Origin of the sequence: Paraburkholderia phenoliruptrix (assembly GCF_902859825.1) — a bacterium.
Classification (GTDB): Bacteria; Pseudomonadota; Gammaproteobacteria; order Burkholderiales; family Burkholderiaceae; genus Paraburkholderia; species Paraburkholderia phenoliruptrix.
In genome coordinates, this window is sequence record NZ_CADIKB010000020.1 from 1 (window position 1) to 56,667 (window position 56,667).

52 protein-coding genes and 1 pseudogene are annotated in these 56,667 nt (G+C 63.7%); 21 read left to right on the forward strand and 32 right to left on the reverse strand.

Translation table 11 applies throughout. The features are described from left to right. Together HV711_RS19360 and HV711_RS19365 are read right to left on the reverse strand one after the other, a co-directional pair. The coding region (locus tag HV711_RS19360; RefSeq protein ID WP_175145204.1) for a site-specific integrase at window positions 1–1,875 on the reverse strand (1,875 nt) is incomplete at its 3' end. Then, window positions 1,868–3,805, reverse strand: coding sequence for a hypothetical protein (locus tag HV711_RS19365; protein WP_175145206.1), 1,938 nt, complete (start codon window positions 3,803–3,805; stop codon window positions 1,868–1,870). The genes HV711_RS19360 and HV711_RS19365, both read right to left, overlap by 8 nt. Before the next feature lie 105 nt (window positions 3,806–3,910). Between HV711_RS19365 and HV711_RS19370 the strand changes: the two genes are divergently transcribed. Further along, entirely contained in the window at window positions 3,911–5,287 is a 1,377-nt protein-coding gene (locus HV711_RS19370) for a YifB family Mg chelatase-like AAA ATPase (protein WP_425195029.1), read from the forward strand. Between the two features lie 332 nt (window positions 5,288–5,619). Here the strand turns inward: HV711_RS19370 and HV711_RS19375 are convergent, their stop codons facing one another. Beyond that, window positions 5,620–6,276: a hypothetical protein gene (locus HV711_RS19375; RefSeq protein ID WP_035478937.1), complete on the reverse strand. Its 657-nt coding sequence runs from the start codon at window positions 6,274–6,276 to the stop codon at window positions 5,620–5,622. 238 nt (window positions 6,277–6,514) lie between these two features. Here HV711_RS19375 and HV711_RS19380 point away from each other — a divergent pair, with 238 nt between their 5' ends. Further along, window positions 6,515–7,048: a TlpA disulfide reductase family protein gene (locus tag HV711_RS19380; RefSeq protein WP_013586990.1), complete on the forward strand. Its 534-nt coding sequence runs from the start codon at window positions 6,515–6,517 to the stop codon at window positions 7,046–7,048. A 132-nt stretch (window positions 7,049–7,180) separates the two neighbouring features. On the opposite strand, the gene HV711_RS19385 is transcribed toward HV711_RS19380, so the two are convergent. From HV711_RS19385 to ugpQ, 8 genes are all read right to left on the reverse strand, one after another. Beyond that, a complete protein-coding gene (locus HV711_RS19385; RefSeq protein WP_028361592.1) occupies window positions 7,181–8,533 on the reverse strand; it encodes a sigma-54-dependent transcriptional regulator in 1,353 nt (450 codons plus the stop codon). Window positions 8,534–8,549: 16 nt separating this feature from the next. Then, on the reverse strand, window positions 8,550–10,550 hold the full coding sequence (locus HV711_RS19390) for a sensor histidine kinase (RefSeq protein WP_035478946.1): 2,001 nt from the start codon (window positions 10,548–10,550) through the stop codon (window positions 8,550–8,552). A gap of 64 nt (window positions 10,551–10,614) precedes the next feature. Next, on the reverse strand, window positions 10,615–11,895 hold the full coding sequence (locus tag HV711_RS19395) for a dicarboxylate/amino acid:cation symporter (RefSeq protein WP_028361590.1): 1,281 nt from the start codon (window positions 11,893–11,895) through the stop codon (window positions 10,615–10,617). Window positions 11,896–12,269: 374 nt separating this feature from the next. Then, a complete protein-coding gene (locus HV711_RS19400) occupies window positions 12,270–13,340 on the reverse strand; it encodes an ABC transporter ATP-binding protein (protein ID WP_035478935.1) in 1,071 nt (356 codons plus the stop codon). 19 nt (window positions 13,341–13,359) lie between these two features. Then, window positions 13,360–14,151: an ABC transporter permease gene (locus HV711_RS19405; RefSeq protein ID WP_013586985.1), complete on the reverse strand. Its 792-nt coding sequence runs from the start codon at window positions 14,149–14,151 to the stop codon at window positions 13,360–13,362. Further along, window positions 14,148–15,086: an ABC transporter permease gene (locus tag HV711_RS19410; RefSeq protein WP_013586984.1), complete on the reverse strand. Its 939-nt coding sequence runs from the start codon at window positions 15,084–15,086 to the stop codon at window positions 14,148–14,150. The genes HV711_RS19405 and HV711_RS19410 overlap by 4 nt, the downstream gene beginning before the upstream one ends. Before the next feature lie 96 nt (window positions 15,087–15,182). After that, window positions 15,183–16,295: an ABC transporter substrate-binding protein gene (locus tag HV711_RS19415; protein WP_013586983.1), complete on the reverse strand. Its 1,113-nt coding sequence runs from the start codon at window positions 16,293–16,295 to the stop codon at window positions 15,183–15,185. 220 nt (window positions 16,296–16,515) lie between these two features. Further along, entirely contained in the window at window positions 16,516–17,280 is a 765-nt protein-coding gene (gene ugpQ / locus HV711_RS19420; protein ID WP_013586982.1) for a glycerophosphodiester phosphodiesterase, read from the reverse strand. A gap of 309 nt (window positions 17,281–17,589) precedes the next feature. Between ugpQ and HV711_RS19425 the strand changes: the two genes are divergently transcribed. After that, complete coding sequence (locus tag HV711_RS19425; protein WP_013586981.1) at window positions 17,590–18,360, forward strand: DeoR/GlpR family DNA-binding transcription regulator; 771 nt, start codon at window positions 17,590–17,592, stop codon at window positions 18,358–18,360. A 56-nt stretch (window positions 18,361–18,416) separates the two neighbouring features. Here HV711_RS19425 and HV711_RS19430 read toward each other — a convergent pair whose 3' ends face one another. Beyond that, window positions 18,417–20,084, reverse strand: a complete 1,668-nt coding sequence (locus tag HV711_RS19430; RefSeq protein ID WP_035478933.1) for a Na/Pi cotransporter family protein — start codon at window positions 20,082–20,084, stop codon at window positions 18,417–18,419. A 274-nt stretch (window positions 20,085–20,358) separates the two neighbouring features. Here HV711_RS19430 and HV711_RS19435 point away from each other — a divergent pair, with 274 nt between their 5' ends. Beyond that, on the forward strand, window positions 20,359–21,042 hold the full coding sequence (locus HV711_RS19435; protein WP_015001502.1) for a histidinol-phosphatase: 684 nt from the start codon (window positions 20,359–20,361) through the stop codon (window positions 21,040–21,042). Window positions 21,043–21,199: 157 nt separating this feature from the next. Here the strand turns inward: HV711_RS19435 and lipA are convergent, their stop codons facing one another. The 3 genes from lipA to HV711_RS19450 all read right to left on the reverse strand — a co-directional run bounded on the left by lipA (window position 21,200) and on the right by HV711_RS19450 (window position 23,345). Beyond that, window positions 21,200–22,207, reverse strand: coding sequence for a lipoyl synthase (lipA, locus tag HV711_RS19440; protein WP_013586978.1), 1,008 nt, complete (start codon window positions 22,205–22,207; stop codon window positions 21,200–21,202). Between the two features lie 13 nt (window positions 22,208–22,220). Next, complete coding sequence (gene lipB, locus HV711_RS19445; RefSeq protein WP_035478931.1) at window positions 22,221–22,946, reverse strand: lipoyl(octanoyl) transferase LipB; 726 nt, start codon at window positions 22,944–22,946, stop codon at window positions 22,221–22,223. A 72-nt stretch (window positions 22,947–23,018) separates the two neighbouring features. Beyond that, complete coding sequence (locus HV711_RS19450) at window positions 23,019–23,345, reverse strand: DUF2917 domain-containing protein (RefSeq protein ID WP_013586976.1); 327 nt, start codon at window positions 23,343–23,345, stop codon at window positions 23,019–23,021. Between the two features lie 98 nt (window positions 23,346–23,443). Here HV711_RS19450 and HV711_RS19455 point away from each other — a divergent pair, with 98 nt between their 5' ends. Beyond that, complete coding sequence (locus HV711_RS19455) at window positions 23,444–24,421, forward strand: transcriptional regulator GcvA (protein WP_035478929.1); 978 nt, start codon at window positions 23,444–23,446, stop codon at window positions 24,419–24,421. Between the two features lie 51 nt (window positions 24,422–24,472). Here the strand turns inward: HV711_RS19455 and HV711_RS19460 are convergent, their stop codons facing one another. From HV711_RS19460 to HV711_RS19505, 10 genes are all read right to left on the reverse strand, one after another. Next, window positions 24,473–24,742, reverse strand: coding sequence for a DUF493 family protein (locus HV711_RS19460; RefSeq protein WP_035478927.1), 270 nt, complete (start codon window positions 24,740–24,742; stop codon window positions 24,473–24,475). Beyond that, on the reverse strand, window positions 24,714–25,697 hold the full coding sequence (locus tag HV711_RS19465; RefSeq protein ID WP_035478924.1) for a D-amino acid aminotransferase: 984 nt from the start codon (window positions 25,695–25,697) through the stop codon (window positions 24,714–24,716). Before HV711_RS19465 ends, HV711_RS19460 begins: the two co-directional genes overlap by 29 nt. An 11-nt stretch (window positions 25,698–25,708) precedes the next feature. Further along, window positions 25,709–26,938 (reverse strand): D-alanyl-D-alanine carboxypeptidase family protein, encoded by a 1,230-nt coding sequence (locus HV711_RS19470; protein ID WP_013586972.1) that lies wholly within the window; start codon window positions 26,936–26,938, stop codon window positions 25,709–25,711. Window positions 26,939–27,269: 331 nt separating this feature from the next. Then, complete coding sequence (locus tag HV711_RS19475) at window positions 27,270–27,914, reverse strand: alpha/beta hydrolase (protein ID WP_015001494.1); 645 nt, start codon at window positions 27,912–27,914, stop codon at window positions 27,270–27,272. 8 nt (window positions 27,915–27,922) lie between these two features. Further along, on the reverse strand, window positions 27,923–28,246 hold the full coding sequence (locus HV711_RS19480) for a (2Fe-2S) ferredoxin domain-containing protein (RefSeq protein WP_013337877.1): 324 nt from the start codon (window positions 28,244–28,246) through the stop codon (window positions 27,923–27,925). Between the two features lie 208 nt (window positions 28,247–28,454). Continuing rightward, entirely contained in the window at window positions 28,455–29,612 is a 1,158-nt protein-coding gene (locus HV711_RS19485) for a VanZ family protein (RefSeq protein ID WP_028361585.1), read from the reverse strand. 31 nt (window positions 29,613–29,643) lie between these two features. Continuing rightward, window positions 29,644–30,285 carry an ABC-type transport auxiliary lipoprotein family protein gene (locus HV711_RS19490; RefSeq protein ID WP_013586969.1) on the reverse strand — a complete coding sequence of 214 codons (642 nt, stop codon included), beginning with the start codon at window positions 30,283–30,285 and terminating at the stop codon, window positions 29,644–29,646. 30 nt (window positions 30,286–30,315) lie between these two features. Then, window positions 30,316–31,278, reverse strand: a complete 963-nt coding sequence (locus tag HV711_RS19495) for an MlaD family protein (RefSeq protein ID WP_013586968.1) — start codon at window positions 31,276–31,278, stop codon at window positions 30,316–30,318. 16 nt (window positions 31,279–31,294) lie between these two features. Continuing rightward, window positions 31,295–32,173 (reverse strand): ABC transporter ATP-binding protein, encoded by an 879-nt coding sequence (locus tag HV711_RS19500; RefSeq protein WP_013586967.1) that lies wholly within the window; start codon window positions 32,171–32,173, stop codon window positions 31,295–31,297. Continuing rightward, window positions 32,170–33,303 (reverse strand): MlaE family ABC transporter permease, encoded by a 1,134-nt coding sequence (locus HV711_RS19505; protein ID WP_035478919.1) that lies wholly within the window; start codon window positions 33,301–33,303, stop codon window positions 32,170–32,172. Before HV711_RS19505 ends, HV711_RS19500 begins: the two co-directional genes overlap by 4 nt. A gap of 107 nt (window positions 33,304–33,410) precedes the next feature. Between HV711_RS19505 and HV711_RS19510 the strand changes: the two genes are divergently transcribed. The 3 genes from HV711_RS19510 to HV711_RS19520 all read left to right on the forward strand — a co-directional run bounded on the left by HV711_RS19510 (window position 33,411) and on the right by HV711_RS19520 (window position 35,506). Continuing rightward, window positions 33,411–34,328 (forward strand): biotin--[acetyl-CoA-carboxylase] ligase, encoded by a 918-nt coding sequence (locus tag HV711_RS19510; protein WP_028361580.1) that lies wholly within the window; start codon window positions 33,411–33,413, stop codon window positions 34,326–34,328. Further along, on the forward strand, window positions 34,325–35,176 hold the full coding sequence (locus tag HV711_RS19515) for a type III pantothenate kinase (protein ID WP_035478916.1): 852 nt from the start codon (window positions 34,325–34,327) through the stop codon (window positions 35,174–35,176). Before HV711_RS19510 ends, HV711_RS19515 begins: the two co-directional genes overlap by 4 nt. A gap of 90 nt (window positions 35,177–35,266) precedes the next feature. Further along, entirely contained in the window at window positions 35,267–35,506 is a 240-nt protein-coding gene (locus HV711_RS19520) for a hypothetical protein (RefSeq protein ID WP_035478913.1), read from the forward strand. A gap of 28 nt (window positions 35,507–35,534) precedes the next feature. Here the strand turns inward: HV711_RS19520 and rfaE2 are convergent, their stop codons facing one another. Both rfaE2 and HV711_RS19530 read right to left on the reverse strand, forming a co-directional pair. Next, a complete protein-coding gene (rfaE2, locus tag HV711_RS19525; protein ID WP_013586962.1) occupies window positions 35,535–36,017 on the reverse strand; it encodes a D-glycero-beta-D-manno-heptose 1-phosphate adenylyltransferase in 483 nt (160 codons plus the stop codon). 289 nt (window positions 36,018–36,306) lie between these two features. Continuing rightward, the gene (locus HV711_RS19530) at window positions 36,307–37,179 is read right to left on the reverse strand and encodes a ferritin family protein (RefSeq protein WP_013586961.1); all 873 of its coding nucleotides are present in this window, start codon (window positions 37,177–37,179) and stop codon (window positions 36,307–36,309) included. Between the two features lie 272 nt (window positions 37,180–37,451). Between HV711_RS19530 and HV711_RS19535 the strand changes: the two genes are divergently transcribed. After that, window positions 37,452–37,592, forward strand: coding sequence for a hypothetical protein (locus HV711_RS19535; RefSeq protein WP_156946604.1), 141 nt, complete (start codon window positions 37,452–37,454; stop codon window positions 37,590–37,592). A gap of 189 nt (window positions 37,593–37,781) precedes the next feature. On the opposite strand, the gene HV711_RS19540 is transcribed toward HV711_RS19535, so the two are convergent. The 4 genes from HV711_RS19540 to HV711_RS19555 form a co-directional block, all read right to left on the reverse strand. After that, the gene (locus tag HV711_RS19540) at window positions 37,782–38,645 is read right to left on the reverse strand and encodes a PhaM family polyhydroxyalkanoate granule multifunctional regulatory protein (RefSeq protein ID WP_035478911.1); all 864 of its coding nucleotides are present in this window, start codon (window positions 38,643–38,645) and stop codon (window positions 37,782–37,784) included. A 115-nt stretch (window positions 38,646–38,760) separates the two neighbouring features. Next, the gene (locus HV711_RS19545) at window positions 38,761–39,612 is read right to left on the reverse strand and encodes an enoyl-CoA hydratase/isomerase family protein (RefSeq protein ID WP_013586959.1); all 852 of its coding nucleotides are present in this window, start codon (window positions 39,610–39,612) and stop codon (window positions 38,761–38,763) included. A 68-nt stretch (window positions 39,613–39,680) separates the two neighbouring features. Further along, a complete protein-coding gene (locus HV711_RS19550) occupies window positions 39,681–40,937 on the reverse strand; it encodes an ABC transporter substrate-binding protein (protein ID WP_175145208.1) in 1,257 nt (418 codons plus the stop codon). 118 nt (window positions 40,938–41,055) lie between these two features. Further along, window positions 41,056–42,039, reverse strand: coding sequence for a fumarylacetoacetate hydrolase family protein (locus HV711_RS19555; protein ID WP_028361575.1), 984 nt, complete (start codon window positions 42,037–42,039; stop codon window positions 41,056–41,058). A 163-nt stretch (window positions 42,040–42,202) separates the two neighbouring features. Here HV711_RS19555 and HV711_RS19560 point away from each other — a divergent pair, with 163 nt between their 5' ends. The 7 genes and pseudogenes from HV711_RS19560 to HV711_RS19590 all read left to right on the forward strand — a co-directional run bounded on the left by HV711_RS19560 (window position 42,203) and on the right by HV711_RS19590 (window position 50,382). Beyond that, window positions 42,203–43,090, forward strand: coding sequence for an IclR family transcriptional regulator (locus tag HV711_RS19560; protein ID WP_028361574.1), 888 nt, complete (start codon window positions 42,203–42,205; stop codon window positions 43,088–43,090). Between the two features lie 41 nt (window positions 43,091–43,131). Continuing rightward, window positions 43,132–44,400, forward strand: a complete 1,269-nt coding sequence (locus tag HV711_RS19565; protein WP_035478905.1) for a DUF3108 domain-containing protein — start codon at window positions 43,132–43,134, stop codon at window positions 44,398–44,400. A gap of 167 nt (window positions 44,401–44,567) precedes the next feature. After that, a complete protein-coding gene (locus HV711_RS19570) occupies window positions 44,568–45,356 on the forward strand; it encodes an alpha/beta fold hydrolase (RefSeq protein WP_035478902.1) in 789 nt (262 codons plus the stop codon). 118 nt (window positions 45,357–45,474) lie between these two features. Beyond that, on the forward strand, window positions 45,475–45,732 hold the full coding sequence (locus HV711_RS19575) for a BTH_I0359 family protein (protein WP_013337859.1): 258 nt from the start codon (window positions 45,475–45,477) through the stop codon (window positions 45,730–45,732). Between the two features lie 288 nt (window positions 45,733–46,020). Next, entirely contained in the window at window positions 46,021–47,091 is a 1,071-nt protein-coding gene (locus HV711_RS19580) for a homocysteine S-methyltransferase family protein (protein ID WP_013586953.1), read from the forward strand. A 92-nt stretch (window positions 47,092–47,183) separates the two neighbouring features. Next, window positions 47,184–49,907: pseudogene (gene metH, locus HV711_RS19585) on the forward strand (methionine synthase); the annotation flags it as partial. A gap of 268 nt (window positions 49,908–50,175) precedes the next feature. Then, entirely contained in the window at window positions 50,176–50,382 is a 207-nt protein-coding gene (locus HV711_RS19590; RefSeq protein WP_028361570.1) for a hypothetical protein, read from the forward strand. 176 nt (window positions 50,383–50,558) lie between these two features. On the opposite strand, the gene HV711_RS19595 is transcribed toward HV711_RS19590, so the two are convergent. Next, the gene (locus tag HV711_RS19595; RefSeq protein WP_013586950.1) at window positions 50,559–50,885 is read right to left on the reverse strand and encodes a DUF1840 domain-containing protein; all 327 of its coding nucleotides are present in this window, start codon (window positions 50,883–50,885) and stop codon (window positions 50,559–50,561) included. Between the two features lie 452 nt (window positions 50,886–51,337). Here HV711_RS19595 and argS point away from each other — a divergent pair, with 452 nt between their 5' ends. The 5 genes from argS (at window position 51,338) to HV711_RS19620 (ending at window position 56,466) form a co-directional block, all read left to right on the forward strand. Continuing rightward, on the forward strand, window positions 51,338–53,128 hold the full coding sequence (gene argS, locus HV711_RS19600) for an arginine--tRNA ligase (RefSeq protein WP_028361568.1): 1,791 nt from the start codon (window positions 51,338–51,340) through the stop codon (window positions 53,126–53,128). Between the two features lie 61 nt (window positions 53,129–53,189). Further along, on the forward strand, window positions 53,190–54,020 hold the full coding sequence (locus HV711_RS19605) for an SPOR domain-containing protein (RefSeq protein WP_035478899.1): 831 nt from the start codon (window positions 53,190–53,192) through the stop codon (window positions 54,018–54,020). Between the two features lie 187 nt (window positions 54,021–54,207). Continuing rightward, window positions 54,208–54,846: a thiol:disulfide interchange protein DsbA/DsbL gene (locus HV711_RS19610; RefSeq protein ID WP_028361566.1), complete on the forward strand. Its 639-nt coding sequence runs from the start codon at window positions 54,208–54,210 to the stop codon at window positions 54,844–54,846. A gap of 15 nt (window positions 54,847–54,861) precedes the next feature. Continuing rightward, the gene (locus HV711_RS19615) at window positions 54,862–55,635 is read left to right on the forward strand and encodes an SDR family oxidoreductase (RefSeq protein ID WP_028361565.1); all 774 of its coding nucleotides are present in this window, start codon (window positions 54,862–54,864) and stop codon (window positions 55,633–55,635) included. Window positions 55,636–55,638: 3 nt separating this feature from the next. Beyond that, a complete protein-coding gene (locus HV711_RS19620; protein WP_035478896.1) occupies window positions 55,639–56,466 on the forward strand; it encodes a helical backbone metal receptor in 828 nt (275 codons plus the stop codon). The last annotated feature ends 201 nt before the right edge of the window (window positions 56,467–56,667 follow it).

Here is a 56,667-nt window from a genome sequence, read left to right on the forward strand (position 1 = left end):
TCCCGCGCCTTGCTTCATCATGTGCACTTCTATCGCAGCGCGAGACAACCCGTTTCGTTTCATCTCGAATAGCGCGGGATGCCGATCCTCAAATAGACCGGGACGTAACACATGCTGAATACGCAGTGCGCGCTCACGCTTTAACGCCCCTGTATCCATTGCATCCTTAATCCGCTGTCCCTCCTTGCGATTCGCACCATCAAGGACGTAGATCATCGTAGTCAGAAGGTTGCGGTGGCCCAACTGCTGAGATAAAGCCTGGAGCGTCGCATTGGAATATTGATAGTAGTAGACCAGCGCGTAGAACCTCCGGAACATGTGGGGCGTGGCGATCAGGGTCGCTTCGTCACCTAATGCCAAACGAACGAATTGCTCTGCGGCTCCACGACAAGACTCGAATTCGTACCAGCAGTGCTCCGCCCCAATGCCCGCTGTCCAGCTTAAGCGACGATACGAAAACAGCGACCGTTCGCGGACCGGCGTCGCCGACCATGTGCAGCGACCTGCGGCTTTGTCGAAATCGACATATATGCGCTGAATAGACTCTAAAAGATTGGACGCGTCAACAGTCAGCTGATTGACATAGAAGTCCTCGTAGTCCATATGTGTTTTTTCCAGATAAAACTTACCCTCGAACAACCCTAGCTCGATCGAAACGGATTTGATGTATCCGCTGTGAATGCCAAACTTCCTATGGACCACTTCATCCCTGCGACGCGCATTCATTGATGTCACCACTACAAAGACCGCCGTATAGAGAAGAAGGATCGCGCGGCGCAGCGTCATCGTGCTTGAATTTGGTGCTGGGGAATCCAGGCCGGTCATCGGGGACGGGAGGAGAGAATCCAGATGTTCGCGCGCTTTGGACGTCGCAAATTTGCTTTGGAGCTCGCTAACAACAAAGCGTTGGAGGTCAACTTTTCCCGTATATCCTGAACACGAAAAAAGTTCTTCAAGCAGATCGACGATGCGTGGGCCGATCTCGTAGATCCAGCGGCAGCCCTCGGAAAGTAGCAATCCCGCTTCTGTAACACCGAGATTTCTTGTCCTCGAGATAGGCTTGCCATATTTCTTCGCCGTATCCTGCAAATTCGGATACGGGTACGCAGACGCTCCCAAGCCAAGTGGCAAATCAAAGAGATAATTCAGTGCTGCCATTACTTCGCGCAAGCTGCTACGCGACATCAACTCGGCTGGCTGCTCGTCTTCGCAAATAAATTCGGACATGTCGAGTTGATCATGATGATGGCTTCTGGCTAACTTGATAATTTTGACGTAGTGGGCGGTCTCTTGTCCCTGAACGTTGGTGCCCAACGCTCGACGAAAAGCTTCGGTTGCAACGTTGGGGCTCCAAGAATTTCTGGTCAATCGCGTTAAGTCGCCCCCGTCCTGTATGTGTTCAATCAGCCTTTCACGGATTGCCAAGGCGCGTTCCCAGCCCCCATTACCGATGGAACGGATGAGTTCGTCCCAAGACTCACGATCGACTGACGAGACTGAAGTCCCATTGCGAAACCACATGTACTCAAAAAACTTCGCGAGGTTCTTTGCCAGGTTCGTAGCACGACGCCGAAAGGCTTTTTCGGTGATCGACCGGCGATAATATTCGTTGAGTGCGAGTACTATCGCCGCCGCAAAACTAGGTTGGTCGCGGAACCGTTGACACGTCGAATATAGGGCATTCGGCGGAAGCCAGAATTCACCGACATCAATTTCGAAGAATGATGATTCGTCATGGCGAGCGCCTGGATCAGGAAATCTCACACGCCAAGTGCCGAGTAATGTGACTTGACTTCCGAGCGCTGAGCGCACGAGTTCCATCAAGCTATCAGGCTCATTTGTATTGACCCGCTCCCCCGTGTCAAGATTAGTCATTCGCTATCTCCCTTTCTATATGGTTGAGTACGTGACCGTAAGGACCTTCCTTTACGTACACATAGAGAGCAAACGTGAAGAACATGCTTGGGACATGGAAGGCATGGAATGCGTCTGGATTCGCCTGAAGTAGTCGCTGCCATGAATCTCGGTAATAGCGTCTTTTGAGAGCCAGTTCGTTAAGACGGGCCTCATTAAGTACGATCCTCTGGTTCCGACACTCTCCATCGACGTGGCAACGCTTTCCATCGCAAAATTCGCCCGCTAAATACGAAGGATCGGGAGGCTCCGCCGGGTTCGCGCACGTCGTGCCATCGCCGACTGGAATCATCAAGTTGGAGTCAACAAATTTAGTGTCCGGGGCGGGTCCGCGGTAGCGCCCATCTTTCTCGAGCTTGAACTTTACGGTCGCCTCGAACCTACGTTGGAATTCGAGGTTATTGGCCGAATTGAGCCTTTTGGCGAACTCCTGATCGAGATAGACACCAGTTGTTGCGATCGTTTTGTGACCTGCGACTTGTCGTGCTCTTTCTGGATCCCGTGTTGACAGGAAATGCCCCATTAACACCTGCGTGCGTATTTGATCGAATGAAAACGGAGCGATTCCATGGCTTTCACAGAATCTCGGCAGAATCCCTTGAAAACCCACATACTGATGCGTGTACGGCTCAGATTCCGAGTTTGAATATCCAAACCATATTCGGGTTTCATTTTCTTCTACACGGCCCAACTGCTTCAATTGAGCGAGATTCCATAGGACTAACTCGAGCGCTTTTATGCCGTACCTGTGAGTTTTGTCAATATATACAAACGGCGTATCGTCGTCTGTTTTGGATTTGAAACCTTGGATTTCATATCCATCGTCGGTTTTGCTGATTCGATCAGAGGTTAGATTCACTACCCCATTCATGTTCCACCCGGTATAGAACATAAGCAAAAGAAATGCCGCTGCTAATTCGTCTGTGTGAATTCGATTCAACAGAAAAAGAACATTGCGAGCGCTACGTTCGATATGTTTTTCGAGGGCTGGATATAACTTCCTCAGGGGGTCCTTCGCGGCTGAAAAAATAAAAGTCCCAGCTTTTTGAGGAGTCGCCAACTTCTTTATTTCTATTTGCTGGAGATAGGCACTGATACAGTCCTCTGAGGATACTTGTGCAACCTCTCTAAATACCCAATTCGAAACATGTACGTGGCTAGTGAGGCGATCAAACGCAATTACTGTGCGTTCAGGCAAATCAAGTTTTGCTCGCGCAAGTCGATTCAAATCAGTTCGAATTTCGTCCCAAAATGTCAAATCAGAAATGCACGCCTCAATTATTCTTTCCGAGTCGGCATCAATTCTTCGAAGTGCTTTTTCTTCTAGGTCTTTAATCGTCTCGTGCGTTAATGCAGATATTGGCGCGCGTTCGTTGTAATTCCCATCCTCTTGCACCAAATCGCTGATTATCGGGCGCGGCTTTGACCGCTGAGGCTTTTGGCGCCTGACACGCATCGTGCTTGGAGTTACCTGCTCAAGGAACAAACCAGCGGTTTCTCCAAAACTAATAACTCGCGCCCTCAGTTCGCCTATCGCTCGCTTTTGTACGGTGTCGGCCAACTCGGTTCTTTTGGCGCACCACTCGACCGCTTCGAACATTTCAAAAAGATCCGACCGCCTTATTTCTTTGGACGGGGCGGCGAAGATTTTTTGCACGCGACTGTCAGATTGTCCCAGTTCTATTGCCTTGTGCAGCAGATTCATTGCCGAAGTGCCATACGGCTGGATAAGGGAACGCGCGGAGATACTACGAAGCATCTCTTCGAGCCAGCCATCCGTACCCATCGAAGCCTTCCGGATTGTGAAATTGACAACGGTTCTGTATTCGCGTGAATACCGTCGATAGCTTGTCATCACGGGTATAGACACGTCGGCTTCTACTGTGCTCATGCAGAGTAATCCTATAGTATAAATGTCTGATTTTTATAGATAATTGTTCTTGATTCATATTGTTATACTACACTTACCTCAACGGTCAATCTCGCGCCCGCGGACTTGCCCAAGGAGTCCGGCCGCTTCGACCTGCCCATTGCCTTGGGCATTCTCGCGGCGAGCGGACAGATTCCGGCCGAGTCGCTCGTCAATCGGGAATTTGCCGGCGAGCTGTCGTTGACGGGCGCACTGCGTCCGATGCGCGGCGCCTTCGCGATGGCTTGCGGCACGGCGCGCGGCGCCCGTGCGGGTGCTGGTGCGGGTGCCCGTGCCGCGGTCGATGATGGAAGCGCGGCCGCACAGCTGCCGCCGCCGCGCAATCCACAGCTGTATCTTCCCGCGGCAAGCGCGGCGGAAGCGGCGCTTGTGCCCGGCGTCGACGTGTACGGCGCGACCGATCTGCCGTCGCTGTGCGCGCATCTCGCCGATGCGCCGGACGCGCGCCTTCATCCGGTGGCCGCGCCCAGCCTGGCCGATGCCGCGCCTGCCGCGGTGCCCGACATGGGCGATGTGATCGGTCAACGGGGCGCGCGACGCGCACTCGAAGTCGCGGCGGCCGGTGGTCACCACGTGCTGCTCATTGGCCCGCCGGGGGCGGGTAAGTCGATGCTGGCCGCCCGCTTGCCCGGCCTGCTGCCGCCCATGACCGACGACGAAGCGCTCAGTTCGGCGGCGCTGCTATCGGCGAGCCGCGCCGGTTTTACGCCGGCGCAATGGCGCCGGCGGCCGTTTCGGGCGCCGCATCACTCGTCGAGCGCGGCAGCGCTGGTGGGCGGGCGCAACCCGCCGCAGCCGGGCGAGATTACGCTCGCGCACCTCGGCGTGCTTTTTCTCGACGAATTGCCGGAGTTCGACCGCGACGTGCTCGAAACACTGCGCGAGCCGCTGGAGGCCGGCCGCATCACGATTTCGCGCGCGGCGCTGCAAGCCGATTTTCCGGCGGCGTGCCAACTCATCGCGGCGATGAACCCGTGCCCATGCGGCTGGCGCGGTGACCCCAACGGACGTTGCCGCTGCACGCCGGAGATCGCGGCGCGCTACCTGCGCAAGTTGTCCGGTCCGTTGCTCGACCGGATCGACATTCAACTGGAAGTGCCGGCGCTCACGTCGACGGAATTGTCCGCGCGCTCGACTGCCGCCGGTGAAAGCAGCGAGGCCATCGCCCGCCGCGTGCATGCCGCGCGCGAGCGGCAATTGGCGCGGCAAGGCAAGACGAACCGTGAATTGAGCGGACGTGAAGTCGACGAAGTCTGCCGTCCCGACGCGGCCGGCGAAGCGCTACTGCGGGAGGCGGGCGAGCGTTTCGGCTGGTCGGCGCGGGCCTATTACCGGGTCCTGAAGGTTGCGCGCACTATCGCCGACCTGGCCGGTGCGAGCATGCCGAGCGCCGCGCAGATCGGCGAGGCGGTTCAATACCGGCGCGCTTTTGGCTCCAGTTGAGAAGAAAAATATGCTGTCAAGACTTGACTTATACACACGTCCGCGTTCCAGATAAATTTTGAAACATCTGAAAGGTACTTCGAAGGCGCCCCGCTGATGCCTTTGATTTAAAAGAATTTTTTATGAGGCGCCGTCGGCGTTGCGGCTGACGAAATGCCCGCCGGGCGGGCATCTGCGGCAAAAAAACGGGAGTTCTCAACAGAGTTATCCACAGAACGGTCCATGCAGTGGAAAACCTCAAGGTAAACCGCGAATTAGCGCTGGAAGCTACGAAGGAACTTTCACTGTGCGAGCGAATCGCCTAGCCGGGCAATCGGCCAAAACTACCGCTTTCAATACAGTTGGAACGACGAAAAAAACTGGTCGACCTGTTCCTGCGGCAACGGCTTTGAAGCGATGATCGCCGCCTGATACGCATGGCGTCCGCGTGCCACGAGGCGCGCGTACACCGTCCGCGACTCATGAGCCGAGCCGGCCTCGCCGGTCAGCTTCATCTCCAGTCCGGGAACTTTGCCGCCTGCCGCGAGCGGGATCTGGACCACGTGGGCGTCGGGCGGGACGCCTACATTTCGCGCGAGGCCGGTGCGCAGAAAGTCGAGCGCCTTGCGCTGCGTCGCTTCGCTGTCGTCGGGCAGCATCAGCGTGCCGACCGCGAACACCGCGTCGCCGGCTTCGGCCGTCTGCATGGCCATCTGCATCGGCGTGCCGTCGATCTGCACCGCGCGCTGATCGTTGCCCGGTTTGGCCGGCAGGTCGATGGCATAGCCATTGTCGTTATTCATGATGGTGCGCCAGTCGAAGGTCGGCGAGCAGCCGCCGAGCACCACACCGAGCGCGAGCGCGCAGGCCGCCACGCGTACTGCCGACCAGGCTCGCGACCCGCGGTGCGGGGTTGGATCCGCGGCATGGATAACGGAGGCGCGACTCGGGAAACGATGCGAGGGAATTCGAGCGAGGAGCAGGAGAAGGCGAAAAACTGTGTGGAGCATGAGAACTGGGCACCGGTGACGCGGCTGAGATGGCGTGAGGATCAAGCGCTATTATCCGTCGGCAGTTGGAAGCGTGCGTCGGGACGGCATGAGCCTCTCGCCGCCGCCTCGGCCACGCTCCGGCCCTGCACTGCCGCGTCGCCCGAATAGGACTACAATAGCGAAGTTACGCCGCAGCGCTCCCGAGCCCAGCCGGCGCACTGCCCCGCGCGTTTGCGCGACTTCCGAGGTTCCGTTCATGAGCTCCATCACGTCGACCAGCGCCGTCACGCGCACGAATCCGCTTCGCTATCTGATCATCGCCGCCGTGGCGATTGCGATCGGCGTGGCGGGTTATTTCGCGTTCGCCGGCCAGCAGCGCGTGCCCGACGCGACCTTCACGCTGCTCTCCGGCCAGAAAGTCACCACTGCGGACCTGAAAGGCAAGGTCTACCTCGTCAACTTCTGGGCAACGAGCTGCGACACCTGCATGAAGGAAATGCCGCAAATGGTGCAGACGTATAACCGCTTCAAAGGCAAAGGGCTCGAATTCGTCGCGGTCGCCATGAGCTACGACGCGCCGATGTACGTGACCAACTACACGCAAACCCGTCAGTTGCCGTTCAAGGTCGCCATGGACGACGGCTCCGCCGCCAAACAGTTCGGCAACGTGCAACTGACGCCGACCACCTTTCTCGTCGATAAAGACGGCAAGATTCTGAAGCGTTATGTCGGCGAGCCGCAATTCGCGGAACTCGACCAGTTGCTGGAAAAAGCCCTGAACGCGGCTTGAGCGCAAGAGCGCCACGGCGGCTGACCGGTGTCGCCAATCGGTGACGAAACCGGTCGCACAACCCGCTAACCCACAGCGAGCTTAAGGCTCAATAAAAAACGCCGGCATTGCAAATTGCCGGCGTTTCCATTTTCACCGCTCTCCATCCCCTTTGGCCGCAAGCCCATAGCGCTTGATCTTCTCGTAAAGCGTCGCCTTGCCCAACTGCAGCCGGTCCGCCGCCACCGCCACCGCTCCGCCGCATTGCTCGAGCGCCTCCGCGATCACCGCGCGCTCGAACTGCTCGACACGCTCCTTCAACGGCTGGGTGTCGCCGCCCTCTTCGCCGAAAGACATCACCGGATCGTCGGCGACGCCGAGGACGAAGCGGTCGGCGGCATTGCGCAGCTCGCGCACGTTGCCGGGCCAGTCGCGCTGCATCAAGCTCGCGCGTTGCCGGTCGGTGAGAATCGGCGCGGGCCGCTGATAGCGCACCGCCGCGTCGAGCAGAAAATGCTCGAAAAGCGGCACGATGTCCTCGCGACGCTCGCCAAGCGGCGGTAGAGCGATCGTCACCACATTCAACCGGTACAGCAAATCGCGGCGGAACGAGCCGTCCGCGACGTGTTCGGCCATGTCGCCTTTTGCCGCCGCGACCACGCGGCAGTTCACGCGAATGGGCTGATTGGAGCCCAGACGTTCGAGCACACCGTCCTGCAGCACGCGCAGCAGCTTGACCTGCAACCCGAGCGGCATGCTTTCGATTTCGTCGAGGAACAGCGTGCCGCCCGATGCATGTTCGAGCTTGCCGATCCGGCGCTTCGCGGCGCCCGTGAAGGCGCCTGGCTCGTAGCCAAACATCTCCGATTCGAACATTGGCTCAGGCAGCGCGCCGCAATTCACCGCAATAAACGGTTTGTCGCGCCGCGGCGAGAGCTCGTGCAGGCTGCGCGCAATGAGTTCTTTGCCCGCGCCGGTGTCGCCGTTGATCAGCACGGACGCATCCGTCGGCGCAATGTTGGCGATGAGCCGCCGCACCTGCTCGATGGCCGGACTGCGGCCGATGATGCGCGGCGCCACCGCATTCTGCCCCGCGAGCTCGCGCCGCAGCGCGTTGTTTTCGAGCACGAGCTTGCGCCGCTCCAGCGCGCGCCGCACGGTCTCGATCAGTCGCTCCGACGCGAACGGCTTTTCGATGAAGTCGTACGCGCCGTCGCGCATCGCCTGGACCGCCATCGAAATATCGCCGTGACCGGTGACGAGAATCACCGGCACGTCGGGCGCGCGTTCGTGACATTGGGCGAGCAGATCGAGCCCGCTTGCGCCCGGCAGCCGGATGTCGCTCACGATCACGCCGGAGAAATCCGCGCTGATCGACTTCGCGGCGGATTCCACGGACGCATGGCCGACCACGTCGAAGCCCGCCAGTTGCAGACTCTGCACGCTGGCGCGCCGCACGAGTTCGTCGTCTTCGATATACAGCACCTGCAAGCCGTCGTTCAGCATGTCTTTCTCATGGGATTCAGGAACCCGTCGCGAGCGAGTCCGCGGCAGGGCTCGTCTGCGCGCGGGCGCGGCGCAGCGTCAACACAAATAATGCACCGCCTTGCGGCGCATTACGCGCCACGAGCGTGCCGCCGCAGTCCCGCGCGATCGACGACGAAATGGCGAGCCCGAGGCCGAGGCCCTGGCCCATTTCCTTGGTGGTGAAAAACGGTTCGAACAGGCGCGGCAAGACATCTTCGGGAATGCCGGGGCCGTTGTCGCTTACCGCGAAAGACAGGCTGTCCGCGGCGACCTCGATGTGGACCGAAATGCGCGGCGCGCCGCTGCCCGCGGTCGCGTCGAGCGCATTGCCGAGCAGATTGATGAGCACCTGTTCGAGACGCAGGTCGTCGCAATGAACGATCAGCTCGGGATGATCGTCGGCAAGGTCGAGCGGCGCGCGCGCGCCGCTTTGCGCATCGAACAGCGCAAGCTCCAGCTCGACGCCCTGCAGGCGCTTTTGCAGCAACGCGACGGCGTTGCGCAGCGCGCGCACGGCCGGCGCACGCGCGCTGCGCGGCCGCGCCCGTCCAACAAACAGCTTCAGCTGATTGGTGATCTTGCCCATGCGCTCGGTGAGCGCGGCAATCGCTTCCAGATTCTCACGCGCCGACGCCTGGTCACCCCGCTCGAGCAGCACGCGCGTGTTGTCGGAAAAGCCGCGCAGCGCGGCGAGCGGCTGATTCAGTTCATGCGTGATGCCGGCCGCCATCTGGCCGAGCGCGGCGAGCTTGCTTGCCTGGATCAGCTCGTCGTGCGCGGCGCGCAGTTCCTGCTCGGCGCGCGTGCGTTCGGCGACCTCTTTTTGCAACTGCTCGTTTGCCTGCGAGAGGTCCGCGGTACGTTCGGCAACGCGCTGGTTCAGCTCCGCATACGCCTTTTGCAGCAGCGCGCGGCTGCGCATCACTTCGCGCACGCGCGCGCGGCGCATTCTCCAGTAGAAGGCGAGCAGCACGAGCGACACATAGCCGAAGCCGGTCACGATGGTCGCGTTGCGCGCGTCGGCGTCCACGGGACTCACCGGCGCCATGGTGATCAGATGCCAGTCCGGTACGCCCATGCCGCGCCGCGACGCGAGGTAGCGCGGCGCGTAGCGGCCGCCGCCCACGCGCACGATCTGCGCGTCGCCGTCCAGCCTGCGCTCGATCGTGACCGGCAGCGGCGCGATCGGCTGCTGCGCGTATTGACGCGCCTGGTAGATGGAATCGGCGACCTGCCCGGAGAGCGGTCGTATCGTGTGGTATTTCCAGGCGGGCACCGACGAAAGAAAGATCACGCCGTGGTCGTCGGTGACGAGCAGCGGCTCGGACGCGTCGGCGCCCTGAAACCATTCGAGATCGAGTTTGACGACGGCCACGCCGACAATCTTGCCGTCGCGCCGCACCGGCTGCGAAATGTAGTAGCCCGGCGCCTGCGAGATCGTGCCGATGCCGAAAAAGCGGCCCACGCCGCCCCTGACCGCGTCGACGAAATACGGCCGGAACTGATAGCCCGCGCCGATGAAACTGCCCGGGCCTTGCCAGTTGCTCGCGGCCACGCAGTAGCCGTCGAGCGGAATGATGTAGGTGACCGTGGCGCGCGCGTGGCGGTTCAGGTCTTCGAGATAGAGATTCGCGCGCTCCACGTTGGCCGGCGACGGATCGACCAGCACGTCCTGCACGATAGGATGTTCCGCGAGCAGATACGGCAGCGACTCATAGCGCTCGAGCGTGCTTTTCAGCGAGCTGGTGGTGCGGTCGACACGCCCGGCCGCATTGAGCCGCAAGCTGTCGATCCCGCTTTGCCACGCGATGCTGTAAGTGAGCCCGCACGCCGCCGCGAGCCCGGCGACGAGCGCGAAGAGGATCAGCAGGCGGCGGGTCACGTTGGCAATATCCGGTCGGGTGTGATCGGATATTGTGGCATAAGGCGAAGCGCCGTCGGCGCGAGCTTCCCCGGCCGGCGGCATTGGGTTTGGGCGCGCGGTCACCGGTTGCATGTTCGGGTGTCCGCGGCCGCGAATGTCACGCTTTTTTAGGAGGCGATGCCAGACGACGTCCGGCTCAAACGCCGGCGGGCTCCTTGACCGCCACGTCGCCGCGCAACGCGGCATTCAGCTTGTTGCGGTCCAGTTCTTTTTCCCACGCCGACACGACGACGGTCGCGACGCCATTGCCGACGATGTTGGTCAGCGCACGGCATTCGCTCATGAAGCGGTCGATACCGAGAATCAGCACCATGCCCGACAGCGGAATGGTCGGCACCACAGCCAGCGTCGCGGCGAGCGTGATGAAGCCCGCGCCCGTCACGCCGCTCGCGCCCTTCGAGGTCAGCATCGTCACGGCGAGCAGCGTGAGCTGCTGCGTCCACGTGAGGTCGGTGTTGGTCGCCTGCGCGATGAACAGCACGGCCATCGTCATGTAGATGTTGGTGCCGTCGAGGTTGAACGAGTAGCCGGTCGGTACCACGAGGCCTACCACCGAGCGGGAGCAGCCGAGCTTTTCGAGCTTCAGCATCAGTTGCGGCAGCGCGGCTTCGGACGAGCTCGTGCCGAGCACGATCAGCATCTCTTCCTTGATGTACGCGACAAAGCGCAGGATGTTAAAGCCCACCGCGCGCGCGATGATGCCGAGCACCACGACCACGAAGACAATCGACGTCAGATAGAACGTGCCGATCAGCTTGAGCATGGGCAGCAGCGAACCGATGCCGTACTTGCCGATGGTGAACGCCATCGCGCCGAACGCGCCGATCGGCGCCAGCTTCGTGATGATGCCGACCATGCCGAACAGGATGCTCGACAGGCTTTCGATAAACGTCGTCACCGGCTTGCCGCGCTCGCCGATATGCGCGAGCACCGCGCCGAACAGCAGCGCGATCAGCAGAATCTGCAGGATTTCACCTTGCGAGAATGCCGACACGAGCGTGTCCGGAATGATGTGCATGAGGAAGTCGACCGTGGTCTGGCCGTGCGCCTTGGCGGCGTACGACGCGACTTCCTTGCCGTTCAGCGTGGACGGATCGACGTTGAAGCCGACGCCCGGACGCAGCAGGTGCGTGGCGGCGAGGCCGAGCACCAGCGCGAAGGTCGACACGATCTCGAAGTACAGCAGCGCCTTGCCGCCCACGCGCCCGACCTTCTTCATGTCTTCCATGCCGGCAATGCCGGTCACGACCGTACAGAAGATGATCGGCCCGATCACCATCTTGATGAGTTTGATGAACGCGTCGCCGAGCGGCTTCATGTCGACGGCGAGATTGGGATAAAAATGTCCGAGCGCGATACCGATGATGATCGCCACGATCACCTGGACGTACAGCACTTTATGGATAGGTTTCTTCACGATGTTTCCTGCGATGTGGGTGAGCCCATGGCCTGCCACGCTGCGCATCATGCGAACGAATGAACGTCGCCTCTGCACGGCATTAGGCCGCGACAAGACGACGAATTCAGAAATACCAGGAAGGGAAATCGGACATCGTTGTCTCCTTGCTTTAGTTGTCGGACCGTTGCGGCCGCGCCATCTATTTTGCAAGCTCGATGCCAGCTTGATGCTTAAGACATACCCTTGATTCTTATAGATTTTTTATTCGAGACAGCCGCGCGCATTCCGGGTTTCCGGAAATCCGGACGAGCGGCGTCGGGAAAGCCGGAATTCATCGCGGCAAAAACCTTAGGGAAAACCCGCGGCCTTTGCCGGCGGGCTTTCGCGCGTGTTCAGGCGTTGCCTTCTTCCAGCACCAGCAGGTTGTCGTGGGAAAAACCGAGCGACACCGGCTGCCCGCGCTCGGGCAAACCGCGATTCGGGTCGTTGAACACGTCGAGCGAAATCACCGCATCTTTCACACGTGTTCGGATCCGCACCACGGCGCCGAGGAAATTCACTTCCTCGACGGTCGCGTTCAGCGTGTTGCGCCCGGGCGCCGCCGGTTCGAGCACGATCGCCTCGGGCCGAAGCGCCAGCAGGCGCTTCTTGCCTGCGTCGCCGGCGGGCAGTTCCTGGGTCGTGGTGAGCTCCTGGCCATCTACCGCCATCTTGCCGGTTGCCGGATCGACTACATGCCCGGCCAGAATGTTGAGCGTGCCGACAAACGACGCGACAAAGCGTGTACGCGGATAGTTATAGATCTCCGAAGGCGAGCCGATCTGCTCGACGCGCCCTTCGTTCATCACGACGATACGGTCGGAAATGGACAGTGCCTCTTCCTGATCGTGCGTGACGAAAATCGACGTGATGCCGAGTTCGCGCTGCAACGCACGAATGTCCTGGCGCAGCGAGATGCGAATCTTGGCGTCGAGCGCGGAAAGCGGTTCGTCGAGCAACAGCACCTGCGGCTTGCCTGCCAGCGCGCGCGCAAGCGCGACGCGCTGCTGCTGGCCGCCCGAGAGCTGCCACGGATAACGGCCGCCCAGCTTCGGCAGCTTGATGAGGTGCAGCATTTCCTCTACACGCTGATCGATCTCCGCCTGCGGCCGATGCGTGATCTTCAGCCCGAAGCCGATGTTCTCGGCCACCGTCATGTTCGCAAAGAGCGCATACGACTGGAACACCATGCCGACCTTGCGCTGACGCGTGCGCAAATGCGTGACGTCCTTGTTGTCGAGCCGGATGACGCCGCGCGTCGGCGCCTCGAAGCCGGCGATCATCCGCAGCACGGTGGTCTTGCCGCAGCCCGACGGTCCGAGAAACGTGATGAACTCGCCGCGCTCGATCTTCATGTCGAAGTGATGCAGCGCGATGTTCGCCCCGAAGGACTTGTGCAGATTTTCGATTTCGAGAAATGCCATGATTCGCTGCCTCAGTGAGTCAGATTTTCTGGCCGCTTAACGCGCGGGCCGAGCCGAACACCTGGATCAGGCCCATCGACGCCCACGTGATCATGAACGCGATGATCGCGAGCGCCGACGGCTCATACGCGCGATTCGCGCCGATCAGTTGCAGATACGGGCCGAACGCGGGCCGGTCGAGCAGGCTGGCCAACGTGAATTCGCCGATCACGACCGCAAAGGTGAGAAATGCGCCGGACAGAATGCCCGAGCGGATATTCGGAAAGATCACCTTGAAGAGAATGGTCGGCCAGTTCGCGCCGAGACATTCGGCGGCTTCGGTGAGCGAGCGCACGTCGACGGCGCGCAGGCCCGCGTCGACCGCGCGGTACATGTACGGCAGCGAGAGCGTCACGTAGCCGAACACGAGCAGCAGGTCGGTCGCGCGCTCATTGCTCGTGAGCGGCAAAATCGAACTGCTGTTGTAAATGCGCAGATAGCCGAACACGATCACGATGGCCGGCACGACGAGCGGCAGCAGCGTGATGAATTCGACCACCGGCCGCAGCTTCGGCAAGCGCAGCTGCACCCAGTAAGCCGTCGGCACGACGAGCAGAATGCCGACCACGATCGTCAGCAAGGCCATCAGAATGGAATAGCCGAACGACGCCTGAAAACGCGGATCGCTCAGCACGACGCTATACGCTTCAAAGCTGTAGGTGCCGCGCTTCATCCGCAGACTGAATTCAAAGGTGGCGATGAGCGGAATCAGGAAGTAGAGCGATCCGACCGTCATCGCGGTCCACGCGCCCACGCGCGATTGACTTTTCATCGACGGCCCCTTTCGGCGCGCGAGCGCAGCCAGATATACCCGCCATTCGACAAACCCGTCACGAGCACCATGCCGAGCGCGAGCGCGTAGCCGAGATTCTGGTTATGCATGACGTCGCCGCGAATCTGCGCGAACAGCAGAATCGGCACGATGTTCAGCGAACTGCCCGTCAGCGCGTAGGCCGTCGCGACCGCGCCGAACGCGTTGGCGAACAGCAGGAGCGTCGCGCCGAGCACGCTCGGCCAGAGCACCGGCAGCGCGACGTAACGCCAGTATTGATACGCGGTGCCGCCGAGGCAATCGCAGGCTTCGCGCCATTCGCGCTTGAGGCCGTCCAGCGCAGGGGTGACGATCAGCACCATCAACGGAATCTGGAAATACAGGTAGGTGAGCGTGAGCCCCGAAAAGCTGAGAATGCTGAAACCCGTCGAATACAGATTGAAGCCGAGGTATTTCTTCAGCAGCACGGTGACGAGACCCACGCGCCCGAGCGTGCAGATGAAGGCGAACGCGAGCGGCACGCCGGCGAAGTTCGACGCCACGCCGGAGAACGTCATCAATGTCGGACGAATCCAGCCCGGCAGCTTGCCCTGCACCGCCGCCCACGCGAGCAGCGAGCCGATCAGCGCGCCGCCCGCGGCGGACGCCGCGCTCACCTTGAAGCTGATCCAGTAGGCGTCCAGCACGGACGGCTGAAACAGATCGCGCAGATTGGCGAGCGTGAAGTGACCTTGCGCATCCTGGAACGCGCCGATCATCAGAAAACCGGTCGGCAGAATCAGGAACAGCAGCGCGAACGTGAAGAACGGCACGACGCCGATCCATGCCAGCATCTGCGACGCGCGGCCCGGACCGTCGACGCGCGGCGCCGGCTTGGGCACCGGCGGCACCAGCAGTTCCGGCTGCACCGATCCAGCATCCGATGAAGCGCTCATAGTTCACCCTTTGGGCTTGACGACTCGCGCCGCGGAAACCGCCTTGCGAGCGGCGCCGCGGCGCACTTCAATCACGCAACGTTGACGTCACGGCGCTTACTTGACGTTCGCGCCGACCACTTCGTCCCAGTGCTTCGTGATGGTTTCCTTGTACGCGTCCTGCTGCTGCAGCGTCGGGAACACCACGTTCTTGTACGACGCAGGCGGCGGCAGCTTGTCGAGCAGCGCTTGCGGCACCTTCTTGCCGGCCACCAGTTCGTTGTAGCGCATCGGATGGCAGTAGCCGGTCAGCCAGCCGATCTGGCCTTCGTCGGAATAGAGGTATTCCATCCACAGCTTGGCGGCGTTCGGATGCGGTGCATAGGCGCTGATTGCCTGAACGTAGACGCCGGCCACCACGCCCGTCTTCGGAATCACCACCTGAACCTTCGGGTTGCCCTTCAACGTATCGCGGTCGGCAAGCGCGTTGTAATCCCAACGGACGACGATCGGCGTCGTGCCTTGCGCGAGCGATGCCGCCTTGCCGATCACCGGCACGAAGTTGCCGCTCTTGTTCAGATCGGCGAAGAACTTGAGGCCGGCTTTGTCCGCCTTCGACGCGTCGCCCTTGCTTTGCGACAGACCGGCTGCATAGACGGCCTGGATCGCCTGGTTCGCCGAGCGCGGATCGCCCGCGAGCGAGACAGCGTTCTTGTAATCGGACTTGAGCAGATCGCTCCAGTCGGCGGGCGCCTTGTCGATCATGTCGGCGTTCACTTCGAACGCGAGCACGCCGTAGTAGTCGCCGTACCAGTAGCCGTCCGGATCCTTCGACTCTTTCGGAATCGAGTTCCACGTCGACACCTTGTACGGCTGCAGCAGCCCTTCTGCCTTCGCGCTCGGACCGAACGACAAACCCACGTCGATCACGTCCGGTGCCTGCGGACCCTTGTTGCCCTTGTTGGCCTTGATGGCCTCGACTTCGTCGCCCGAACCGGCGTCCGGATTCAGTTCATTGATCTTGATGCCGTACTTCTTCTGGAAACCCGCGACGAGTTGCCCGTAGTTGCACCAGTCGTGCGGCAACGCGATCACGGTGAGCTGGCCTTCCTGCTTCGCGGCGGCGATCAATGCGTCGAGCGGCGCGGCGCAAGCGCTGCTCGCGCCCGCGGCGGCCACGCCCGCTGCGGCCGACATCGAAAGTACGCGAGCTAACACGGTGCGGTTCATAGTTTTCCCCATCCTCTGCCGAAGTTGTTGCGTTTGGAAAATGTCTCGTTCGACTTCAAGGGCGCGAGCCGTTCGCTATTGCGTTCGCTATGGCGTGCGCTTTTGTCTGCGCTTATTCCATACGCTTGTTGCCCACGCTTATTGCTGCGCTTGTGCGTCCGTCAATGCGTCAGTGCTTCCGTGCTCTCGCGCCCGTGCCATGCCCGCGCCGGTGCGGCGCTCAAAGCATGTCGTGCTGCAGCTTATCGATGCGATCTGTACAAATCATGTCGACGCCCCACTCTGCGAGCAATTGCGCACGCGCCGGGTCGTTCACCGTGTAGGCGAGTACATGCAAGCCGGCCGCGCGGATGTCGGCGACGAGCGGCTCGCTCAGATAACGGTGGCTCGCATGCAAGGACACGCAGTCCAGTTCGCGCACAATGCGCAGCCAGTCCGCGGGCACTTCCTCGAACAGCATGCCGCGTCGCAATGAAGGCGCCGCGTCGCGCGCGGCCGCGAGCGCCTCGAACGAAAACGACGACAGCAGCGGGGGCGTCTGGCCTTGCCACAACTCGAGCGCGGCGCTCGCGACGAGCCGGCCGGTGATTTCATCGCGACCGGGACACGGCTTGATTTCGATGTTCGCCGCGATGCCTTCGCGCGCGCAACGCGCGGCCGCCTCCGCCAGCGTGGGCAGGCGTGTGCCTGCGAATTGCGGACCGAACCAGGCCCCCGCGTCGAGCAACGCAAGTTGCGCCCAGGAATAGACCGCCGCCGCGCCGTAGCCGTTGGTCGTGCGATCGAGCGTGTCGTCGTGGAGCAGGAACAGCTGGTTGTCGGCGGAAAGCTTGGCGTCGAATTCGACCATGCGGTAACCGTAGCGCACACAAGCGTCGAAACCGGCTAACGTGTTCTCCGGCGCGAGCGTGCCGCCGCAACGATGCGCGACGAGCGGCGGATACGGCCAGTCTGCAGGTGCTGCGCGATCGATCCCGTTTGCCACGTCCCGTCACCTTTCACTCAGAATAAAGCGCACTGGCCAGGCGCCGACGCCTGCACTCTTGTCCAAAAGCGCCATAAAAACGCGCGAAAACACAGATTAAACTTTCCATTCGAACATTCGATGTTCGAATCAGGCGGCACTTCGATTTGCGAAGGCTAAATTCAAATACACAAACTTGCAAGCTACCAAAAAAATACAACACAATCCGGCTGAAGTAGTACGCTTGACATCGTCCGGACACACATTCGTGACCACGATGTCGTCGGTTAAGACACGTTATGCGAACGCCTTCGCATCCAGGGAAAATGCATGTGGCAGGAAGACCGTCATCAGAGAATACGCGCGTTATTGTCGACATTGCATCGGGTGTCCACCGAACGGATCATGGCGGACCTTGGCGTGTCGCGCGAAACCGTGCGGCGCGATCTGCTCGACCTCGAAGCGCTCGGTGAGTTGCGCCGCGTGCACGGCGGCGCCATCAAACCAGCCGACGAGGCGCCTATCGCCGAGCGCGCACACATGCGCGTCAAATCCAAAACGGCCATTGCGAAGGCGGCCACCGGGCTCATTGCGAGCGGCCAGACGCTGTTTATCGACGCCGGCACCACCACCGCCGCGCTCGCCGAAGAACTGGCGAAGCTCGCGAACCTGACCATCGTGACGAATTCAATCGACGTCGCACTGAAACTGCGCGGCGCAGCGGAGCAGCCGGAAGCGGGCAACGAAGTGATTCTGCTCGGCGGCACGATCAGCGACCGCGCCATGGCGACCACCGGCGCGACCACGGTGCTTGATATCCAACGCTATCGCGCCGATCTCGCGCTGCTCTCGCCGGTCGGCATCGACCACCGGCATGGCGCGACCAACTACGACCACGCCGAAACGGAAGTGGCGCGCGCGATGGTCGCGAATGCAGACCGTGTGGTGATCCTCGCCGATTACAGCAAGATTGGTCAGCGCAGCCGGATTTCATACTGCCCCGTCGAACGGATCGACGTGCTCGTCACCAACAAGAAGGCCGCAGACGTCGCGGATTTCGGTGCGCTGAAAAAGAAGTTGGAGGAAGTTGTGCTGGCGTAGCGCGCGCAGCGCCCTGCAGCGCTGCCGCGCCGACCCGCGTGCTGACCCGCCGCGCGTCACTCCTTCACATGCATGGTGTCCAGCGCGCGCTTGCGCAAGCGCGTGTCATGCAACGCGCCCGCGGCATCGAGTACCGGATAGGCAGTCGAGCAGAACAGCGAATTGAGCCGCTTCATGTCGCTGATCAGATCGAGATGCAGTGCGCTGGTTTCGATGCTGCGCAGCGTCTGCCCGGCGAGGCGGTCCAGATGCCGGTATGAATAGGCGCGCTCCAGATCGCGAAAACGCTCCTTCTCGGCCAGCAGCCGCTCGGCGCAACGCAGATCGTTATTCAGGAATACAGAAAGTCCGAGTTGCAGATTGCTGACGAGCCGCGCCTGCAAATCGTCCAGTTCGCCGAGACCTTCCTCGGAAAACGACAGACGGTGCGCGATCTTCTTTTCCTCGATATCGCCCACAATCCGCTCGATGATGTCGCCCGCATGCTCGAGGTTGATGGTCAGCGAGATGATGTCGGTCCAGCGGCGGCTGTCGGCTTCGTCGAGCTGCTCGCGCGAAATCAGCGTGAGGTAGTCCTTGATCGCCGCGTAGAGTTCGTCGACGTCGTCGTCCATACGAACGGTTTCGCGCGCCTTCTCGATATGGTTGTGATGAATCAGTTCCGCCACGTTGTCGAGCATGGTGCGCACAATGTCGCCGATACGCAGCACCTCGCGCGCGGCATTCGCGAGCGCGAGCGTGGGCGTGGTGAGCGCGGCGGCGTCGAGATGCAGCGGCCGCAGCTCGCCGTTCGGCATGGGCCGGTCCGGCAGCACGCGCTCGCAGATGCGCGCAACCGGATCGATCAGCGACAGGCATATGCAGCAACGCAGCGTGTTGTAGATCAGATGAAAGCCCACCGTGGCTTCGCGCGGATTGGCGATCAGCACCGGCAGCCAGCGCGCGAGCAATGACGTGAACGGCAGGATCAGCAAGGCGCCCGCCAGCTTGAAGGCGAAGCTGCCAAGCGCCAGCCGCCGCGCCGCCGAATTCTGCGCGGCAGCGCCCAGCAAGGCCACGAGCCCGCTGCCGAGATTCGCGCCGATCACGAGACACAGCGCCACCTTCAACGAGATCACGCCCGACGACGCGAGCGTCGCCGTGAGCAGCACCGCTGCGAGGCTCGAATACGACACCACCGCGAAGGCCGCGCCCACCAGGGCGTCGAGCATGGTGTCGCCCGTCAATGCACCGAACATGACGCGAACGCCGGCGCCATGCATCATCGGCTGAGCCGCCTCGACGATCAGATGCAGCGCGAGCAGGATTAGCCCGAGCCCGATCAGCGTCCGCCCGACCTGGCCGGCGCGCGTCTGCTTACGCGAGAGGAAAAGCGGCACGCCGAACAGAATGAGAATGGGCGACAGCCACGACAGATCGAGCGTGAGAACCCGCGCCATCAGCGCCGTGCCGACGTCCGCGCCAAGCATGATGGCAAGCCCGCTGGTGAGCGGCAAAATCCCTTGCGCTGCGAACGAGGTAAGGATCACCGCGGTCGCGTTGCTGCTTTGCACGAGGCTCGTTACGCCGACACCCGACACGAATGCGCGCCAGCGGCTACGCGTGCTGCGCCCAAGCACCGTGCGCAGGTCCGCGCCCAGCACCCGAAGAATGCCCGTGCGCACGATATGGGAGCCCCACACGAGCAGTGCCACACCGGCCAGAAGGTTAAGGAGAATCAACATAAGGCACTGCGCATTTGTTCCCTGCTGCCGTAAGCGGAACCGAATGCCGCGTGCGGCACCCGGGGCGTATGACAGTAGTGTTGCACATTTTTGCCTTATTGTAATTTTGTGCTTTTAAATATACGCTCGCGCAACGAATGTCGAGCGGCGCGGCCGTTCTTGCTGCGCGCCTTGCGCTTTGTGCCGCTCCGGTGCCGATGCCGCTTTCATTTCGAGTGGCGCTGATGCAACGTCTGTTTAACGCTTCGACCCACCTGATCACGAGGACAACCGGATGAGCCGCAATCTCGCGCTATTCGACCTGGACCACACCTTGCTGCCGCTCGACAGCGACCAGGCATGGGCTCACTTTGTCGCCGGCCTCGGCATTGAAGGCGCTGCGCGGCATGCGCAAGATATCGACGAGTATTACCGGCAATACGTGGCCGGCACGCTGGACATGACCGCCTACCTGGAGCGCACGCTCGCGCCGCTCGCGCGCCATACGCGCGAGCAACTCGATGAGTGGCATGCGCGGTTCATGCGGGAGGTGATCGCGCCCGCCATCCTGCCAGCCGCCCGCGAGCTGGTGCGACGCCACATGGACGCAGGCGACCTGTGCTGCATCGTCACGGCGACCAATGTGTTCGTGACCGCGCCGATCGGCAAGGCGCTCGGCTTCGAGCATCTTCTCGGGATCGAACTGGACACCGAAGGCGGCGATCCGCTCGCGCGCTTCACGGGCGCGGCGGTCGGCGTGCCGACTTTTCGCGAAGGCAAGATCACCCGAACCGAGAGCTGGCTGTCCTCGCTCGGCCATCGTTTGCAGGACTTTCCAGAGAGCTGGTTTTATAGCGATTCGATCAACGACCTGCCGTTGCTCGAACGCGTGACCCATCCGGTCGCGACCAACCCCGACGCGCGTTTGCGTGCGATCGCCACCGAGCGCGGCTGGCCGGTTATCGAACTGTTTCTGTGAGATGAACGGCGGCGCCCCTCATGCGGGCGCTCTGGCATTCATCTGCAAGCCCCGCCGCTGCTGCAACCCGGGCTCGCGCATTCGCCCTTGTTCGGGCGCAAAAAATGCCCGCAACATGTGCGGGCATTCTTCAGTGAGCGGACGGAAAAGCAGACACTCAGACCACGCCGGCTCCATGCGCCTGCAAATCGGCGTGATAGCTCGAACGCACCATCGCGCCCACTGCCGCGTGAGTGAAGCCCATCTTGTACGCCTCTTCTTCGTACATCTTGAAGGTGTCCGGATGCACATAAGAACGGACCGGCAGATGGTGTTCCGAAGGCTGCAAATACTGACCGATGGTGAGCATATCCACGTCGTGCTCGCGCAGATCGCGCATGACCTGCAGGATCTCTTCTTCAGTTTCGCCGAGACCGACCATCAGACCCGACTTGGTCGCGACGTCCGGGTGCAATGCCTTGAAATCCTTGAGCAGTTTCAGCGAATGCGCGTAGTCCGAACCCGGACGCGCTTCCTTATACAGACGCGGCACGGTTTCCAGGTTGTGGTTCATCACGTCGGGCGGCGCGGCATTCAGAATGCCCAGCGCGCGGTCCAGGCGGCCGCGGAAGTCCGGCGTGAGAATTTCGATGCGCGTGTCGGGCGACAACTCGCGCGTCTGACGGATACATTCGACGAAGTGCGCCGCGCCGCCGTCACGCAGATCATCACGATCCACGCTCGTAATCACGACGTACTTGAGCTTCAGCGCGGCAATGGTGCGCGCGAGGTTCGCCGGCTCGTCCGGATCGAGCGGATCGGGACGGCCATGGCCCACGTCGCAGAACGGGCAGCGCCGCGTGCATTTGTCGCCCATGATCATGAAAGTCGCGGTGCCCTTGCCGAAGCATTCGCCGATATTCGGGCAGCTCGCTTCTTCGCAGACCGTGTGCAGGTTGTGTTCGCGCAGAATCTGCTTGATTTCGTAGAAGCGCGAGTTGCCGGTTGCCGCCTTGACGCGGATCCAGTCCGGCTTCTTGAGCTTTTCGATCGGAACGATCTTGATGGGAATACGGGCAGTCTTGGCTTGCGCCTTCTGCTTCGCGGTAGCGTCGTAGGCCGCAGCCGATGCCGGCACGCCTTCCAGCGCGGGAGAAGCTGCGAGGTTCGCGGTAACGTCAGTCATTCGTTCGATCCAGTCAGGCGGTGAGCGCACCGGTCTGCGGTTGGGCGACGGCCGCGGGACTGCCGTCGAGGTTTGCGGTGAGGCGGGCTGCAAGGGTGCGGGCCACGTCGTCCCAGCCGGCCACAACGCCGAGCGTTGCCATGTCGACTGTTTCGAGACCCGCGTAGCCGCAAGGGTTGATGGCCAGGAACGGCCGTAAATCCATTTTCACGTTCAGGCTGACGCCGTGATAGCTGCAGCCGTTGCGAATCTTGAGACCGAGCGCGGCAATCTTCGCGCCGGCGTGCAATCCGGCCTGCGGCCCCGGCGACACATAGATGCCCGGCGCGCCGGCCTTGCGTTCTCCGGCAAGATTATACGCCGCAAGGGTGTCGATCACGGCCTGCTCGATCCGCGTGACCATGTCGCGAACCATCAGTTTGCGGCGCCGCAAATCGAGCAGCAGGTAAGCCACCACCTGCCCCGGGCCGTGATACGTGATCTGTCCGCCGCGGTCGACTTTCACCAGAGGAATGGCGCTGTCGGCGGCCAGCAGGTGCGCTGGATCGCCGGCCTGGCCGAGCGTGAAGACGGGCGGATGTTCGACCAGCCAGATTTCGTCGGGCGTCTCGGCGGTGCGGGCGTCGGTGAAGGCGCGCATCGCGTCGAAACTGACTTCGTAGCGTTCGCTGCCGCGCCAGCGCAGCGTAGGCGGCGCTGCGGCGGGCAATGGAGATGAAGAAATCGAAGAGGCGGACATGATCCCGGCAGTTTACCGAAATCCAGGAATCCCCGCCCAAAGTCGCCGCGCGCGAACGGCGCGGCGCTGCCGTCAAACCGTGCGCCACCCGCCGCGCAGCCACGCCGTGAAACGCTCGCCCATGCGCGCAAACCAGTTCAGCGCGCGCTCGTCGCAACGCGTCGGCACCGAGAACGCGACCGTTGCGCGCGCCGTGCCCTCGGCGCTCAACCAGAGCCGCTCGCCACGGCGCAGTCTCAAGGTGTGGCCGGGCTGCAGCCAGTAGTCTTCGGTGTCGTCGCTGCGCGTCACCCAGACCGCGCCGCCGCGCACGACGAGCTTGGTGCTGCGCGCCACCTTCAGGGGCAGCATCTCGCCGCTGTGGATTTCATACGCGATGCTAGAGGAAACTTCTCGCATAATGCCCTCGCCAAAAGTCGTTTCATGGCTACAATCGTAGGCGCAGCAAGGGTTTACGCAAAACGATCAATTTTCACCTCTATGTGAGGATAATTGCGATGGAGCTCCGTCATCTCCCGCCACTGAACGCGATCAAGGCCTTTGAAGCCGCCGCGCGCCACGAGAGCTTTTCGCGCGCTGCAGACGAGCTTTTCGTCACTCATGGCGCCGTCAGTCATCAGATCCGTGCGCTGGAAGCCGAACTCGGCGTCTCGCTGTTCGCGCGCGACGGCAAACGCGTGCGGCTCACCGAAACCGGCCGGCGCTACGCCCAACAGGTGCGGGCGGCGCTCGGCGCGCTGTGCGACGCCACGCGTCAGATCCGCGCCGGCGACCGGGAACGGCGGCTGGTGGTGTCCATGCTGTCGTCGTTCGCCGCGCGCTGGGTGACGCCGCGCGTCGGCAGCTTTATTGAGGCGCACCCGCAGTGGGATCTCGAGCTACTGTCCACGAACGCGCTGACGGACTTCGCGCGCGACGACGTCGACGTGGCAATCCGTTTCGGCTACGGCAAGTACGCGGGGCTGCATTCGGAGCTTCTCCTGGAGGAAATCTTTTTCCCGGCCTGCGCGCCCAGTTTCAACGGCGGCAAGCTGCCCAAAACGCCCGCCGAACTCGCGAATCTTCCGCTGCTGCGCTCCGACGACGAACTCTGGCGTCCGTGGTTCGACGCGGCCGGCCTGAGCGAGTGGCCGGAGCCCAAGCGCGGCGTGCTGTATCAGGATTCGTCGAATCTGCTGCAGGCGGCGATCGACGGTCAGGGCATCGCGCTCACGCGCCGCTCGCTAGCCATGCACGAGATCGCGGCGGGCCGCCTCGTGCGGCTTTTCAATGTGGACGGACCGAGCCCGTGGCAGTACTACTTCATCTGCCCGCCGCACATGCTGGAAACGGCGAGGGTGAGGGCGTTCCGGGACTGGGTGTTCGCGGAGGTGGGACGCTTCAAACTGCTTTTCGACCAGGCGTGCGAAGCCGGGCCGACGGCGAATGCGACAAGCTCCGCAGGGACGGCGGACGCGTTGCGTGTCGCGCCGTAATCTGACTCAAGCCCGATTCAAGCCGGACTCAAGCCGGATTCAAGCGCCGCTTTACAGCACGACCTTGACCATCGGATGCCCGGTGAGCGCGCGATAAATGTCGTCCAACTGCGCGCGGCTCGTGGCGCGCACCGTCACCGTCAGTCCGGTGTAATTGCCGCCGCTGGACGGACGGGTTTCGACGCACGAGGCGTCGACTGCGCTGTCGAACTGCCGGACCACCGTGACGATCGTCTCAGCAAACTCGGGGTGCGATTTGCCCATGATCTTGATCGGGAAATCGCAGGGAAACTCAATGAGTGATTCGTTCGCCGGATTCATTTACCGCTCCTTGCCGCGCCTCGGGCGCGTCTTTTGCCGCTTGGGCCTCTTTTGCCTCGTTCGCCTTGGCTCGCTGATAAGCCGCGTACAGTCCCGCAAACACCGCGCCCGGCTTGCCCTCGCCGACCGGCTGGCCGTCGAGTTGCGTGACGGGCAGCACCTCTTTGGTGGCGGAACTGATCACGATCTCGTCGGCGGCGCGCACTTCGGCCTCGGCAATCTCGCGCACCTCGAAGCGGATGCCGCATTCGGCCGCCAGTTCCTCGATCAGCCCGTAGCGAATGCCTTCGAGAATCTTGTGGCTGCGCGGCGGCGCCGCGAGCACGCCGTTCTTCACGACCCAAACATTCGACGACGACCCTTCGGTCAGCATGCCGTCGCGAAACTGGATAGTCTCGAAAGCGTCGTTCTCCGCCGCGTACTGCGCCATCAGGACATTGCCGAGCAGCGAGACCGACTTGATGTCGCAATGAAGCCAGCGGCGATCCTCGGCGCTCACGCAACGCACGCCCTCGGCGCGCTGAGCGGCGTTCGGCAGATTGAGCGGCGTGACCATGACGAACACCGTCGGCTGGATGCCGGCAGGAAATGCGTGGCCGCGCTTCGCGACGCCGCGCGTGATCTGGATATACGCGATCGCGTCCTGTTCGGCGGCGAGGCCGCCCTCGGCTTCGTTGGCCGCCGTCACGCGTCCGATCAGCGCGCGCCAGCCGGCGTTGTCGAACGGATTGGCGATGCCGATCTTCCCGAGCGAGCGCGCGAGGCGCGCCAAGTGCTGCTCGAAGCGGAAAGCCGTGCGACCGCCCGCGTGCGCGTAAAGCGGCGCGACTTCGTAAATGCCGTCGCCGAAAATAAAGCCGCGGTCGAGAACCGGCACGCGCGCCTGGGACAAAGGCACCACTTCACCGTTGAGATAGACGATAGGTTCCAGCGGAACATCGGGAAGAGCGGTCATTGCGATCAGGCTTACTTTTTCTTGTTGAACATGAGCATCAGCGAGTCCCACACGCGGCCGACCACGCCGGCTTGCGGCACGGCCTGCAAGGCGACCACCGGGAATTGCGCGAGCACCTTGCCGTCGGCGACGAGCTTCGCGGTGCCGACCTGCTGACCGTTCGCGATCGGCGCGATCAGCGGATCGATCTGGTCGATCTGCGGCTTGACCTTGTCGGCCATGCCCTTCGGCACCGTGATGTACTGATCGCTCTTCACGCCGATCTGCACGCTGTCCTGCGCGCCCTTGTAGACGCGCGGCGTGCCGACCACCTGATTCGCCTTGTAGAGACGCACGGTATCGTACGCGGAGTAGCCGTAGTTCAGCATCTTCAGGCTGTCCTGCACGCGGTCGTGCTCCTTCGTCTCGCCCATCATCACGGAGACGAGGCGGCGCGACGCGTCCGGGGTGCCCGGCAGCGAACGCTTCGCGCTCGCAATCAGGCAGTAGCCGGCCGCTTGCGTGTGACCGGTCTTCAGACCGTCGACGGTCGGGTCGATCCACAGCAGACGGTTGCGGTTCGGCTGCTTGATCTTGTTGTACGTGAACTCCTTGACCGAGAAGATGTTGTAGTAGTCAGGGAAGTCGCGAATCAGACGCGCCGACAGCACGGCGAGGTCGCCCGCGGTCGTGTAGTGCTGCGGGTCGGGCATGCCGTTCACGTCGGCAAAATGCGTGTGCGTCATGCCGAGGCGCTGCGCCTCCGTGTTCATCATGTTGACGAACTGCGCCTCGCTGCCGCCCACCAGTTCGGCGAGCGCGATGGCGGCGTCGTTGCCCGACTGGACGATCATGCCGTACACCAGATCGTGCACGGTGACGGGCTTGTTCGCCTCGACAAACATGCGCGATTCGTCCGTGCGCACGCGGCGCACCGCTTCGCTCGGCGTCACCGTCTGGTCCATCGCGATCTTTTTCGTCTGCAGTGCTTCGAAGACGAGATACGCCGTCATCAGCTTGGTAAGCGATGCCGGTTCCACACGCTCGTCCGGATTGCCCGACGCGAGCACCTGATTGCTGGTTGCGTCGACGAGCACCCACGAGCGCGCATTCACCGCCGGCGGCGGCACTTGCGCAAACGCGGTGCTGGCCGCGAGCGTGGCGGGCAACACGACGCCGAGCGTGATGGCGCGGCTGAGCGTGGAGGGAACGAAGGATGCAGCGGAGGGGAAAGACAGGCGGCCGGAGGTGGAAAAACGCATAGGGTCGGTTCGTGCAGAAAAGTACAGCGCGCGCGAGCGCAGAGTTGGGAGAGCCGGTCGGCGAGCGTCTGGCCGCAACATCAAGCGTAGCGGCTCGGGCGCCCATTGGACTTCCGGCCACGCGATCGGTTCGCGCAGCACACCTGCAGCCGGCACCGCTGCGCGCGTGAAAAGAAGCTACGCGTCGCGCGAACTGCCGCACAGGCCGTGCTGCGCCCAAAAAAGAGCGCCCATTATACGCGCGCTACACTCGCAACTTCGCGCAACGGCGGGCGATAAATTGTGAGTTTTTGCCTACCTGTACCCGCGAAAACGCGCGTCAGCCGATCCGTCAACGCCACGCGTCGACAATGATCCGCTTCAGGATGTGCAGCTTGCGATGCAGGAAATGCTCGGCGCCCGGAATCACGACAACCGGCAATTCCTGCGGCCGCGCCCAGTCGTAAACGGATTGAATGGGAACCGTCTCGTCGGTCTCGCCGTGAATGACGAGCGTGTTTTCCGGCACCGGCGCGACTTCCCAGCGGCTCGCGGCCGTGCCGACGAACACCATGCGCTCGATCTGCTGCCCTTCGTCGCGCAACTTCGCCGCCACGTGCGACAACACGAACGTGCCGAACGAAAAGCCCGCCAGCACGAGCGGCAGATCGCCGTGTCCAGGTTGCGCGCGCATGTGATCGAGCACCGCGCGCAGATCGTCGCGCTCGCCGATGCCTGCGTCGTGCTCGCCTTGCGTTTGTCCAACACCGCGAAAATTCGCGCGATACGTCACGTAGTTCAACCCGACGAGCGTGCGCGCGAGGGTTTGCGCGACCTTGTTATCCATGGTTCCGCCGAAGAGCGGATGCGGATGCGCGACGAGGGCGATGCCGCGCGGCGCGGCGCCGTTTTCGCGCGCTTCGTCGGGCAGGTCGAGCGCGACCTCGATCTTGCCGACCGGGCCGTCGATCAGATACTTCTTCGTGTGTACGTTCATGGTGCCGTTTATTGATCGATCTTCAGACGCTCGACGATTTTGCCGTTCGCGAGATGCGAGTCGACGATTTCGTCGATGTCGCTTTCATCCACGTACGTGTACCAGACGCCTTCCGGATACACCACGAGCGCCGGACCCAGCTCGCAGCGGTCCAGACACCCGGCCTTGTTGATGCGCACCTGGCCCGGGCCGGCGAGACCGAGTTTCTTCACGCGTTTTTTCGCGTGCTCCTGCATGGCCTGCGCGTTGCAATTCGCGCAGCTCGGACGCTCCGCGCCCGGCTCGCGCTGATTCAGGCAAAAGAAGACGTGATATTTGTAGAACGAGTCCATGATGTACGGGAGGGAAAGCTATCAGAAGGGCAATAGTGCAGCAGAACGCGGTTGGGCGCAGCGACGCGGCTATCGGGCGGATGCTGGTGGGAGCCGATGCCTGCGGGCCTGCGGGCCTGCGCACGGCGGGAGCGCGCGGCCCGTAGCCGACGATTATATCCAGCAAGCCACCTCCCACGCGCCGAGCCGCGCCTCGTCCGGCGTGCCCTCAGGCGCGCCGCGTGCGCCGCCCAAGCCACACCCGCTCGACGACAAACGCGAGCCACACGAGCGCCGCATACGGCCAGACCCACGCGAGCCAGCGCGCAAGGCCGTTGAAGTGCAAATACCGCCCTTGCCGCCAGTCGGCCAGCACCACATCGAAATAAGGATTCACCGGCAGCAGGTTGACCAGCACCAGCGTGAGCACGAGCGCGCCGGCCGCCAGCGACGCCCGCGCGCTGCGCGGCAGACGCAGCACGACGAGCCCGAGCAGCGCGCCGCCGCCGAGGCCCGCAAGCCCGCCCGGCGTCGCCCAGTCGAAAGCCAGGCCCGATTGCGATTGCAGGAAGGTGGCGCCCGCCTTCACACCCAGAGCGACGGCGATAAACAGCAGCATCAGCCGCACGCGCGGCGCATGACGGCGCACGGACAACGACGCGAGCGCCAGCGCGGCAAACAGATTGAGCGTCGTGATGAGCGCTTCCCACGCGTCCTCCGGCAGCCACGCGGCCACCCAGGCCGGCCACGCGCCGACGTGCCAGCCGGCCGGCGTCCACGCGAAGAGCGCGTCCTGCGTCGTGGAATCGAAACGCGTCCACAACACGCGCGGCCAGTTGCCGAGGCCGAAGAGGCGCGGCGCCGGATACATCGTCGCAAACGGCCAGGCCGCCACGAGGCACGCCAACGCCGCGCTGTCGCGCTCGAACCACATGAGCCGCAGACGTCGCAGCAAGCCGCGGTCGAGCAACGCCCCCGTGGCGGGCGACATGATCGCGGCACCCAGCAACGCGCCGAGTGCATTGGCCGCGAGATCGAGGTTGGAGGCGACACGCGTCGGCAGGTAGGTTTGCACGGCTTCCATCACGCCCGAGAGCAGTCCGCCCACGAGGAACGCCAACGCGACCGCCAGCGGCCCGCGCCAGCGCGGGTAAAGCGCGAGCACCATGAGCGCGCCGAACGGCATGTAGCCGAGCACGTTCGTGACGACATCGAAGGCTGTCAGGTATTGCGGCATGGGGTCCGCGAGATAGGCCAGCGGCCCGATGCCGAGCGAGCGCCAGCCCGAAAACGGATACCACGAACCGTAGACGATCAGCGCGGTATAGAGCACCAGCGCCTGCCGCGAGAGCACCGAAGGGCGGCGCAGCCACGATCGTTCGCTCATGCAGCGCTCCGTTGCGTGCGCTGCGCGTGCGTCATTGCGCGGCGACCAGCGCCTGCACACCGAGCCAGGCGCCGATCTGGTCGACGAGCTCGTCGCTGGCGGCGGCGAGCGCCTGCGCGCCGCCGGCGGCGTCGGCGGAACGGGACGGCGCGCGCGAGATGAACGTGCGCTGGCCGATCACCTTGCCGCTTTGCGTGAGCGTGGCGCGCGCGGTCACGGCCGCATGGCTTTGCGACTGGCTGTCGAAAACCTGCTCGAACTCGCTCAGTTCGATTTTCAGCACCGGCGCGGCAACGCCGTCGGCGCCCGTCAGCACCGTGCCGCGCGAGCTGAGCGCGCCGCGCAGACGCTGCGTGAGCAACGCGGACGGCGGCATCGTCCAATGGCTGTTGGCGTACGCGGCGACCTGCTGCGAGTCCGCGTAGCCGAGCCGGTACACGAGCTTGTCGGACTGCAGCCCTTCGGGCGCGCTCACGTCGAGCACCTTCACGGCCGGCTGCGTTCCCGCCGACGACGCCGGCTTCGGCGGGCCGAAATCGTAGCGGATGTCCGACAGCGCGGCCGGCGTGCTCGTGCAGCCGGCGGCCAGCAGACCCACGGCGACGAGCGCCGCGCACGCCGCGCCCGCACGTGTGACGCGCGAGGACAACAACCGGTGAATGGAGCGTGACATGACTATCTTCCTTTCTTCAAACCTTCAGAATCATTGCGCGGCGCGCGCGGCGGGCCACGTAAATCCGGCCTCGCCCGGCCCCGGCGCCGCGGCCGGCGCACCGAACAGCACGCTGCGCGGACTGGTACTGAACGTGTCGGCGGCACGGTCCACCGAACGTGCAGCGGAACGCACGTCTTCGGCGAGCGAATTCACGCGCGGCAGCGTGTCGTAACCCACCCGCGCCGACAACTCCTGCAACGAGCCGTTCATCGCGGTGAGCGCGTCGCCTGCCTGCTGCGCAGCCGTGCCGACCTTGTTCAGATTGCTCTCGAACGGACCGTCGGGGCGGTTCAGGCTCGTGATCAACTGGTTGGTCGAGGCGAGCGTGGCGTCCAGCTTGTCGATGGTCGCGGGCAGCTTGCCGGCCGCGGGCGCCATCTGCTGCGTGAGCGTGGCGACGCCGTCCGCGGCTTTCTGAATGCTGGCCGCGGTGCCGTGCAACTGGTCGACCATCTCGGGCGACAACAGATTGTCGACGTCGTCCGTGACCTTTTCGAGTTTCCTCAGCAGCACGTCGCCGCGCTGCTGCAACTGGTCGAGCAGGCCGGGCCGCATCGGCAACTGCGCCACCTGTTTCGGCGACGAAGCGAGCGGCGACGGATCGCGCCCCGTATCGTCGAGCTGGATGAACGCGATGCCCGTCACGCCCTGGAAGCCGAGACTGCCGAACGTGGAATGCGTGATCGGCGCGTGGGTGTCGACGAGAATGCGGATCACGATCTGCCCCGGATGATCGCGGTCGAACTTGATGGACTGCACCTTGCCGACGTCGAGCCCGCGATAGCGCACGGCGGCGTCGGTAAACAGGCCCGTCACATTGGTGCGCGCAATCAGATCGTACGGCACGCGCACGGCGCGGTCGACATTGAACAAAAATGCCGCCGTGGCGATCGCGCCGAGCAGCACGACCGTGAAGAGTCCTGCCCAGAACGCATGTGATTTGTTTTCCATTACCGGGTTCCCTGATTCACAGCGGCAATTCCGACGACGCCGGCTCCAGCGCCGCGCGCGGCAGCTTCGCGCGGCGCTCGGGTGGCAGCGCCTGCAACGCGCGACGCCCGCGCAAGCCGAGAAAATATTCGCGGATAAAAGGATGATCGACGCCCGCGGCCTCTTCCACCGGCGCCGCGACCAGCACCTTGCGGTCCGCCAGCACGGCGACGCGCGTGGACAGCGCGACCATCGTATCGAGGTCGTGCGTGATCATCACGACCGTCAAGCCGAGCGCGCGATGCAGCGCCGAGATCAGCTCGACGAATTCCTCGGACGCCTGAGGATCGAGGCCCGCCGTCGGTTCGTCGAGAAACAGCAGTTCGGGTTCGAGCGCGATGGCGCGCGCAATGCCGACACGCTTGATCATGCCGCCCGACAGCGCCGACGGCATTTTCGACGCGTGCTTGCACGGCAGGCCGACCATTTCCAGCTTCAGCATCACGATGTCGCGCAGCAGATCTTCCGGCACCTGACCGAGTTCGCGCACGGGCTGCGCGACGTTGTCGAACACCGACAGCGACGAGAACAGCGCGCCGCGCTGGAACAACATGCCGGAGCGGCTGCGCATGAGCAGCGCCGTTTCCGGCGAAATGGTCGCGAGGTCCTCGCCGAACAGCTTGATGGTGCCGGACGACGGCCGCTCGAGGCCGAGAATCTGCCGCACGAGCGTCGTCTTGCCCGACCCCGAGCCGCCGACAATCGACAGGATTTCGCCGCGCCGCACGTCGAGATTCAGATGCTGATGCACGATGTTGCGGCCATAGCGCTTGGTGACGTCGATCACCTCGATCACCGGCTCGGCGATGGAAGGCATCGGCTGGCCGCGCACGGCCTGAGTGAGCGGCGCGATCATCCGAGGCCCACGTTCTGGAACAGGATCGCGAACACGGCGTCCGCGAGAATCACGATCGTAATCGACGTCACGACCGAACTCGTCGTGCCCTCGCCAAGGCTTTGCGAATTCGCCTTGATACGGAACCCGAAATGACAGCCGACAATCGCGATCAGCATGCCGAAGGCGACGCCCTTGCCGAGCCCGATCCACAGATTGGCAACGGGCACCACGCCCGGCAGCGCGCGCGCAAAGTAGCTCATGTCAATGCCGAGCACAATCTTCGCGGCGAGCGCGCCGCCCGTCAGCGCAATGATGTTGGTCCACATGACGAGGAGCGGCATCGCCACACCGAGCGCGACCACGCGCGGCAGGATGAGCCGCAGGCCGTGTGGAATGCCCATCACGCGCATGGCGTCGAGCTCCTCGGTTACGCGCATCACGCCGATCTGCGCGGTGATCGCCGAGCCCGAGCGGCCCGCGACCAGAATCGCCGACAGCACCGGCCCCAGTTCGCGGATCACCGACAGCCCGAGAATATTCACGATGTACTGATTCGCGCCGAACAGCCGCAACTGCTGCGCGGACAGATAGCTCAGCACGATGCCGATCAGGAAGGCGACGAGTGCGGTGATCGGCAGCGCCTTGGTGCCCGCGTTGTAGACGTTCGCCGAAATTTCGGTCCACGGCGTGATGGCCGGCTTGCGCGCAATGGCGAGCAGGTCGAGCACGACGCGTCCGAACATCGCCACGCCGCCGTACAGATGCTCGAGGAAGGAGAAGATCGCGAGACCGAGCCGCGTGAAGGGATCGAATCTGACGACGGGCTCAGCGGTTTCGCGAACCGTGTCGAGCAACGCGATGCGCTCGAAAATATCGCGCTGCGTGTCGGTGAGCTCCGTGTCCGGCGGCATTCTGTGGCCCCACACACGCCACAGGGCCTGGCCGCCCACATGGTCCATCCGGTCGATACGCGACAGGTCCCATTGGCCGATGCCTTCGGCGCCCTCCAGCGAGCGCAATTGCGGGATCACGTGTCCGGTCGCGCGATCGCGCGCGAGCGCGAGCGCCGTCCATTGGCCCGAGAGCCGGACGATCTTGCCCTGGCTGCCGGCCGCGACTTCGAGGCCGGGCGGAGTGTCGTAGTTCAAGGATCGTTGCAATCTGGTGATCGGATTAGCGGCCATTGTAACGAAGGCGCAGCGGATCGACCGTCCGGGCGGCCCTCCGGCCGTTCGCTGTCGCTACAATATGGAGCATGAACGCTTCCCGCACTCCGCCCCAAGACCCGGCCGCTGCCGCGAACGCGGCTGACTGGCGCATCGACCGTGAACGCGCCGTCGCGCTGTTCGGCGCGCATGCGCATGACTGGCCGATTGAAATCGTCGAGGAAACCGGCTCGACCAATGCCGACCTCATGACCCGCGTGAAAGCGCTCCCGCGCCGGGCCGGCGCGCTGCCGCGGCCGATCGTGCGGGTCGCCTACCTGCAAACCGCCGGGCGCGGACGGCGCGGCCGTCCTTGGTATGCGGAGCCGGGTAATGCGCTGCTGTTTTCGGTGGCCTGCGTGCTGCCGCGTCCGCTCGAAGGGCTCGCGGGCTTGAGCCTCGCCGTGGGCGTCGCGCTCGTCGACGGACTGCGCTCGCTGCCTGTCGCCGGGCCGGGCCAGATCGCGTTGAAGTGGCCGAACGACGTGCTGCTCGAAGGCGACAAGCTCGCCGGCATTCTGATCGAAACTGCGTGGAGCACAGACAACGCGAGCGCGGTCGTGATCGGCATCGGCACCAATGTGAAAGGCGCCGACGAACTCGCCGCGAAGCTCGGCGCGCTCAGCGCCGAGACGCCGCCGCAGGCACGCGGCACAGCGCCGACTGCGCTGCAGCGCGCGCTGCCGAACGCCAATCTCACCGATACGCTCGCCGCCGAGCTCAACGCGCTCGAACCCGCGTTGCAGCGTTTCGGCGCCGAGGGCTTTGCGCCGTTCCAGGCGCGCTGGAATGCAATGCATGCCTACGCGGGCCGCGAGGTCGTGCTGCTCGAGCAAGGGCACGAGGTCACGCGCGGCGTCGCGGCGGGCGTCGATGAGCGCGGCCAGTTGCTGCTCGATACCGACGCGGGCAGGCAAAGCATTGCGACCGGCGACGTGTCCTTGCGACTCGCCGACGGTGCTGCATGACGGGCGGCACGTCTCATCTGTTGCCCCGGCTTTTGATCGACGCGGGCAATAGCCGCGTCAAATGGGCGATGGTGGCGGCGGACGGCGCGCAGATCGCGGCCGGCGCGCTCGCGCATGAGGCGAGCGAATCGCCGGAGCGGTCGGCTCAGTGGTCAGCTCAGTGGTCGCGCTTGCCGGCGCCCGGCGGCGCATGGTTATCCAATGTCGCCGGTGCTGCAGTGGCGGCGCGCATCGCCGCGCTGGTCGACGCGCAGTGGCCGCGCTTGCCGCTCACCACCATCCGCGCGAGCGAGCGGCAATGCGGCGTGACCAATAGCTACGCCACGCCGCATGCGCTCGGCAGCGACCGCTGGGCCGGCATGATCGGCGCGCGTGCGGCTTTTCCGGGCGAGCATCTGCTGATTGCGACATTCGGCACGGCGACCACGCTCGAAGCCCTTCGCGCCGACGGATTGTTTGTCGGCGGACTCATTGCGCCAGGCTGGAGCCTGATGATGCGCTCGCTCGGCGAGCACACCGCACAACTGCCGACGCTCGACGCCCATGCCGCGCGCGGCCTGCTCGAGGCTGGCGGCACACCAGACGCCGCGCGTCGCGGCTCGTTCTTCGCGACCGACACGCCGCGTTCTTTATCCGCCGGCTGCACGCTCGCGCAAGCGGGTCTCGTCGAGCGAACATGGCGCGACTTGCAGGATGAGTGGCAGGTGCCGGTGCGCCTCGTCGTAGGCGGCGGCGCGGCGGACGAAGTGGCGAGCGCGCTGAAAGTGCCGCATACTCGCCACGATTCGCTGGTCTTGTCGGGGCTCGCGCTCATCGCTTCGGAGTGCGCGTCGAAGCGCGGCGCTTGAAGCAGGCTGCAATGTCACGGGGTGCGCCGCGGCCAGGATCGCGGCAGAACGACACCGGGCGGTTCAATTTATGGACGGGAAAACAAAACAATGCTGCGCTGGCTGATCGCCATCTTGTTTCTAGCCAACCTTCTGGCATTCGTCGCGGTCCGCGGCGTGTTCGGTCCGACGCCCACGGCAAGCGGAGGGGAACCCAATCACCTCAGCCGCGAAATTCACCCCGACTGGCTGAAGGTGCGCCCCATCACCGCCGCCGAGGCAGGCGACCAGGCGGTCGTCGGCGCGCCGGCTCCGGCCGCGCCGATTGCGGCTTCGGCATTGCCGCAATAAAGCGCCCTGGCAAAAAGCGCGCTGGCACTCAGCTCTGCGTGCGGACTTTCGTAAGCAATGCTGTGGTCGAGCGATCATGCTCGAACGGGATGGCCAGCGCCTTGCCGCCCCACCCTCGCACGATGGCCGACTCCGGCAACGCGTCCATGTCATAGTCGCCGCCCTTGACGAGCACGTCCGGGCGCAGCGCCGAGATCAGTTCCACCGGCGTTTTTTCAGCAAAGCACACGACATAATCGACGCTTTCCAGCGCCGCGAGCAGCGCCATGCGGTCGGCTTCGCTGTTGATCGGCCGGTCGTCGCCCTTGCCGAGCATGCGGACCGACGCGTCGCTATTCACGCCGACAATCAGGCAAGCGCCTTGTGCTTTCGCATCCGCGAGATAGGTCACATGCCCGCGATGCAGGATGTCGAACACGCCGTTTGTAAATACGACCGGCGCCTTGAGCGTGGGGCGCAGCGCGACGAGCGCGTCGCGCGTGAGAATCTTGCGTTCGAAAATGGCAGCCATGAGCGACGTGGAGGAGAGACAGAGGGAATGCCGTCACGACACAGCGCGCGCCGCATCGAACAGCTCCAACCGGACAAACGAAAAGGCAAAACAAAGCCGCTGAAATAAAACGGCCCGGCAAGCTGTCAGCCGCCGGACCGTTTTGAAGCTGTTTTTTAAAGCCGCTTCTTGAACTATTTAACCGTCCAACGCCGTCAAACCGCTTTGCCGCCTGAGCACGAGCCTTGCGCGGTGCCTGGCGGCCCGAAGTGGACCCGACACGGACGCGAAGTCGACGCGACGTGGGCCGTCAAGCCGGCTGTTCGGCCGATTTCTGGTCGGCCTGCAGCCGCGCCACGACTTCCTTGCGATAGCGGTTCAGTTCCTGCGCCGTGGTGAACGTGCGCTCGAAGAGCAGCGACAGGTTGTGCAGAATGCGCTCGACCACCTTCTTTTCCCAACCGTCGTCGAAACGGATCTGCTCGTCAAGCCAGCGCTCCAGCCATTCGGGGTCGGGCAGACGCGACTGGATCGTGTCGCGCGGGAACAAAGCCTGGTTCACGTGCAGATTGGTGGGATGCAGCGGTTTTTCGGTGCGGCGCGCCGACGCCATCAGCACGCCGATCTTCGCAAAAGCCGCACGCGCGATGTCGCCGGTTTGCGCCATGGCTTTCTTCATGTAGCGCAAATACGCGCCGCCATGCCGCGCTTCGTCGCGCGAAATGGTTTCGTAGATGTGCTTGATGACCGGTTCGGTGTGCCACTCGGCCGCGCGGCGATACCAGTGATTCAGGCGAATCTCGCCGCAGAAGTGCAGCATCAGCGTTTCGAGCGGCGGCGCCGGGTCGAACTCGAAGCGCACAGCGTGCAGTTCTTCTTCAGTGGGGCACATTTCGGGCTTGAAGCGGCGCAGATATTCCATCAGCACCAGAGAATGCTTCTGCTCTTCGAAGAACCACACGCTCATGAATGCGGAAAAATCGCTGTCGTGATGGTTGTCACGGAGAAACATTTCCGTGGCGGGCAGCGCCGACCATTCGGTGATCGCGTTCATCTTGATCGTTGCGGCCTGCTCGTCGGTCAAGAGCGATGCATCGAACTTGTCCCAGGGAATGTCCTTCTCCATGTCCCATCGAACCGATTCGAGCGATTTATAAAGTTCCGGATAAAGCATGGTGTTCATAGTCCCACCCCTGTTCTGCACATACTGTGTGTGTCTGTCACTACTACGTGTAGCACTCTTGCTGACGACGAACGAGACGCACCGGGTGTTGTGCCCGAGTGCCGCGCCGCTCGCCGGCCAAGCCTTCAATTTTACGCGGTAACCGGCCGCACGGATGCCCGGGCAGCGAAGAAGTCCGGGCGCTTGCGCGAAGAGCGGCTAACACGACATTCCACGCTCGAATAGCGCGCTGCGCGGCCAACCGTGGGTGAGGGATACGTGAGGGATACCCTATGCCTGAGGTCGAGCCAGTTTGCGATGAAAACCGCACCGTCCAGCCCTGCGCCGGTCGTGCCGGCGGCGAATGGAGCAAGGGCGGCTGGATTGGTTGTTTTCAGCGCACGCCCAAAAGCCAAACAAAGACCTTCCAATGATAGCACGCTGGCTTCTTCAAACCCGCCCGGGGACAGACGCAATTCGGATGCCTGATTGACCTGTCTCAATGAAACGCCGAATCCGCCGAGTGTGCCGCGCGATCGGCGTCAAAACCATGACAGCCGGCGATTTCGCTCTGTTGTTTGGCGCCGACAGTTGGAGCACGCCGCCGCCCGGCGCGCCGGCTCCTACAGAGACTTTTTCGGCGCCTTGGACGCAGTGCTGCCCGTGCCCGTGGCGGCGCGCTTTGTCGCAGCCGGTGCGCGCTTCGCCGCCGGGCGTTTTTCGGCGGCTTCGGCTGGTCCGTTGGATTCGCCGGAAGCCGCGGCCGGCGCGTCGGCGGGCGATGGGCGCGGCACGTCCGTCGCGCCGCCGACCGCCTCCGCCGCCTCGTCTGCCGGGTCCCCGGTCGAGTCAGACGGCGCGTCCGCGGCGTCCGCGGCGGCGGCCGCCGGCTGGGTCATCGCGAATTGGGCGATCTGATTGAATTGCGATTGCAGCAGGTTCCACCATGCCGATGCGTCGAAGCTCGGCGCGGCGGGCGCGGCTTCCTCGTCGGCCGGCGGCTCTGCGGCGCGCGCACTTTCCGTGGCGGCGGAACTGGAACCGGAAGCCGAAGCACCCGCCTGCGGATGCGGCCAGCCGCTCGCCGGCGACGGCCTCGGCGCGGGCGCCGGCGCTTCAGGCGCCGCAGGCTGCGCCATCGACTGTTGCGCGAACGCGCCGAACGCGCGCAGCGTCGCCAGCGTCGCGCGCTGTACTTCCAGCGCCTGAATAGCCGACTGCAGCATGTTCAGGTTCAGCTTGAGCCATTGCTCGACGGCGCGCATGTCGGTGATGCGCTTGTCGAGTTCCTCGACGTTGGTGAGCGGCGCCATCATGTCGGACATCATCGAGAGCGACGGTCCGAGGCCCGCGCCCGGCTGCGCGCCCGCAAACGCGGAGCCGAACGGCGAGAGGCGCATCATGCCCCACATGCGGTCGAGCATTTCGGCCGGCGGAAAGCCGGGGAAACCGGAAAACGGCGGCGTGGAGCCAGGTGTGTCGGTCATGCTTGTCGCCTCGCTGCATTAACGGAAAAGCGCGGAAGAAGGGAGCACAAAACAGCAACGGCCGCGCAGACGGATCCGATCATACCGCGCGACGCGCCACGATCCCACCCGGCTGTCACCGCGCGCGCCATGGGTCGGCGCCGCCGAAATCCGGCGCGCGCCGCTCGCGCAACGAACTCACGCCCTCGCGCACGTCCGGTCCGGCGAAGCCCATGAATTCGAGCGCGAGCGACGTATCGAAGGCCGGGCCCGCTGCGCGCAGCCAGTTGTTCAACGCATACTTGGTCCAGCGGATGGCGGTTTGCGAACCGTGAGCGAGTTTCTGCGCGACCTCAAATGCCTTCGGCAGCAGATCGTTTTCGTCGACGGCGAGCGATACGAGGCCGATGCGCTCCGCCTCCGCGCCGCTCACCGGCTCGCACAGCATCAGGTAATACTTGGCCTTGGCCATGCCGCACAGAAGCGGCCAGACAATCGCCGCGTGGTCGCCTGCGGCCACACCGAGCCGCGTATGCCCGTCGATAATGCGCGCGGTTTTCGACGCGATCGAGATGTCCGCAAGCAGCCCCGCGACGAGGCCCGCGCCGACCGCCGGACCGTGCATGGCCGATACGATCGGCTTACTGCAATTGATCACGTTGTAGACAAGATCGCGAGCCTCGCGCCACACGCGCGCCCGCACGTCGAAATCGGTCGCCATGTCTTCCACGAGTTGCAGATCGCCGCCGGCTGAGAAGCCCTTACCCTCGCCGCGAATGATCGCCACGCGCGTGTCCGGATCGCGGTCGATGTCGCGCCAGATTTCCGCGAGCTCGTAATGCATGCGCGCATCCGCGGTCGCGAGGGCGCTCCTGTTCGCGCCCTCGCCGCTCATCACCACTTCGAGCACGCCATGCGGACGGCGATGCAGTTGAAGCGAGCGGTAATGCGCGTAAAAGGCGTCGTTGGTGTGAGGTTGCTGGGACATGATGAGCGATCCGTGTTTGCGTGCGAGTGCGTGTCGGTGCGCCGTCGAGTCGTTGCGTCGCGGCCTCTTCAGCGCGGCTGATAAACCCATTTGCCGTTCTTGATTTCGACCATCACGCGTGCGCGCTGGTCGAGGCCGAGGTGATCCGCGGCGCTCATGTTGACCACGCCGTTGGTGTCCGCAAGGCCACGCGTGGCTTCGAGCGCGTCGCGCAACGCGCGGCGGAATTCCGGCGTGCCGGGCGACGCCGCTTTCAATGCGATAGGCACCGCGTGATTGAGCAGCATGCCCGCATCCCACGTGTAGGAGCCGAAAGCCGACACGGTGCCGGGACCGCGCAGCGCCTCGAAACGCGCGATGTAGTCGAGCGCAAGGCGCTTCGCCGGATGATCCGCCGGCAATTGCGCTGCCACGAGCACAGGGCTCGCGGGCAGGAACGTACCGTTGCAGTCGGCGCCGCACACGCGCAGGAAGTCGTTATTGCCCACACCGTGGTTGTGATAGATCAGCCCTTTGTAGCCGCGCTCCCTAAGCGTCTTCGGCGGCAGCGCGGCGGGCGTGCCGGCCGCCCCCACAACGACGGCATCCGGATGCGTCGCGAGAATTTTCAGCACCTGGCCCGTCACGCTCGGGTCCGTACGATTGAAGCGCTCGCTCGCCACCATCTCCATGTGATGCAATTGTGCGAACTTCGCGACTTCGGCGTAAAAAGTCTCGCCGAGCGCGTCCGCCTGGCCGATGAACGCGACGGTTTTCACGCCGTGCGTGCTGGCATGCTCGGCAATCGCCGAAGCCATCATCGCGTCCGTTTGCGGCGTCTTGAAGACCCAATGGCGTTTCGCGTCCACCGGTTCAATGATTTTTGCCGACGACGCGAGCGAGATCATCGGCGTCGTTCCATCCGCCACGACGTCGATCATTGCGAGCGAGTTCGGCGTGATCGACGAGCCGATGATCGCGTCGACGTGGTTTTCGGAGATCAGCTTCTTGGTGTCCTGCACGGCCTGGGTCGTGTCCGACGCATCGTCGAGCACGATATAGTCGACGCTCTGGCCGGCGATCTGCTTCGGCAACAGCGTGGCCGTATCGCGCGCGGGAATACCGAGCGACGCCGCCGGCCCCGTCAGCGACAGCACGAGCCCGATCTTCACCTGCGCCAGTGCGACAGCCGGCGACAGGCCTGCAAGCGTCGCAACCAGCAAGGCCGGGCGACGCACGAGGCGCGCGAACCGCCTGATGGGCCCGAATTGCTGCAACCGCTCGCGCCACGCGCGGCCATCTGCATTACCCGGCCATCCCGCTTCAAACGATCCAGCTCGCCGCATGGTGTCTCCTCACATGAGTTTTTCGTTCTGATTTACCGCCGATGCCGTCGCGCCAGTCAGTGTAGCGGCGCGCGACAGCGGCAACATCGGGCGAAACCCTTTCGGCAAACTGACCGCGTCACTCGAGCGGCGCGATGCTCTGCTCGATGGCACCGAAAATCGACTTGCCCGCTTCGTCGAACATCTCGATCTTGACGGTGTCGCCGTACTTCATGAACTCGGTCTGCGGCGCGCCGTGCTCGATGGTTTCGAGGCAGCGCTTTTCGGCGATACAGCAGTAGCCGCGCTTCGCGTCCTTGTTCGACACCGTGCCCGAGCCGACAATCGTGCCCGCGCGCAAGTTGCGCGTTTTGGCCGCGTGCGCGATCAGTTGCCCGAAGTGAAACACCATATCGGTACCGGCGTCCGGTTGACCGACCTTCTTGCCATTCCAGTGGACGATCATTGGCCGGTGCACCCGGCCTTCGCGCCAATGTTCGCCGAGCTCGTCGGGCGTGACCGCAACGGGCGCGAACGACGTGGCCGGCTTGCTCTGGAAAAAGCCGAAGCCCTTGGCAAGTTCAGCGGGAATCAGGTTGCGCAGCGAGACGTCGTTGACGAGCGTCACGAGCCGCACGCTTCTCAACGCCTGCTCAGGCGCGACGCCCATCGGCACATCGCCCGTGATCACTGCAACTTCTGCCTCGAAGTCGATGCCGAACGCTTCGGATGCGCACACCACGTCGTCTTTCGGCCCGATGAAGTCGTCGCTGCCACCTTGATACATGAGCGGATCGGTCCAGAATTCCGGCGGCATCTCCGCGCCGCGCGCGCGCCGCACGAGCTCGACGTGATTGACATACGACGAGCCGTCAGCCCACTGGAATGCGCGCGGCAGCGGCGCCATGCAGTCGCTCGCGTCGAACGAAAACGTGTTGCGCGCGCGGCCCTGGTTGAGCGCGTCGTACAGGTCGTGCAATTGCGGCGCGTAGAAGGTCCAGTCGTCGAGCACGCGCTGCAACGTGGGCGCAATGGCGTCGGCAACGGCGGCGGTGTGCAGGTCGCGCGACACGACGATCAGTTGACCGTCGCGCGTGCCGTCCTTCAGCGTGGCAAGTTTCATGGAGAGATGAACCGTGTTAGTGACGATAGAGGGAATCTATTCTACGATGGTGAATCGGCGCTGCCCAAGCCCGGCTTGCCGGCGCCGCACGGCAGGCCCGTTCGCGCCCTGCCGCAGCCGGTTCCTTTCCCACTGATTCTGAACGCGCTTCGCGCCTTTGCTCATGCCGCACACTGCCCGCTCCGGCGCAATGTCCCACGCCCCGGCCGCCGCCGAACCGCTCGACGCCCCCGAAACCGACGACGATTCCGCCGAGGCCGGCGAGGAAAAGCTGCGCTCCGGCATCCAGTCGATCGAAGTCGGCTTCAGGCTGCTCGACGTGCTGACTCACGAGCCGCGCGCGATGATGCTGCGCGATCTTGCACAGCGCGCCGGCATGAGTCCGGCGAAAGCGCATCGCTATCTGGTCAGCTTTCTGCGGCTCGGCGTCGTCGCGCAAGATCCCTTGTCGGGACGCTATGAACTCGGCGGCTTTGCCCTGCAACTGGGACTCGCGCGCCTCGCCCGCGTCGACGGCGTGAAGCTCGCGCGCATTGCACTTGCCGAATTGCGCGATCGCCTGGACCTGACGGTCGGCATCGCCGTGTGGGGCAATCAGGGGCCGACCATGGTTCACTGGATGGAGTCGAGTCATCCGGCAAAGGCGTCGCTCAAGCTCGGCGACGTCATGCCGCTGCTCAGTTCCGCCACGGGCTTGCTGTTCGCGGCCTACCTGCCGGCGGGCAAAACTGCGGCGATGCTCGAACGCGAGCTGGCCGACACGCGCCGCTCGTCGCACCTCGGGGTGCCGCGCACGCGCGAGGAAGTCGAACGCGTGCTTGCGCAGGTGCGCGAGCACGAAGCGGCGCGCGTCGAAGGGATGTTGCTGCCGACTATTCACGCCTTCTGCATGCCGGTATTCGACTCGACCGGCGCGCTGGCGCTCGGTCTCGTCGCGCTCGGTCACGAAGGCGCGTTCGACATTAGCTGGGGCGGCGAAATCGACACCGCGCTGCGCGAGTGCGCGCAAAAGCTCTCGTACGAGCTCGGGTATAGTCCGACGCCGCGCTAACGCATCGCTCCGCTTTCCGCCGCGCCTTCATTTTTTCGCCGATGGCCTTACCTTCCGCCGCACGTCCTTCCAGTCTCACGCCGCCCGGCGAGCCGCGCGCGCGTTGGCGCGCGTGGCGCTGGATTGCCGTGCTGCTGGTCGTCAGCCTGCTTCACTGGATTGCCGCACAGTGGGTGGAGCGTCATCGCGCAACACTGAATCCCACGGACGACGAACACGTGCCCGTGCAGGTCGCGCTGCTCAAGCCGGAACGTATCGAGCGCAATCCGGCGGCTGCGGCATCGGTGGCGCCCGCGCAGCCGCCGAAGCGCCAACCCGCCGCCAGCAAGCCCCGCGAACATGTGCTGACCGCCTTGCAACCCGCGGACAAAGCGCCAGCGCAAGCGGCAACTGCGACCTCGGACGCCGCCGCGAGCGAGCCCGCGGCAAACGTAGTGCCCGCGAATGCGGCAAGCGCCGCGAGCGCAGCGTCGGGCGATGCCAATGCCAATGCAACGGCAAGCGCAAACGCGAGCGCCGATGCGCCCCAAGCCGCATCAGGCGTGAAGTTTTCGATCCCGCCATCGGGCGATCTTCAGTACGACACTTTTTACAACGGCGTGCGCAACCAGCCCGGCACGATCCATTGGACAAGCAGCGCACAGCGTTACGAGATGGTGGTTTCGGTGCCCTTACCCTTTGTGGGCACCTTCGTCTATTCGAGCCATGGCCGTATCGACGCATTCGGGCTCGCGCCCGAGCAATACGTGGAAAAGCGCGGCCGTCGCGCGGAAGACATCTCGATCTTCAATCGCACCGACAAAAAGATCGCGTTCACGCGCACGCCGGCCACGCTGCCGCTGCCCGACGGCGCACAGGACCGCTTCAGCATGGTGATGCAACTGGCAAGCCTCGTGCGTGGCGACCCCGACGCGTACAAGCCGGGCGTCACGCGGCAGTTCTTCGTGGTGGACAGCGACAGCGGCGAGAACTGGCCAGTCGAGACCATCGGCGACGAAACGATTCGCACCGCGCAAGGCTATCTGCAAACGCGCCATTTCAAGCGCCTGCCGCGCCGCGAAGGCGACCGGCGCCGCATCGACGTGTGGCTCGCGCCGTCGCTCGGCTGGCTGCCCGCGCGGCTCGTGCAGACGGAGCCGAACGGCACCCAGTTCGAACTCGTATGGCGCGGCAAGCTGAACGCCGATAGCGGCGGGGGCGCGGATTCGCCGACCGGTTTGCCGAACGCCTCAGGAGACGCTTCTCTTCCAGATGCACCAGCCGATTCGACCGGTCCCGGCGGCGACGCTTCGGGCAACATCAAGCCGTAATCGCGCACCTGCCGACCGACGGCAAAAAGGCAAGCCCTGCACCCGAATGGTGCCTCGGCGATTGCACGAAACTTCCGTCTTGCCGCCGACTCTGCATCATCTGATGCAACCGTTCGGCGGCACGAGCCGACGGATTCTTCCCCTGCGTTCTCCTTGAAGGAGCCTGCATGCAAGTGAACATCAACGGTATCGAAACGCGCTACGTGCTGAGCAATGAGGGCGGTGGGCCCTGGCTCACGTTCGTTCATCAGCTCGGCGGCGATCTGTCGGTCTGGGACCAGCTCGCCGGCTATTTCCGCGACGACTACACGGTGCTGCGCTACGACGTGCGCGGCCACGGCGAGACGGCGCTATCGCCGGAACCGTTCAACATTGCCGATCTTGCCGGCGACCTCGCCGCGCTGCTCGATGCGCTCGGCGCACCGGGCACGCACCTCGTGGGCATGTCGATGGGCGGGATGATCGCCCAGCAGTTCGCACTCGACCACCCTTCGCGCGTGAACACGCTGACAATTGCCGACAGCACGGCCGCCACCTTGCCCGAAGCCCGCGCAATGTGGGACCAACGCGCCGCCAGCGCGCGCCGCGACGGCATGGCGCCGCTCGTGCCCGCCACGCTGGAGCGCTGGCTGACGCCCGATTTCCGCACCGCGCACCCTGAAGCCGTCGAGCCGATACGCGAGGCGCTCAGCCGAACGTTGCCGGAAGGCTACGCGATGGCGTGCGAAGCGCTGCGCGATTTCGACGTACGCAGTAAGCTGGGAAGCATTCGCTGCGCAACGCTGGTAGTGGCCGGGCGCCATGACACGGGCACGCCGCCTGCTGCTAGTCAGGCAATAGCAGATGCCATTGAAGGCGCGCAGTTCGAATTGCTCGAGGCCGCTCATCTTGCGCCTGTCGAGCAGTCCCAACGGTTTGCCGCACTGCTTGAAACGTTTCTTGAAAGGCCGGTCTAACCGGTAGGTTCGGAACTTTTACAAGCGTCAATCCGGACCCACCCCTTGAATTCCAAACCATAAGCTCCACGTAAGGCGCAGGAACGGCCAGGAGCCAACGGAAATAAGGAGTGTCGCCATGCAAATGATCTATAACAGCCCCAATTACTGTGTCGTCGAGTTTCCGCCGCAGGAAGGTCCGCTGGCCATGAAATCGGGTGGCTACGAGATCGTCGACAAGAACATGCAACGCGAGATTTATATCGACGGTGCAATGGCGGCGCGGTTTCGCGAGAACGTGCAGAAGCTGATCGAAGAGGAACCGTCGCTCGACGAAGTGGACGAATTCCTCGGCCAGTTCGACAGTCTGATGCATCAACCGGTCATTCTTCACTGAGCCCAACTGAGCGCCAGTTGCGCCTGATCTTTCGACGTTTGGAGTTTTTTCAACGTTTTTGGCGACATCTATCGACCGCGCCGTCCGGCTTCGCCGGCGGCCCTCATCAGGCGGTCGGCTCTCATCGAAACGGTTCAGCGGGCTGCGGCGCGCTGGACCGTTTTCTTTTGCAAGCCGCGGCGCGCGCGTGTCGCCGGCTCTGCCGCCCGATGCCGTGTCCGGCGCAATAGCCCGGCTGCGGCTACAATGACAGGTTCCCGAAAAAGCCGGCCCAAGCCCTCGTCCGCCATGAACCAGCCTGCCCAAACCGCCAAGCCAATCCGTCCCGAGTCCGAGTACACGCGGGGCGCGGCGCTGCCCGCGCTGCTCAAGTCGCGCATCCTGATTCTGGACGGCGCCATGGGCACCATGATCCAGCGCTACAAGCTCGACGAAGCGCGCTATCGCGGCGAGCGTTTCAAGGACTATGGGCGCGACATCAAGGGCAACAACGAACTGCTGTCCATTACGCAGCCGCAGATCATCAGCGAGATTCACGAGCAGTATCTGGCGGCGGGCGCCGACATTATCGAGACGAACACCTTCGGCGCGACCACCGTCGCGCAGGCGGACTACGGCATGGAGTCGCTGGCGGCGGAGATGAACCTCGAATCGGCGAAACTCGCGCGCGCCGCGTGCGACAAGTACTCGACGCCGGACAAGCCGCGCTTTGTCGCCGGCGCGATCGGACCCACGCCGAAAACCGCGAGCATTTCGCCTGACGTGAACGACCCGGGCGCGCGCAACGTGACGTTCGACGAACTGCGCGCCGCCTATTACGAGCAGGCGAAGGCGCTGCTCGAAGGCGGCGCCGACCTGTTCCTCGTGGAAACCATCTTCGACACGCTCAATGCCAAAGCCGCGCTGTTCGCGCTCGACGAGCTGTTCGAAGACACCGGCGAGCGTCTGCCCATCATGATCTCGGGCACGGTGACGGACGCCTCCGGGCGCATTCTGTCCGGCCAGACCGTTGAGGCTTTCTGGAACTCGCTGCGCCACGCCAAACCGCTCACCTTCGGTCTGAACTGCGCATTGGGCGCGGCGCTGATGCGTCCGTACATCGCCGAGCTGGCCAAGCTTTGCGACACCTATGTGTCGTGCTATCCGAACGCCGGCTTGCCGAATCCGATGAGCGATACCGGTTTCGACGAATTGCCGGCCGACACCTCCGGGCTGCTGAAAGAGTTCGCCGAGGCAGGTCTCGTGAACATTGCGGGCGGCTGCTGCGGCACGACGCCGGAGCACATTGCGGCCATTGCAAAGGCGCTCGCCGACGTGAAGCCGCGCAAGTGGCCCACGCAATATCGCGACGCCGCATAACCGCGCAACCGCGTCTCCGGCGCCCACGGCCCGCCGGTTCACGCCCATCAGCCGCACCGGGCCGCACCTAACGCACGCAATCGACTCGCACATACGCCATGACCGATCACACCATGCGCCTTGCCGGCCTCGAGCCGTTCAACGTCACGTCCGGGACGCTCTTCATCAACGTTGGCGAACGGACCAACGTGACGGGATCGAAAGCGTTCGCGCGAATGATCCTGAACGACCAGTTCGACGAGGCGATTGCCGTCGCGCGTCAGCAGGTCGAAAACGGCGCGCAGGTGATCGACGTGAACATGGACGAGGCGATGCTCGACTCCAAGGCGGCGATGGTGCGCTTCCTGAACCTCGTCGCCTCGGAGCCCGACATCGCGCGCGTGCCGATCATGATCGATTCGTCGAAGTGGGACGTGATCGAGGCAGGTTTGAAGTGCGTGCAGGGCAAGGCGATCGTGAATTCGATTTCGCTGAAGGAAGGCGAAGAGGCGTTCCGCCATCACGCGAAAAAGATCCGGCGCTACGGCGCGGCGGCCGTCGTCATGGCCTTCGACGAGCAAGGCCAGGCCGACACGTTCGAGCGCAAGACGCAGATCTGCAAGCGCTCCTACGATTTTCTCGTGAACGAAGTGGGCTTTCCGCCCGAAGACATCATCTTCGATCCGAACATTTTTGCTATCGCGACCGGCATCGAAGAGCACAACAACTACGCGGTCGACTTTATCGAGGCGACGCGCTGGATCAAGCAGAACCTGCCGTACGCGAAGGTGAGCGGCGGCGTGTCGAACGTGTCGTTCTCGTTCCGCGGCAACGATCCGGTGCGCGAGGCGATTCACACGGTGTTCCTGTACCACGCAATTCAGGCGGGCATGGACATGGGCATCGTCAACGCGGGCCAGCTCGGCGTGTACGCGGACCTCGATCCCGAACTGCGCGAGATGGTCGAAGACGTCGTGCTGAATCGCCGACCCGACGGCACGGACCGTCTGCTGGAAATCGCCGACAAATTCAAAACCGGCGCGGCGAAGAAGGAAGAGAACCTCGAGTGGCGCAACCAGCCGGTCGAGAAGCGCCTGTCGCACGCGCTCGTGCACGGCATCACGAACTTCATCGTCGAAGATACCGAGGAAGTACGCGCCAAGATCGCCGCGCAAGGCGGCCGCCCGATCAACGTGATCGAAGGCCCGCTGATGGACGGCATGAACATCGTGGGCGACCTGTTCGGCCAGGGCAAGATGTTCCTGCCGCAAGTCGTGAAGTCGGCGCGCGTGATGAAGCAGGCGGTCGCGCATCTGATTCCGTTTATCGAAGAAGAAAAGAAGCAGCTTGCGGCCGCCGGCGGCGACGTGCGCGCGAAGGGCAAGATCGTCATCGCGACCGTGAAGGGCGACGTGCACGACATCGGCAAGAACATTGTTTCGGTGGTGCTCCAGTGCAATAACTTCGAAGTGGTCAACATGGGCGTGATGGTCCCGTGCAACGACATTCTCGCGAAGGCGAAAGTCGAAGGCGCGGACATCATCGGGCTCTCGGGGCTCATCACGCCGAGCCTCGAGGAAATGGCCTACGTCGCGTCTGAAATGCAGCGCGACGACTACTTCCGCGTGAAGAAGATTCCTTTGCTGATCGGCGGCGCGACCACGTCGCGCGTGCACACCGCGGTCAAGATCGCGCCGCATTACGAAGGACCGGTGGTGTATGTGCCGGACGCATCGCGTTCGGTGTCGGTTGCGTCAAGCCTGCTTTCGGACGAAGGCGCGGCCAAATACCTCGACGAGATCAAGGCCGACTACGACCGCATCCGCGATCAGCACGCGAACAAAAAAGCGCTGCCCATGGTGACGCTCGCGGAAGCCCGCGCGAACAAAACGCCCATCGACTGGAAGAGCTATCAGCCGGTCAAGCCCAAGTTCATCGGCCGGCGCGTCTTCAAGAACTTCGACCTGAACGAACTGGCCAACTACATCGACTGGGGACCGTTTTTCCAGACCTGGGATCTCGCCGGCCCGTATCCGGCCATCCTGAACGACGAGATCGTCGGCGAATCGGCGCGGCGCGTATTTTCCGACGGCAAGTCGATGCTCGCGCGCCTGATTCAGGGCCGCTGGCTGCAGGCCAACGGCGTGCTCGCACTGCTGCCGGCCAACACGGTCAACGACGACGACATCGAAATCTACACGGACGAGTCGCGCAGCGAAGTCGCGCTGACGTGGCGCAACCTGCGTCAGCAAAGCGTGCGGCCGGTGGTGGACGGCGTGATGCGGCCCAACCGCTCGCTCGCCGACTTCATTGCGCCGAAAGAGTCCGGCGTGGCCGACTACATCGGCATGTTCGCGGTCACGGCGGGCCTCGGCGTCGACGTGAAGGAAAAGCAGTTCGAAAAGGATCACGACGACTACAGCGCGATCATGCTGAAGGCGCTCGCCGACCGTTTCGCCGAAGCTTTCGCTGAGGCGCTGCATGCGCGCGTGCGGCGCGACCTGTGGGGTTACGCCAGCACCGAAAACCTCGGCAATGACGAGCTCATCGCGGAAAAATATCGCGGCATTCGGCCCGCGCCGGGCTATCCGGCGTGCCCGGATCATCTCGTGAAGCGCGACATGTTCGAGGTGCTGCAGGCCGGCGAAATCGGCATGAGCGTGACGGAGTCGCTCGCGATGCTGCCGGCGGCCAGCGTCTCCGGTTTCTATCTCGCGCATCCGGACAGCACGTATTTCTCGGTCGGCAAGATCGGTCAGGACCAGTTGGAGGACTACGCGCGGCGCATGTCGCTCTCGAAGGCGGACGCTGAGCGGGCGTTGGCGCCGTTGCTCTGAGCGGCGGCAGCGGCGGCGTTGCCTTGAGCCGGCGCAGCGGCGGCGTTGCTTTGAACCGACGCAGTAGCGGCGTTGCCTTGAACCGACGCAGTGGCGGCCGGACGAGGCACGGGGAACCGCGTGGCGGGAAAGCCACTATATCGGCCGGCAAAGACTGAATATTTGCGGCAACGTAATTTTCGGCTTTGTAGACTGAGGCGGCTTGACCCGCCAGACGCGGCCAAAACGCGTCGGTTCATCGACTTGCAACCGTCAACGGAGAGATGATATGAAGAAGCTGACGCTGTTATTGACCGCTGTTTCGTTTGCCCTGAGCGCGTCCGCGGCGCTCGCGCAAACCGCCGCTCCGGCCGCCTCCAGTTCGGTCAGTTCGTATTCGCCGCCCACTACGAAACACGTCAAGAAGCCGAAGAAGCAGAAAATGAAGAAAGGCGAGTCGGCACCGGCAGCAGCGCCGGAAGCTGCCAGCCAGTAAATCCGCACACGCCCAAGCCGTTTTCGGGCTTTGCAAAAAAGATGAGCCCGCTTCGAGCGGGCTCATCTTTCTGGTGGACACACATTACACGCGCCGCCGGCTAGCCAGCCGCGACCGCTACTGCCGGCCCCGCGGTCGCGATGCTCGCGGTTGCCGCCTTCGCGGGCTCTCTCCGCTTACAGCCCCCAAACGATATCCGCATTGTCCTTCTGCGCGGCACGCAACATGTCGAGGAACGGATAGGCGCGCTGCGCCAGCCCCGGCGGTATCTCGTGATGCTCGTGGCCCTCTTCGCCTTCGTGGAAATGACCGTCGTGCTCGGCGCGCTCCTGTTTGTCGAAGGTAATCGCCGCTTCGAGTTTGGCAATCGCCTCGGCGGTTTCCTCGTGCGTAATCACGCCGCGTTCACCGAGGCGCTTGCCGACAATGCCGACCAGATACTGCGCCAGATTCTCTAGCATCATCACGTCCGGGCAAGCGCGGCATTTGAAAGTAATCAGCATGACTATTCCCTTTTTCGTTATGGTGGCTTCACACGCAAACGGCACCGAAGGCCGTCCGCGCGCGCTCCCGCACGCTCCGTTAGCCGCCCGACTAGACGCGGCGGCTACGGCCCTTGCTGGGCATCTCATTGAACATATTAGCACCTGCTAAAATCCGTCTGGACGGAAAAGCGCGCCGCCCTGCACCGCGCGCGGCAAGGCGCAACGCGCGTGGCCGGGCTGGCCGGTTCGGGCCTGCGTGCCGCAGCGGCCAGCCTTTGCCGGCGGCCGAAGCGCGCACGCCTTGCATTGAACGCCAGCACCCCGTCGGCGCACCCGTTATGCCGATGCGTCATGACGGACCCCGCTAGCAGGCGAGCGCCGCTTTCCACGCTTCTGCCGAATCGGCCGCGCACCCGTCGGCCGGCGCTTCCTCCGTATCACCGGATTGCCTCACTGGACTCGCAACAAGCATGCTGCCCGCACATAAACATACTCTCGAAACACTGCTCGCCGACACGGTGAAGCAGGTCGCCCTGGCCACCCAAGGCGCGACGGAAGCCGCGTTCGTGTCGCCCACCATCGCGCTGGAGCGCCCCAAGGTCGCTGCGCACGGCGACGTCGCGTGCAATGTGGCGATGCAACTCGCCAAGCCGCTGCGCGCGAATCCGCGCCAGTTGGCGCAGCAGATCGTCGACACGCTGCTCGGGCAGCCGCAGGCGCAAGGTCTGATCGAATCCGCCGAAGTGGCGGGCCCCGGCTTCATCAACCTGCGTCTCGCCGCCGCCGCCAAGCAGGCGGTGGTGACAGCCGTGCTCGCCGAGCAGGACGCGTACGGCCGCTCGCAACGCGACGCCGGCAAGCACGTGCTGATCGAGTTCGTGTCGGCCAATCCGACGGGGCCGCTGCACGTCGGCCATGGCCGCCAGGCGGCGCTCGGCGACGCGTTGTCGAACGTGCTGGCCTCGCAAGGCTGGGACGTGCATCGCGAGTTCTATTACAACGACGCCGGCGTGCAGATCGGCACGCTCGCACTGTCCACGCAGGCGCGCGCGCGCGGCCTCGCGCCGGGCGACGCGGGCTGGCCGGACTCGGCGTACAACGGCGAGTACATTGCCGACATCGCGAAAGACTATCTGAACGGCGTCACGGTTTCCGCGAGCGACGGCGAGCCTGTCACGGGCGCGCGCGACGTCGAGAACCTCGACGCGATCCGCCGCTTCGCGGTCGCGTATCTGCGCCGCGAGCAGGACATGGATTTGCAGGCGTTCGGCGTGAAGTTCGACCAGTACTACCTGGAGTCGTCGCTTTATACCGAAGGCCGCGTCGAAAAGACCGTGCAGGCGCTCATTGCCGCGGGCAAGACCTATGAGCAGGAAGGCGCGCTCTGGCTGCGCACGACAGACGACGGCGACGACAAAGACCGCGTGATGCGCAAGAGCGACGGCACCTACACGTACTTCGTGCCGGACGTCGCGTATCACGTCGCGAAGTGGGAACGCGGCTTCACCAAGGTCATCAACATTCAGGGTTCCGACCACCACGGCACCATCGCGCGCGTGCGCGCGGGCCTGCAAGGGCTCGGCATCGGCATTCCGAAGGGTTACCCCGACTACGTGCTGCACAAGATGGTCACCGTCATGCGCAACGGCGAAGAGGTGAAGATCTCCAAGCGCGCGGGCAGCTATGTGACGGTGCGCGATCTGATCGAATGGTCGGGCGGCGCGACGCCGGGCTCGGAAGCCGCCGTCGACCTGATCGACGAAGAGACCATTCGCCGCGGCCGCGACGCCGTGCGCTTCTTCCTGATCTCGCGCAAGGCGGACACGGAGTTCGTGTTCGACATCGACCTCGCGTTGAAACAAAACGACGAAAACCCGGTGCACTACGTGCAATATGCACACGCCCGGATCTGCTCGGTGATCGCGGAATGCAAGGCACGCTACGGCGCTGACGAAAGCGCGCTCGCCAAGGTGGACCTCGCGCCGCTCTCGAGCGAACGCGCCATGGCCTTGCTGAACAAGCTCGCCGAATTCCCGGACATGCTGCAACACGCCGCCGACGAACTCGCGCCGCACGCGGTCGCGTTCTATCTGCGCGACCTCGCCGGGGAATTCCACTCGTTCTACAATGACAAAGCCGAGCGCGTGCTGGTCGACGATGCGGCCGAACGCAATGCACGCGTCGCGCTGCTCGCGGCCACGCGTCAGGTGCTCGCCAACGGTCTCGCGATCATCGGCGTCTCCGCTCCCGTCAAGATGTAAGTCCTCCGGCGCAACATGCATGCGGCCGTCGTTATAATCGACGGCCGTTCCAGGATTCTTTTTGCAGGTGATTCATACGATGGCAAAACCACGCCGCACAACAAAGCAATCGAAACAAACCGGGGGTACTTTTCTCGGCATCGTGCTGGGCCTCATCGTCGGCCTTGCGATCGCGGTAGTGGTGGCGCTGTATATCACCCGTGCGCCTACGCCGTTCGTCTCGAAGGTGGCGCCGCCGGCCGCGTCGGATTCGGGCGCGAGCCAGGCGCAATACGACCCTAACCGTCCGCTGCAAGGCAAGTCGCCGGGTCAGCCGGTGCCGCAGGCCGCGCAACCCGCGCCGCCGAACACTGCGCCTGGCCAGACGAACTCGCAGACGCAGTCCGGCATGCTGGAACAGCCGCAAATCATCGAAGTGCCGCCTACCATCGGCAACGGCAACACGAGCGCCAACAGCAATGCCAACGGCACGGCCGTCGCGCCGAAGCCCGCGCAGGAAAACGGCAGCAGCGCCACGGCCGCGGTGAAAAAACCCCAAGCCCCGAGCGCACCGGCCGCCACCGCAGCGGGTTCGGCGCCGAAGAGCACCTCGTCGGCAACGGTCGCGAATGTGAAGCCGGGCTCAGGCGCAGCACCCGCACCCGGCGACGCGAACACCGGCTACTTCCTGCAAGTAGGCGCCTACAAGACCGCTGCAGACGCCGAGCAGCAACGCGCGCGCCTCGCGTTCCAGGGCTTCGAGTCGAAGGTCACGCAGCGCGAGGCGGGCGGCGTCACGTACTATCGCGTGCGTATTGGACCGTTCGCCAAGTTCGAGGACATGAACGCGAGCCGTCAGCGTCTGTCGGACGCGGGTGTGGACACCGCCGTCATCCGCTTCACCAAGCAATAAATAGCAAGGATCCTCAGATCAGGCGCCGCCGCCGAACTATCGGTGCGCGGCGCCTGTCACAAGATTCGCAAGCAAGACAAGCATGATTGAGCACGACGGACGACAGAACCGTTGAACGCCGATACTGAAAACAGTGACGGGCATTTGCGTGGCGCCACTGTTTTACGCCTACCTGGGTCAACACAACATGAAAAAACTGCTGAGCATCCTGTTCCTCTCGCTGGGCCTTGTCGCGGCCTCGGCGCACGCGTCGCCGAGCGCGCCGGTGGCGGGCAAGGACTACACCGTATTGCCCACCGCGCAGCCTACCGACGTGCCCGCCGGCAAAATCGAAGTCACCGAATTTTTCTGGTACGGCTGCCCGCATTGCAACGAATTCAACCCGTACCTCGAGGCGTGGGTGAAGAAGCAGGGTCCGGACGTCGTCTTCAAACGCGTGCCGGTGGCTTTCCGCGACGACTTCATTCCGCATTCGAAGATGTTCCATGCGCTCGACGCGCTCGGCCTCGCTTCACAGCTTACGCCGAAGGTTTTCAACGAGATCCACGTCAACAAGAACTACCTGCTGACGCCGGAAGACCAGGCCAAATTCCTCGCGAAGAACGGCGTCGATCCGAAGAAGTACATGGACGCGTACAACTCGTTCTCGACGCAAAGCGCGCTGCAAAAAGACAAGAAGCTGCTGGAGGACTACAAGATCGACGGCGTGCCGACCATCGCCGTGCAGGGCAAGTATGAAACCGGCCCGGCCGCGACCAACAGCTTGCCGGGCACGATCCAGGTGCTCGACTACCTGGTCCAGCAGGTCCGCGCGAAGAAGATGTAAAGCCGAGGCGCCGGAATGAGTTCACCGTTGAAAGTCTTCATTACCGGCGCTTCGAGTGGGATCGGCCTCGCGCTCGCCGCCGAATACGCGCGGCGCGGCGCGGTTCTCGGCCTCGTGGCCCGCCGCGGCGACGCGCTCGCCGCCTTCCAGCGGTCTCATCCGCAAAATTCCATTTCCACTTATTGCGTCGACGTGCGCGACGCCGAGGCGCTCGCGGAAGCCGCCGCGCAGTTCATTGCGCAACACGGCCTGCCGGACATTGTGATCGCCAACGCGGGCGTGAGCCGCGGCGCCGTGACCGGCGAAGGCGACCTGCGCACCTTCCGCGAAGTGATGGACATCAACTACTTCGGCATGGTCGCGACCTTCGAGCCGTTCGCCGCGGCCATGGTGGCGGCGAGACGCGGCACGCTCGTCGGCATTGCGAGCGTCGCGGGCGTGCGCGGGCTGCCGGGTTCGGGCGCGTATAGCGCGTCGAAATCGGCGGCGCTCAAGTATCTCGAAGCGTTGCGCGTCGAAATGCGCCCGCACGGCGTCGGCGTGGTCACCCTTGCGCCCGGCTATATCCGCACGCCGATGACCGCGCACAATCCCTACACCATGCCCTTTCTGATGGACGCCGATCGCTTCGCCGCCAAGGCCGCGCAGGCAATCGAGCGCCGCGCGGCGTTCGCGGTGTTTCCGTGGCAGATGCGGCTCGTCGCCATGCTGCTGCACGTCGTGCCGCGCTGGCTTTACGACCGCGTGTTCGAACGCGCGCCGCGCAAGCCGCGCGCCGTCGTCGAGTAAATCATGTCCACGCGTGCGGTCGATGCAACCGGCGTCGCGCACGAAAAAGCGGCCACCGGCGCCCGCATCGTCTCGCTCGTGCCGAGCATCACCGAATTGTTATTCGCGCTCGGCCTCGAGCGGCAAATTGTCGGGCGTACCGGCTTTTGCGTGCATCCGCGCGACAAGGTCCGCAACGTGCCGAAGGTGGGCGGCACGAAAGCGGTGAATGTCGAGGCCGTTCGCGCGCTGCAGCCCACTCATCTGATCGTCAATATCGACGAGAACGAGCGCGATACCGTCGAGCAACTGCGCGCGTTCGTACCGCATGTCGTCGTGACTCATCCGCAGACGCCGCACGACAATCTCTCGCTGTACGCGCTGCTCGGCGCGATCTTCGGTCGCGAGCGGGAGGCGTCGAATCTCGCAGATCAACTGGAAGCCCGGCTGCACGAAGCGGCGACACGCGCTTTCCGCCCGCAAAACGTGCTGTATCTGATCTGGCGCGAACCGTGGATGACCGTCGCGCGCGACACCTATATTTCCGCGATGCTGCGCCTCGTCAACTGGCAGACGCTGCCCGACGTGCAAGGCGGCGTGGCGGGCGCGGCCCGCTATCCGTCGTTCGAATTCGCTGGCGCAAACCGCGCACCGTGGCTTGCCGACGTCGAGCGCATCCTGCTTTCCACCGAGCCCTACCGCTTCACGCAAGCTCATTGCGAGGCGCTCCAACGCGATCCGCGCGTGTGCCGCAAGCGCATCGAGCTGATCGACGGGGAAATGGTCTCGTGGTACGGCGTGCGGGCGATCGAAGGCATCGCTTATCTGATGCAGCGCGCCGCAGCGGCATGAACGAGCGCCGGCTCGGCAGCCGCCATATGAATATGCGGATTATGTTGTTGTCGTCGAAACTGCCCTTCGATAAGCTTTCGCGAAGGCCGGCGCGCGCATGAGTCGGGATTCTGGCGACCCTGCGCGAGCGCCCGAAACGTATCAAAATGAAGTCGACGGAACATAACCACAACCCGACGCACTGCCTGACTGCGCTCGTTA

What these genes read in the sequence shown, in the direction of transcription:
- HV711_RS19500 (WP_013586967.1), bottom strand. Translation starts at nt 32,173, where the DNA reads ATGATCGCGCCGCTCACTCAGGCCGTGCGCGGCCAGCCGATGCCTTCC.
- HV711_RS19455 (WP_035478929.1), top strand. Translation starts at nt 23,444, where the DNA reads ATGGAGCTCCGTCATCTCCCGCCACTGAACGCGATCAAGGCCTTTGAA.
- HV711_RS19485 (WP_028361585.1), bottom strand. Translation starts at nt 29,612, where the DNA reads ATGAGCGAACGATCGTGGCTGCGCCGCCCTTCGGTGCTCTCGCGGCAG.
- HV711_RS19575 (WP_013337859.1), top strand. Translation starts at nt 45,475, where the DNA reads ATGCAAATGATCTATAACAGCCCCAATTACTGTGTCGTCGAGTTTCCG.
- HV711_RS19530 (WP_013586961.1), bottom strand. Translation starts at nt 37,179, where the DNA reads ATGAACACCATGCTTTATCCGGAACTTTATAAATCGCTCGAATCGGTT.
- HV711_RS19410 (WP_013586984.1), bottom strand. Translation starts at nt 15,086, where the DNA reads ATGAGCGCTTCATCGGATGCTGGATCGGTGCAGCCGGAACTGCTGGTG.
- HV711_RS19545 (WP_013586959.1), bottom strand. Translation starts at nt 39,612, where the DNA reads ATGTCCCAGCAACCTCACACCAACGACGCCTTTTACGCGCATTACCGC.
- HV711_RS19490 (WP_013586969.1), bottom strand. Translation starts at nt 30,285, where the DNA reads ATGTCACGCTCCATTCACCGGTTGTTGTCCTCGCGCGTCACACGTGCG.
- HV711_RS19390 (WP_035478946.1), bottom strand. Translation starts at nt 10,550, where the DNA reads ATGCAACCGGTGACCGCGCGCCCAAACCCAATGCCGCCGGCCGGGGAA.
- HV711_RS19565 (WP_035478905.1), top strand. Translation starts at nt 43,132, where the DNA reads ATGGCCTTACCTTCCGCCGCACGTCCTTCCAGTCTCACGCCGCCCGGC.
- HV711_RS19435 (WP_015001502.1), top strand. Translation starts at nt 20,359, where the DNA reads ATGAGCCGCAATCTCGCGCTATTCGACCTGGACCACACCTTGCTGCCG.
- HV711_RS19610 (WP_028361566.1), top strand. Translation starts at nt 54,208, where the DNA reads ATGAAAAAACTGCTGAGCATCCTGTTCCTCTCGCTGGGCCTTGTCGCG.
- HV711_RS19495 (WP_013586968.1), bottom strand. Translation starts at nt 31,278, where the DNA reads ATGGAAAACAAATCACATGCGTTCTGGGCAGGACTCTTCACGGTCGTG.
- HV711_RS19555 (WP_028361575.1), bottom strand. Translation starts at nt 42,039, where the DNA reads ATGAAACTTGCCACGCTGAAGGACGGCACGCGCGACGGTCAACTGATC.
- HV711_RS19430 (WP_035478933.1), bottom strand. Translation starts at nt 20,084, where the DNA reads ATGTTGATTCTCCTTAACCTTCTGGCCGGTGTGGCACTGCTCGTGTGG.
- HV711_RS19570 (WP_035478902.1), top strand. Translation starts at nt 44,568, where the DNA reads ATGCAAGTGAACATCAACGGTATCGAAACGCGCTACGTGCTGAGCAAT.
- HV711_RS19520 (WP_035478913.1), top strand. Translation starts at nt 35,267, where the DNA reads ATGCTGCGCTGGCTGATCGCCATCTTGTTTCTAGCCAACCTTCTGGCA.
- lipA (WP_013586978.1), bottom strand. Translation starts at nt 22,207, where the DNA reads ATGACTGACGTTACCGCGAACCTCGCAGCTTCTCCCGCGCTGGAAGGC.
- HV711_RS19460 (WP_035478927.1), bottom strand. Translation starts at nt 24,742, where the DNA reads ATGAATCCGGCGAACGAATCACTCATTGAGTTTCCCTGCGATTTCCCG.
- HV711_RS19415 (WP_013586983.1), bottom strand. Translation starts at nt 16,295, where the DNA reads ATGAACCGCACCGTGTTAGCTCGCGTACTTTCGATGTCGGCCGCAGCG.
- HV711_RS19560 (WP_028361574.1), top strand. Translation starts at nt 42,203, where the DNA reads ATGCCGCACACTGCCCGCTCCGGCGCAATGTCCCACGCCCCGGCCGCC.
- HV711_RS19375 (WP_035478937.1), bottom strand. Translation starts at nt 6,276, where the DNA reads ATGCTCCACACAGTTTTTCGCCTTCTCCTGCTCCTCGCTCGAATTCCC.
- HV711_RS19425 (WP_013586981.1), top strand. Translation starts at nt 17,590, where the DNA reads ATGTGGCAGGAAGACCGTCATCAGAGAATACGCGCGTTATTGTCGACA.
- HV711_RS19450 (WP_013586976.1), bottom strand. Translation starts at nt 23,345, where the DNA reads ATGCGAGAAGTTTCCTCTAGCATCGCGTATGAAATCCACAGCGGCGAG.
- HV711_RS19590 (WP_028361570.1), top strand. Translation starts at nt 50,176, where the DNA reads ATGAAGAAGCTGACGCTGTTATTGACCGCTGTTTCGTTTGCCCTGAGC.
- HV711_RS19550 (WP_175145208.1), bottom strand. Translation starts at nt 40,937, where the DNA reads ATGCGGCGAGCTGGATCGTTTGAAGCGGGATGGCCGGGTAATGCAGAT.
- HV711_RS19615 (WP_028361565.1), top strand. Translation starts at nt 54,862, where the DNA reads ATGAGTTCACCGTTGAAAGTCTTCATTACCGGCGCTTCGAGTGGGATC.
- HV711_RS19580 (WP_013586953.1), top strand. Translation starts at nt 46,021, where the DNA reads ATGAACCAGCCTGCCCAAACCGCCAAGCCAATCCGTCCCGAGTCCGAG.
- HV711_RS19480 (WP_013337877.1), bottom strand. Translation starts at nt 28,246, where the DNA reads ATGGACTCGTTCTACAAATATCACGTCTTCTTTTGCCTGAATCAGCGC.
- HV711_RS19510 (WP_028361580.1), top strand. Translation starts at nt 33,411, where the DNA reads ATGAACGCTTCCCGCACTCCGCCCCAAGACCCGGCCGCTGCCGCGAAC.
- argS (WP_028361568.1), top strand. Translation starts at nt 51,338, where the DNA reads ATGCTGCCCGCACATAAACATACTCTCGAAACACTGCTCGCCGACACG.
- HV711_RS19535 (WP_156946604.1), top strand. Translation starts at nt 37,452, where the DNA reads ATGCCTGAGGTCGAGCCAGTTTGCGATGAAAACCGCACCGTCCAGCCC.
- HV711_RS19470 (WP_013586972.1), bottom strand. Translation starts at nt 26,938, where the DNA reads ATGCGTTTTTCCACCTCCGGCCGCCTGTCTTTCCCCTCCGCTGCATCC.
- rfaE2 (WP_013586962.1), bottom strand. Translation starts at nt 36,017, where the DNA reads ATGGCTGCCATTTTCGAACGCAAGATTCTCACGCGCGACGCGCTCGTC.
- HV711_RS19540 (WP_035478911.1), bottom strand. Translation starts at nt 38,645, where the DNA reads ATGACCGACACACCTGGCTCCACGCCGCCGTTTTCCGGTTTCCCCGGC.
- HV711_RS19405 (WP_013586985.1), bottom strand. Translation starts at nt 14,151, where the DNA reads ATGAAAAGTCAATCGCGCGTGGGCGCGTGGACCGCGATGACGGTCGGA.
- HV711_RS19365 (WP_175145206.1), bottom strand. Translation starts at nt 3,805, where the DNA reads ATGAGCACAGTAGAAGCCGACGTGTCTATACCCGTGATGACAAGCTAT.
- lipB (WP_035478931.1), bottom strand. Translation starts at nt 22,946, where the DNA reads ATGTCCGCCTCTTCGATTTCTTCATCTCCATTGCCCGCCGCAGCGCCG.
- HV711_RS19400 (WP_035478935.1), bottom strand. Translation starts at nt 13,340, where the DNA reads ATGGCATTTCTCGAAATCGAAAATCTGCACAAGTCCTTCGGGGCGAAC.
- HV711_RS19380 (WP_013586990.1), top strand. Translation starts at nt 6,515, where the DNA reads ATGAGCTCCATCACGTCGACCAGCGCCGTCACGCGCACGAATCCGCTT.
- HV711_RS19385 (WP_028361592.1), bottom strand. Translation starts at nt 8,533, where the DNA reads ATGCTGAACGACGGCTTGCAGGTGCTGTATATCGAAGACGACGAACTC.
- HV711_RS19465 (WP_035478924.1), bottom strand. Translation starts at nt 25,697, where the DNA reads ATGACCGCTCTTCCCGATGTTCCGCTGGAACCTATCGTCTATCTCAAC.
- HV711_RS19595 (WP_013586950.1), bottom strand. Translation starts at nt 50,885, where the DNA reads ATGCTGATTACTTTCAAATGCCGCGCTTGCCCGGACGTGATGATGCTA.
- HV711_RS19475 (WP_015001494.1), bottom strand. Translation starts at nt 27,914, where the DNA reads ATGAACGTACACACGAAGAAGTATCTGATCGACGGCCCGGTCGGCAAG.
- HV711_RS19515 (WP_035478916.1), top strand. Translation starts at nt 34,325, where the DNA reads ATGACGGGCGGCACGTCTCATCTGTTGCCCCGGCTTTTGATCGACGCG.
- HV711_RS19620 (WP_035478896.1), top strand. Translation starts at nt 55,639, where the DNA reads ATGTCCACGCGTGCGGTCGATGCAACCGGCGTCGCGCACGAAAAAGCG.